The organism is Peribacillus psychrosaccharolyticus ATCC 23296, assembly GCF_000305495.1.
Taxonomy (GTDB): Bacteria; Bacillota; Bacilli; order Bacillales; family DSM-1321; genus Peribacillus; species Peribacillus psychrosaccharolyticus.
Genome location: NZ_AJTN02000235.1, coordinates 1 through 51,421 on the forward strand (window position 1 = coordinate 1; position 51,421 = coordinate 51,421).

Below are 51,421 nucleotides of genomic sequence, written 5' to 3' on the forward strand. Positions count from 1 at the left end.
AAATGTATTCCCAGATTTTCGAATTAGAAGATCAATTTATCTCTCCGTTTAAACCCCTGGATATTATTAAACGGAGCTGTGAATATTTTGGTTCGAGTTACGAGGGAAGAAAGGATGGAACAAAACATTTAATCGGGATTACCCACAAAGCTCCAATTGCCGTTGATCCAACAAGCTCTATTTTTTTCTTTCCAACATCTTCACCTGCACGACCTCAGTGCATGTGGCTGTCACATCATCATGTTAGTAAGTTTACTCGTGCAGATACGGGAATGACATCTGTTGTTTTTCGAAATCAGCAGCAGATTGAGATAGACATTTCCTATAGTTCATTTGGCAATCAAGTCATGAGGACTGCCCTCCTCAAAACGAAACTCTTGCAGCGTATAGAAGAAACAGAACGGCAGCAGTATTATTTAGTTTCAAGAAAAGGAATTGCAGAACAAAATGAAAGCGCTTCAAAATATTCTTTATTGAGATAGTTGACCGTATCCTTGGGTTGGGGACATTCTTCTGTTGCTCTGTTGAGAGCTTGTCTCCAAGACTCTTATTGTTCATAAAGCCTCTTCACTAAATAATAAGCCAATAATTCCTCTGTTTTATTTCGTAAGCGCGGGTTGAAATAGTTATGGTGCTCCTCGAAGCCTTTGTAGATAAAACTATACATAGTAAAGTCTTTGTCGCGTTTCATCTCGCTCACCTTAATATTTTCCTTCCGTAAAAAACTTCGTACAACAGTTAACTCCTGCTGAACTATTCTTAGAGCCTCTTCCACTAATTCTTGGTAGGGCTTTTTTAATTTGAAAGAACTCTTCTCAATAACCGCTAAATCTAGATTAAAGATCGTAATAACCATCGGAAGATAAATTGCCTTTTCAATCATATTCCGATCATGTTCTGGAATTCGGGTCATTGGTCAGGCTCCTTTCTTAGTTGACATTCAGGGTGTAACTATTCTATGTAAGGAATTAAAAAATAAGAACAAATGTTCTTTTTTATCGTAATCGATAACTCTTTTAGTTGCAAGCTGATATTCTTATTTTAAAAACGGGTTAGCTTTCCATTGATTTAGGGAAAATAAGCAGTATCTTAATAAAAGCAATTCTTGCAATTCAGTATATTGTTCGCTTACATTTAGATAAACAACTCAAAATTCAAGGATGATTGATGTCTGGGGAGAGAATTATGGATTTTAATGGCGTACAAGAGTGGCTAACATCTGAAAATATTTTAGAACTGATAAAAAAATACCGATCATTTGGACCGATTCCAGGTGTAGTATTACCAATGCTTGAAGCGTTTTTACCCTTCTTACCATTAGTCGTTTTTGTGGTTGCGAATGCCAGTGCTTTTGGTTTATGGTTAGGTTTTTTAGTTTCATGGATTGGTACTGTTACGGGTTCATTACTCGTTTTTCTTATCTTTCGTAATTATGGACAAAAAAAACTACTCCGATTCCTGAATAAGAATAAGCAAGTACAAAAGCTGATGGAGTGGGTGGATCGTCATGGGTTTGGTCCGTTATTTTTACTTCTTTGTTTTCCGTTTACGCCATCGGCAATTGTTAATATTGTTGCTGGGTTATCGAAAATCAGCCGCGGACAGTATGCATTAGCATTAATGGGCGGGAAATTGGTGATGATTTTTACAATTAGCTTTATTGGTTATGACGTTGTTTCGCTGATACATAAGCCCGTGCGTACTGCGATTATGGCAGGTATTATATTTATCCTGTGGCTGGTGGGAAAAAGAATTGAAGCAAGACTCAATAAAAGCATGAAGAGAGGGGACGGCTAATACTATCTAATAAAGTGATATTTGACGGAGGAAACTGAATGGAAGAGAAAAAGTCGTCCTTCAAGATTAGAAATATCCTCGCTGTCTTCATTATTTTCCTAGTAGTCCGTGCTTTTTTCTTTACTAATTATGTTGTTGATGGTCAATCGATGGAGCCGTATTTAGGGGAAGGGAATAAGCTGATTGTGGATCAGGTTGTCTACCAATTATCCTCCGTTAAGCGTTTTGATGTGATTGTTTTTCATGCAAATAGGAAGGATGATTATGTAAAACGGGTAATTGGAATCCCAGGAGATGTGATTTCCTATCAAGATGACAAATTAATTATAAATGAAAAGGAATTTTCGGAACCGTACTTAGAGAAAATCGAGCATCCTTTTCTTGGTCAGCATTTGACTGGTGATTTCACTTTGAAGGAACTAACTGGTGTAGAGAGGATTCCAAAGGGCAAGGTATTTGTCCTCGGTGATAATCGGCTGAAAAGTATGGATAGCCGTCACATCGGCCTTATATCAATTGATCGAATCATTGGGAAAGTAGATCTAAAATATTGGCCGCTTTTAGGGTCTTTCTAAAACAGCAAATGATATCGTTTAATTTTGAACCCAGTTGTGGGTTCTTTTTTTATTTTAGGAAAAGCAAAAACGTAAACAAGACCGCTTTCCTGCTTGTCAGGCGAACATACGATTGGTAAAAGCTGTGCCAAACCGGTAAAATAGAAGGCAAAGGACCAAAGTTAATTTCCAGAAATCCTGTCATAAAGCTGCTCGGATTTTCTGTTAAAATAGGGATAAAGATGTAGACGGAAGAAGGAGGCAAAAAGATGCCGCTCCAATTTTTAATAGGAAGATCGGGAACAGGAAAAACAACAAGGATTCTTGAGGATATTCGTGGAAAACTGCGAGAAGATCCGGCTGGAAATCCTATTATTTACCTTGTTCCGGATCAGATGACATTTTTGTCAGAATATAAATTAGTGAAAACGCCTGACCTTGGCGGGATGGTACGAGCACAGGTTTTTAGCTTCAGCCGTTTAGCTTGGCGAGTGCTTCAGGAAACAGGCGGAATGAATCGCCGGCATCTTGACAGCGTCGGCGTTACTATGTTGATTCGTAAGATTATGGAAGATAAAAAAGATGATTTAAAAATGTTTCGCCGTTCTGCGGATAAGCAGGGTTTTATAGCCCAAATGGATGAAATGCTGAAGGAGTTCAAACGTTATTGCATTGATCCCGAACAGGTGCGAATCTTTCACGATGAAACAGAAGAACTGCCTGAGGGTCTTCGTGATAAACTTCATGATTTGGATTTAATCTATCAGCAATTTGAGGAAGAATTGATTGGGAAGTATTTAGACTCGGAAGATTATTTTAAACTGCTTGTTGAAAAGATGGCAGACTCGTCATACTTAGCATCTGCGACCATTTATATGGATGGCTTTTATAGTCTCACACCACAGGAACTGTTGATTGTTGATGGACTGCTGAAGCATAGCCGCCATGTAACGGTATCGCTCACACTAGATCGGCCATTCAGACAGAATCCACCTGATGCACTTCACTTGTTCCGGCAGACGGGCTCTACTTATTACGACATTTACCAAAGTGCGCTGAAGCAGGGGATATCCATTGAGGAAGACATGGTGCTTGAAGCAGTAGGACGCTATACAGGAAGTCCTTCTTTGAAGCATCTTGAAACGAACTTTGCGGTAAGACCGGTGACAAAGTATCCGCTCGACGTTAAGGTCGCCATAACCCAAGCGGTGAATCGCCGGGCAGAAGTAGAAGGAGTAGCAAGGGATATTTTAAAACTTGTTCGCGATGGTGTTTACCGATGGAATGATATTGCCATCCTTGTTCGAAACGGTGAGTCTTATCATGATTTAATTGATACAGTTTTTAAAGATTATGAGATTCCTGTTTTTATCGATTCGAAGCGTTCGATGCTTAATCATCCGCTGCTTGAGCTTGTTCGCTCTACGCTTGAAATTATCGTGAGCAACTGGAGATATGAAACAGTGTTCAGAGCGATTAAAACGGAACTGTTGGCGCCCATTGGCCAAACGACGCCTTCTATCCGTGAACGAGTCGACCGTCTTGAGAATTATGTGTTGTCACGTGGAATAAAAGGAACAAGGTGGACGTCAAAGGACCGCTGGGGATACCGGAGAATTAGAGGGCTGGAGCTTGAGGAAAGATCACAGACGACAAAAGAGAAAGAACTTGAGAATGAGTTAAATGACCTTAAGGAAATGTTCACAGAACCGATTCTGACCCTATCCCGCCGCTTCAAGCGTGCTAGAACCGGCAGAGAATATTGTGAAGCCCTCTTTATATATTTAGAGGAGCTCCACATTCCAGAGAAGCTGGACAAGCTGAAGTTTGAAGCAGAAGAAGCAGGGGAATTGATACGAGCCCGCGAGCATGAACAGTCTTGGGATGCTGTAATCGATCTTCTAGATCAGTATGTTGAGATTCTTGGTGATGAAAAGATAGGACTGAAACAGTTTTCAACCATAATCGAGACGGGAATGGAATCCATGAAATTTTCCCTCGTTCCGCCCGCTATAGACCAAGTAATTGTTGCGAACCTTAATTTATCACGGATTGATGATGTCAGGGCAGCATTTGTCATTGGTCTAAATGAAGGCGTACTGCCAGGGAAAGTGACAGCTGAGGGCATCTTTTCAGACGGTGATCGGAATGCCCTGCTTGCTGACGGGTTGGAAGTTGCTCCAGGCTCGGGGCTTCGTCTGCTTGATGAAGAATTTACGGCTTACAAAGCGTTTACCACCCCTTCTGAGGCATTATATATGTCATACCCACTCGCAGATGAAGAAGGGAAATCGCTGTTGCCCTCTTCTTATATAAAACGTGTACGGGATTTGTTGGGTCAGGTAAATGAAGCGGTGTACACAAATGATCCTTCCGACTTTGATGCAGTAAGGCAAGTATCATTTGCTGCCAATTATAATGTAGCGCTGGCTTATTTAACTGCTCAGCTGCAGTTGTTAAAACGAGGGTACCCAATTGATGCCCTGTGGTGGGATGTTTACAATGCGTATATGAGAAATGATGAAATTAAGCCGCTTGCCATCAGGGTATTATCCAGCCTGTTTTATGAAAATAAAGCGAAGAAACTTTCAGAAGATACGAGTAAAAAACTATATGGAGAAAATATTCTAGCCAGCGTTTCACGGATGGAGATGTTCAATAGCTGTCCGTTCTCTCATTTTGCGGCTCATGGCTTGAAGCTTCAGGAGCGGAAGATTTACCGTCTTGATGCTCCGGATATTGGCGAAATGTTTCATGGTGCTTTGAAGATTATTTCGGATTATCTGCATGAAAACAAAATTTCTTGGTCTTCGTTAACGAAGGAACAATGTTTGCAGTTAGCACGATCAGCAATCGAACGGTTGGCGCCAAAGCTTCAAAATCAGATTCTTCTAAGCACAAACCGCCATCATTACTTAAAACGTAAATTGGAAGATGTCATTGGACGAGCTTCCATCGTGTTAAGTGAACAAGCAAAAGCAAGCGGATTTGCACCAATTGGACTTGAAGTGGCTTTTGGCAGTAAGGAAGAAATCCCGCCCTTAACGTTTTCACTCAAAAATGGTACTCAAATGGAGCTAGTAGGCCGGATTGATCGTGTAGATAAAGCGGAAGTTGACTCAGGAATTTATCTTCGTGTGCTTGATTATAAATCGAGTGACAAAGAGCTGAATATGAGTGAAGTCTATTATGGACTTGCTTTGCAAATGCTGACTTACCTTGATATTGTTGTCAGCCATTCAAAGACGCTGGTAGGTAAGGATGCGAAGCCTGCAGGTGTATTATATTTCCATGTTCACAATCCTGTCGTCAAAAGCAATAGTATGCTCAACTTGGATGAAATTGAAGAAGCGATGTTCAAAAGCTTTAAAATGAAAGGATTGGTATTAGGTAACCCTGACGTCATTCAATTAATGGATACAACGCTTGATTCTTCAGGGAAAACGACATCTGATATTGTCCCAGTTACGTTGAAAAAAGATGGGTCCCTTGGAGCCCGCTCAAAAGTCGCCAGTGATGGAGATTTTACACTCCTGCAAAACCATGTTCGAAACGTTTTTCAAAAAGCAGGCGATGAAATTGTTGACGGCAAGGTCGAGATTACACCCTACAAATTAAAAGAAAAAAAACCATGTACATTTTGTGCATATAAATCAGTCTGTCAGTTTGATGAGTCGTTAGAAGAGAACGAGTATAACGTACTGGTAAATAGAAAAGACGCAGATATCTTAGACATCCTTAAGAAGGGAGGGAATGATGATGAGTAAAACGATTATACCTGTAATGCCAGCGAGTGCGACTTGGACAGAAGACCAATGGAAAGCAATCTGGGCTAAGGATCAGGACATTCTTGTGGCTGCTGCGGCGGGCTCGGGGAAGACGGCTGTGCTCGTCAATCGAATCATCGAGAAAATCCTTTCAGAAGAGGATCCATTGAATGTGGATGAGCTCCTTGTCGTGACGTTTACGAACGCCTCAGCCGCAGAGATGAAACACAGAATTGGAGAAGCCCTTGAACAAGCGATTAAAGATAATCCAGATTCTCAACATTTGCGTAAACAAGTTAGTTTGATTCACAAAGCCTCCATTTCAACCCTGCACTCTTTTTGCTTAGACGTAATCCGGACCTATTATTATTTAACCGATGTAGATCCTGGGTTCCGAATTGCGGATTCTACAGAGGCAGAATTATTACGTGATGAAGTGATGGAAGAGTTATTTGAGGAACACTACGGTCAAAGTGATAACGAACGCTTCTTTAAACTTGTTGATGCCTATACAGGAGACCGAAATGATACAGCACTGCAGACAATCATTCGTTCCCTGCATAATTTTTCAAGGTCTCATCCCCACCCTGAGGCTTGGCTTGATCAAGCGGCAGCGATGTATGATTTGCCAGAAGAAACGAAAATTGATGATTTACCATTTATTAAAGAGCTGACTTTTGATACTTCCTTGCAGCTAGAAACCGCTCGATCTTTACTTAACCAGGCGCTTGAACTTTCTAAGCAGCCAGGAGGACCTGCGCCGCGAGCGGAGAATTTTATTGCTGACCTTACGATTATTGAGAGGCTGAAAAAAGCCCATCAGGAGTCTTGGGAAAGCATGTATGAAGCAATGCAGATGGACAACAGTTTTTCAAGAGCTAAAGCATGTAAGGGTGACTCCTTTGATAAAGAAATGGTCAAAACAGCTGATAACTATCGTAAAAAAGCGAAAAAGATTATTGATACATTAAAAATCGATTTGTTTTCCCGAAAGCCCGAACATTATCTAGAAGATATTCGCGGCTTAAAGGGGTATGTGGAAACACTCGTAGATTTAGTTAAACAGTTTGGTACGATGTTTCAAGCAGCCAAAGCGGAAAAGAACCTCGTTGATTTTTCAGATTTAGAGCATTATAGTTTAGCGATTTTAGCTGATACAGCAGAATTGGGCAGCCTCACGCCTTCAAAAGCGGCATTGGGTTATCGCAAACAGTTTAAAGAAGTACTTGTGGATGAATATCAGGATACAAATCTAGTTCAGGAATCAATTCTGAAGCTTGTAACAGCGGATGGGGAAAACAGCGGGAATCTTTTCATGGTTGGTGATGTTAAGCAGTCCATATATCGTTTCCGTTTGGCTGAACCGAATCTTTTTCTAGGAAAATATACTCGATTTACCCATGATGGCAGCGAAAGCGGTCTTCGAATCGACTTAAACCGTAATTTCCGCAGCCGGAGTGAGGTATTGTCAGGAACGAACTTCTTATTTAAACAGCTGATGGGCCTCACGGTTGGCGAAATTGAATATGATGAAGACGCTGAACTAAAAAAAGGGGCTTCCTATCCAGAGGATAAGTCGTATCCAATCGAGCTGACTTTAATTGATAACGCAAATGTGGATTCGAGCAGTTCCGTTGACGAATCAGGTGATGGAGATGAGTTCGGATTTGATGATGAAGAACTGGAAACAGCACAGTTAGAAGCTAGAATGATGGCAAAACTGATTAAACAAGCCATTAATGAGAAACAGCAGATTTATGATACAAAAGCAGGGATTTACCGGGCGATTACCTATCGTGATATGGTTGTCTTACTGCGGTCTATGCCATGGGCCCCGCAAATCATGGATGAGTTCAAAAAACAGGGAATCCCTGTTTATGCAAGTCTGTCAACCGGATATTTTGAAGCAAACGAAGTAAGAATCATGCTTTCACTGCTGAAAACGATTGATAATCCACAGCAGGATATTCCGCTAGTATCGGTGCTTCGTTCACCAATTGTCGGTCTTGATGAGGAAGAGCTGGCACAAGTCCGTTTATTTAATTCAAACACTTATTATGAGGCTATGGCTGATTATTACCGGAGAGCTGATCCAGAACAAAATCCAGTGCTGTATGAAAAAGTCTCCTTCTTTTATCGGAAATTAAACGAATGGAGACAGTTGTCACAGCAGACTGAGCTTTCAGATTTAATCTGGCAGTTATTTGGAGATACACGCTTTTATGATTTTGTGGGAGGTATGCCAGGAGGAAAGCAGCGACAAGCCAATTTACGGGCACTGTATGACCGAGCAAGGCAATACGAATCAAGCTCATTTCGTGGTTTATTCCGCTTTCTGCGTTTTATTGATCGCATGCAGGAGCGTGGAGATGACCTAGGTGCGGCGAGGACTCTTGGCGAACAGGAAGATGTTGTAAGAGTAATGACAATACATGCTTCAAAGGGGCTTGAATTCCCTGTCGTTTTCATTGCAGGTCTTGCTAGACAATTCAATCTAATGGACATCCGTAAATCTTATTTACTTGATAAAGAATATGGTTTTGCTTCTAAATATGTGGATCCTGAATTACGGATTACCTATCCTTCCTTGCCTCAAATCGCTTTTAAGAAAAAACAACAGCTAGAAACGATTGCTGAAGAAATGCGCGTCCTGTATGTCGCACTGACACGTGCCAAAGAAAAGCTGCACTTAATTGGTACGCTTAAGGATGCAGCGAAGACGTTAGAAAAATGGGCCGCATCCGGTCAACATGCTGATTGGCTTTTAAACGATCATGTTAGAGCAAACGCGAGGAGCTATCTAGACTGGATTGGTCCAGCAGTTCTGCGTCACCGTCACAGTGAAGCTATTAAGCTGGATCATGGGATCGCTTCTTTTCCGTTTACTGAAACGGCATCAGACCCATCAGAATGGGCGATACAAGTTGTCGCTGCGAGAGAACTGCAAATCGTTGAGGATGATGAAGAACTAACGCAAGAAGAACTTCTAGAGTATGTGAAAAAGGGTGATGAAATAGACATTGAGTCGCCATTTAGCGATCAAGTTTTCAAACAGCTTTCCTGGAAATATGACCACTTTGATGCATCCGTGCATCGTTCGAAGCAATCCGTTTCAGAGTTAAAACGTCAAAATGAACTAAAAGATGAAGCAAGTTCAATGGAGCTGCTGCATAAATTCAAGCGTCCAATTAGTACACGCCCACAGTTTATGCAGGAAACGTCGATAACCGCTGCTGAAAAAGGAACAATTACGCATTTAGTGATGCAGCATATTGATTTAGATAAAACCGTGACTAGGCCAGGCATACAGGAACTTATTGATGATCTGATTCACCGTGAACTGCTTACAGAGGAACAAAGCGTAAGCGTGGATCAAGACGTAGTTGCTGCCTTTTTCCAGCTTCCGATTGGACAACGACTGCAGAATGCAAAAACTGTCCGCAGAGAGGTTCCATTTACAATGGCAATGTCCGCGGCAGATGCCTACGCAGACTGGCAGAATGGTGATGATGAGATATTAGTACAGGGTGTCATCGACTGTATCTTTGAGGATGAGGATGGACTTGTATTATTGGATTATAAAACAGATAAAATTACAGGTCGCTTTGTTCATGGATTCGAAGGAGCAAAAGACATTCTTGCTGAGCGGTATCAAGTGCAGCTGCAGCTTTATACTCGTGCTATTGAAACGATCATGAAAAAGAAAGTGAAACACCGTTATTTGTTTTTCTTTGACGGCGGTCATTTACTTGAAATTGAATAAAAAAAGGACCAAATCGCTTGAGATTTGGTCCTTTTTATATGCTGTTTGAGCTAATTATTTCCGACAATCGGTTGATCTACACCGTTGACATCGAGGACGTTGTTTCCATTAATCCCACTGCCAGTGAAAATGAAAGCCCCTGTGTTGGATGATCCCGAGCCTTCAATAATTTTGGCACTGCTTTTTGGTGAGATGACGATGGTATCACCGAACTGCAAGACGCCGCCGCCGACATTTATCACCTGAACGGGTCCAATAATCGCTGGCATACTACCATTCCTTTCATTCTTAACTATCGTTAGGTTCAGCAGGAAGTCCTTCATTTATTTCATTGAGCTGCTCCTGTTTGTTTTGTTTGTAGGGCACCTGTCTGATGTGCATAATTCTTGATTCCATGGAGGAATGATTGATATTTCCAATTCCAATAATCGAGGAAAGCGTCGCACCTACGATGTTAATCTGGTTTACTTTAATAAATGGTTTACTTTGCTTGAAGGTCGTTTGTACGGGTTCGGTAATTGGTAAATAGACGGAAGGTAAATGAAAAATAGGGTAGTCAACACAATTTGCTTCTTCGCCATCGAAAACTGATTTGTAGCGCTGGAGCGCAAATGCTTTGGAAGAAGCGTCGGCATAACTGCAGTCGCCGATTTGCAGCAACGCACTGAAAGAAAGTACTTTTAAGGATAATGAGTTCACCTTTACTATTCTGCTGAGCATAGAGTTACCCTTTTGGGATAAAAGGGAATGTTGGTCCAATGATTAATGATTCTGGAGGGGTATCGAAGGCAGATGAAAGCTGGATTGTTTGAGCATCACCGATTAAGAATAATGATGAAGCAGACACACCTACTACCTCAATATGTTCAACACATAGTTCGCCATTAACAACGTGAAAATCCATTTAGTTGTTTCCTCCTGTCGTATTAGATGAAGATTGAATAAAGTTTCTGATGGACTGAGTGATATCACTTTTAATTCGTTCACTAATTTTTTCTTTTACTTGTTCTAGTAAATGGGGTGAACGTTCTGGCTGTGATGTTTGATCAAGATAAAGACTGACACGCTGGGAAAGTTGTTTTTCAATATCGCTTTTAATAAGCTGATGAAAAGATGGATCCAGGTTTTCGCGATGCTGCTCAGCTGTATCTTGAATTAGTTCATCCATTTCAGCAGCAATAGATGCCGAAAGGTCTTCAACAAACTGCTGTCGATTAGGGAATACATAAGGCTGCAGAGGGGGATTTGCAGAATTAATGGCAAGCTCCTCAATATTGCTTAGGTCGCTTGGATTTAGCCCGATATTTAGAGTACCTTCAAGCGTTTCGACCTTCAACTGGTCAAACTTATACTCAATTCTTTCAACATTCACTGCTGGTTTGTTTTGGAGTTCTGCTAGTTTGGTTTTCATGAGAGCCAGTTCATTTTCCAGCATTTTAATTCGATTGTCCTGAGTTTCTAAATATCTTTGCATTTGGACTGTATAGGAGTAGAAATCATTCTGCATCCGTATTCACCTCGCCTCTTATGCATGTATATCGATTCAGTATATGCTAGAACCAAATATAGGTGAATGCCTAAGTTAGCCAGTCGGCGGGAAGGGGACAAAGCTTTCTCCTTCGCTGTCTAGCTGTGGGGCTGGTTCAGTGTATCCGCCTGTATTAGACAAGGTCGAAAGAGCCTTAATTACCCCTGAACTGCCAATTTGAAAAACAGACGAATTTCCGATGCTGTTAATCTTTATCGTGTGGATATGAATGTTTTGTTGAATATTGAAGATCATACAATCCTCCTCCCTGTGTAATAGGGGGATTCCGCCTGCTATAAATTTAAAACAGTCGGCTGGTCAATGGCATCTGTATCGTTGGTATTGGTTGTGCTGGCGGCGTTATAGAGAGAAATCGTCTCGCCAGTATTAAATGACCCTGCACCTGCAAAGGTTTTAGAGGTTGCAAACGGAGATATTTTGAAAACATCACCAATATGAAAAACCCCGCTGCTTCCGACATTAATAACCTGGACTACTCCGACGATAGCTGGCATAGTAATTCACCCTTTAGTAAGAATTCCTAAGACCATTTTATGTTCAAGATCGATGAAGGTGATTAAACAGCCTATTCAAGATATTTCAGAATCTTCAAAGTAGTCAATGAATGTGATAAAATATAGTTGACACAAATAATCGAAGGAGTGATTACATGAAGGTCCCATTAGTACTGTCATCTTTTTTAGACAGAGCGGTTTCACTGTATGGAGAGAAAGAGGCCGTTTTTACTGAAGACAAAGTGTATACCTATGCTCAAATGAATAAGAGAGTGAACCAGCTTTCGGCAGGTCTAAGAAAACTCGGAATTAGTAAAGGTGACAGAGTAGCTTATTTGACACCAAATTCAGCTGAAATGCTTGAAGGTTTTTATGGAATCTTTCAACTTGGAGCCATTATGGTACCGCTTAATACGAGACTGACTCCGGAAGATTATTTATTTATTTTGAATCATAGTGAAGCAAAAGTACTGTTTATCGACCAGCTATTGTACCATCTGATCCAGCCAATTAAGGAAAATTTAGAATGTGTACATACGATCATCGTCCACCATCGAACTGATGAGATAAATGAAATCGATTACAATAACTGGCTGTCAGATTTGCCAGACAGCGAATTTGAACGGGAATCTGTAGATGAAGAGGATGTGTGTAGTCTTCTCTATACGAGTGGTACGACTGGAAATCCTAAGGGTGTGATGCTGACACACCGAAATAACTATCTTCATGCGCTCAGTGCAATGCATCATTTACGTGTTAGTGATAAAGATACCCTATTGCATGTTCTCCCGATGTTCCATGTGAATGGGTGGGGATCACCATTTTATTATACAGCGAATGGAGCTTCTCAAGTTTGTCTGCGAAAAACATCACCAGAAGCGATTTTTCATGCAATCGAGAAGCATAATGTAACGATTATACATATGGCACCAACCGTCTTAAATGCACTGCTGCAATATTATGATCAGTATACCCCGAGCGTCTCACGCAATGTCCGAGTAGTTATAGCAGGCTCGGCACCGCCTCCTGCATTTGTCTCCCGAGTTGAAAAAGAGCTTGGCTGGGAGTTTATTCAGGTGTATGGCATGACTGAATCATCACCGCTAAGTCTCATTTCGACAATCCGTTCGCAACACCTTGATTTACCTGAAGAGAAGATTTACCAAATGAAAGCTAAAGCAGGACATTCTATGATTGGCAGTGAAGTAAAAGTGGTCAATGAACATGGTGAGGAAGTAACCCATGATGGGAAGGAAATTGGCGAAATCATTACCAGAAGTCATGGTGTTATGAAAGGGTATTGGAAGAATGATGAAGCAACAATGGAATCCCTGCGTAATGGCTGGCTGCATACAGGAGACATGGGAGTTATAGATGAAAATGGAACGATAGAAATCGTAGATCGAAAGAAAGATATCATTATCTCTGGCGGTGAAAATATTTCTTCGATAGAAGTAGAGGGAATGCTATATGAACATCCAGCAATTCTTGAAGCGGCTGTAATTGCCGTACCACATGAGAAGTGGGGAGAGACACCACACGCATATATTGTTCGGAAAAATAATCAAGAGTTAACGGAAGCAGAGGTTATTGCCTTTACTCGCGAAAGACTTGCCCATTTTAAGGCTGTAACGGGTGTAAGCTTTGTAGAAGAACTGCCGAAGACTGCATCAGGTAAAATTCAAAAAGTTCAGCTTCGAAATGCCTACTGGGAACAACGAGGAATCACTGGTAAATTTGTAAACTAAGCTTGGGGGGAACTGTTCCCCCAAGCTTAGTTTAGAAAGATAACGTTGAATAGTATGATATCTTTAGAGAGAAAACCAGAATAAAGGAGTGCAGTAGTGAGTAACGCTATCCAACAAAATCGTATTGAAACCATTGATATTCTTCGCGGCTTTTCCATATTAGGTATTTTCCTAGTTAATATGCCGTCTTTTCATTCACCATTTATGGATATAGATCCCTTGACTTGGTGGAATCAAAATCCTGATCATATTTTATACATATTGGTTGATGTATTGGCTCAGGCAAGTTTTTATCCTCTGTTTGCTTTTTTATTTGGCTTTGGAGCCATTTTAATGGCTGATCGTAGTGCCGAACGTGGTCAATCATTTCCATCTCTTTTTTTTAGGCGGATGACGACCTTGTTAGTGATTGGCATTCTGCATGCCTTTTTGGTATGGCATGGTGATATTTTGATTACTTATGCTCTATTTGGCTTTTTCTTTTTACAGTTTTATAAATGGAGAGGGAAAACTTTGCTGATCTTCGGCTCGCTTATGTATATTCTGCCGTTTGCAGCTTTAAGTCTTATGATGCTGCTGATGGTGGCTACAGGAAACTCTTCATCCATTGAAACAAATTTTATTCAAGCTGAAGCCACTATGAATACTTACCAGAACGGTAGTTTCATGGAGATTACTGAGCAAAGAATAGCAGATTGGTATAAGGTGAATAATCTTGCGAGTGCATTGATTATCTTTTTCTCCATTTTCCCGCATTTTCTAATGGGTGCAGGAATCGCCAAACTTGGGTGGCTGCATAATCCGAAACTACACCAAAAAAAATTACTTTGGATAACTGCGATAGCCTTCCTAGCAGGCTTTTTTCTGAAAACTCTTCCTTACACGACGGAAGGAAACATGGCAGCAGATATGATACAGGATTTCCTTGGGGGACCCATCGTTTCATTTGCCTATATATTCCTCTTCACATTAGTGTTTCAAAACCAGAAATTGACGGAGATTTTTTCACCGATTGCTGCTGTCGGCAGGCTTTCAATCAGCAATTATCTGCTTCAATCGATTATAGCTACGTTGATTTTTTATTCATACGGCTTAGGTATATATGGTAAAATCTCCTTTACAACGGGTATCCTGTTCGTTTTCATCATCTATATCGGGCAAATGGTGCTTAGCCTGCTATGGGTGCGGTATTTTTATATCGGTCCAATCGAATATATCTGGAGATTCTTCACTTATGGAAAACGTCCATTATTTAAAAAATAAGTTTTCAGGGGGCTTTCATGAAGAGGGTAATCATTTTAGGCTGTTGCGGTTCAGGGAAATCAACGTTAGCACTAAAGTTGGCAGAAAAGATCAATAGTGAGGTCATCCATCTAGATACGCTATTCTGGAAGCCAGGCTGGGTACAGTCAAGTTCTGAGGAATTCATTATGCGTCAAGAAAGCCTGCTTACAGGTGATAAGTGGATAGTGGATGGAAATTATCATGGGACACTTGACCTTCGTCTAGAACCTGCAGATACCGTCATTTATCTTGATTTTCCCACATCGCTCTGCTTATACCGGATTGTAAAAAGAAGAGTGATGTATCAGGGCAAAACACGACCTGATATGGCGAGAGACTGCCCAGAGAAAATTGATCTTGAATTTTTTAATTATGTCCGAACTTTTAATCGAAAAAAAGCACCAGCGATAAAAAAGAGACTAAATAATCTTGAGGGTAAAAAGGTATATCTGTTTAAAAATAGCAGACAAGTTGAACAGTTTTTGCACCAAATCTAGTTATTATACTAAGGAGTGTATCGAAGATGAAATTTGCGACAGTCAAAATCGGCTCTGCCAGCAAGGTAGTCATTGTTGAAGAACAAGGAAAGGTGTTATTGCTTCAAGATGCAGCAGAAAAAATGAAAATGGAGGTGCCAAACACGCTGCTCGCTTGTATCTCAGAAGGGGAGGAGTTTCTGAATAAAGCGTCGGCCATCCAACATTGGGCAGCCCATACAGACAATCAAACCGGATTATATAGTGAGGAAGGAAGTTTCGATTGGGAATCTCCCATTCCACGACCGGTAAAAAATATCTTTTGTGTAGGAAAAAATTATGCGGATCATGCGATAGAAATGGGAAGTGAAGCAGACATTCCAGAGCATGTGATGTTATTTTCTAAGGCAACAACCTCTGTAATTGGACATGGTACTCCCATTCCAAATCATGAAGAGGTAACCAATCAGCTGGATTATGAAGGCGAGCTGGCTGTAGTAATAGGTAAAACAGGCAAAGCTATACAAAAAGAACATGCTCTTGATTATGTGTTTGGCTATACGATTGTAAATGATATAACGGCACGAGATTTACAAGCAAGGCACAAACAATTTTTATTAGGCAAGAGTCTGGATGGATCCTGCCCTATAGGGCCGTATATCGTTGAAAAATCAGAGATAGAGAATCCTAATCAGCTAGGTATCGAGACTAAGGTAAACGGAGAGAGCAGACAAAAGTCAAACACAAAACAGTTTATTTTCCCCATTGAAGAAATCATTGAAGTTCTTTCAAAAGGAATGACATTGGAACCGGGGGATATTATTGCGACCGGTACGCCAGCTGGAGTGGGAAAAGGGTTTAAACCGCCACGTTTCCTGACAAAAGGAGATTGTATTGAAATTACAATAGACAAAATCGGAACATTGAAAAATAGTATTCACTAATTGTACACATTTATGGATTTCCAGATAGTCGCTTTTGGTTTTCCAAAATTGTCTATGGTATGATAGAAGAGAATACTAAGAGGGGGATTTAATTATGACTCATATGCACATTACAGCTTGGGCACTTGCTATTATTTTATTTTTCGTAGCAAATTCGCTTTATAAAGGCGGTAAGACAAAACCTGCAAAAATTACTCATATGATTACTCGTGTTTTGTATTTGGCGATTATTGGTACAGGCTTCGCGTTAATCGGCAGCAGTTTTGGGTTTTATGCAGTAAAACTGATTGTTGGAATTATTGTCATCGGACTTATGGAGATGGTCTTGGTTCGTACTTCTAAAGGAAAGAGTACTGGCGCTCTTTGGATCGCTTTTGTCATTGCCTTCGTAGTTGTACTTTACCTTGGACTATCATTACCACAAGGTTTTAAACCGTTCGCATAAAAAAATGGCTTCCCTTTGGGGAAAGCCATTTTTTTTATACGATTACGCGTCAGACGGTTTATTTAATTTTTCAATCATAATTCGTTTACCTGTATTTAACGTAAACTCAAAACGGTCATGCCGATTCTCAGAATAAAAGAAGTGATGCTGAACAGCACAGATCTGTGATTCATTATCGAAGATTAAAAAGTTTACCCCGGATTTAGAATGTACATCCCTCAGAAAGGATAGTTGATTATAGCTATAGATACAATCATAAATGGAGAAATCCAGAGAATTAAGTGAAGTTACAAACTGAAAGAAAGAATCATCATCCAATTCTTCTAAAAGAGCATCGAACGAATAAATCATTTGTTTTCTTATTTTAATCTGCTCTCCATCACTTAGACTAAAGGTTTCACGCCTCAAATTGACAACTCCATTTTCTTCGAGTGTGCCTCGGTACCAATTCCTGCCTCGCTGAACCTCTACTTCCTGATGAACGTATTCCTCTAAGGAAGAGGCTTCATCTGTTTCACTATCGAAAAAGATCCACTGTTGATTGATGTTTTCTACGGTGCCTTCTGTAAATGCTCTTGGTTGACGGTCATATAAGACCTCGCGTTGTTGTTGACTCATAGTCTACCTCCAGAAATGAATGCCTCACCTACTTTTTAGACATAAATCCTTCAAACTATAACCTCGTGATAAAAAGATATAGGACAAATAACCATTTATGTTTAGTTGCATAGTTTATTTTTATATACTATCCAATTAGCATAATTTGCATGTGGAAAGCCATGAACACATTGGTCGTTCGGCTAGTTCATCATTGCAACAGAGAGGACTGATTTAAATGTGCGGGATTACCGGCTGGGTTCATTTTCAACAAAACTTGCTGAATGAGAAAGAAACGGTACAAAAAATGACGGAAACACTATCGAAACGTGGACCCGACGACACAAATGTCTGGAGCACCCTGCATGCGTCTTTTGGACATCGCCGACTGACAGTTGTCGATCCAGAAGGCGGAAAACAGCCTATGTTAAAAAGTCATGCCAAAAACGAATACGTACTATGCTACAATGGCGAATTATATAACACAGAAGATTTGCGAAAAGAGCTGTTAGTAAAAGGATATTCGTTCAAAGGTCATTCTGATACAGAAGTTTTACTAACTTCTTATATTGAATGGGAAGGAAAAATGTGTGGATTATTTTAATGGGATTTTTGCCTTTGCGATTTGGGATGATGCGGAACAAAAACTATTTATCGCTAGAGATCGTTTAGGAGTTAAACCGCTGTTTTATGCAGAGAAAAATGGAGGGCTTATTTTTGGCTCAGAGTTAAAGGCAATCCTTTCTCATCAGGATATAAAACCTGAAATAGATAGACAGGGACTCGCTGAAGTCTTTGGAGTAGGACCTTCTAGGACACCAGGATCTGGCGTGTTTCATGGCATAAAGGAATTGCGTCCGGGGCATGCGATGACACTCAGTCAGCAGGGGCTGCGTTCTTGGCGTTATTGGAATGTGAAAAGTGAGGAACATCAGGATTCTCTCGGTGAGACCGCTGAAAAGGTGCGTTTCCTTGTCGAGGATGCTGTCACACGGCAGCTCGTATCGGATGTACCACTTTGTACCTTTTTATCAGGAGGCGTGGATTCAAGTGCAATAACAGCCATCGCTGCTAATGCTTATAAGAAAGAAGGCAAAGGCAGGCTTCATACGTATTCCATAGATTATGAGGACAATGAGAAGTATTTTAAGGCAAATGAGTTTCAGCCCAATTCCGATGGCCCATGGATTAAGCAAATGTCTGAAACGTTTGATACGGCACACCACAGTTCAATTATTTCGCAAGAACAGCTGGTACACTATTTGACGGATTCAGTATATGCCCGCGATTTACCTGGGATGGCAGATGTCGATTCATCATTGTTATGGTTCTGCCGTGAAATCAAGCAGGATTTTGTTGTGGGTCTTTCAGGCGAATGTGCAGATGAAATTTTTGGCGGATATCCTTGGTTTCACCGAGAAGACGATTTAAATAGACCAGGATTTCCTTGGATGCGCTCAACTGCAGAACGGGTTTCTTTATTAAAAACTGATTGGCAGGATAAGCTGAAGCTTGAGGATTATGCGATGGCTAAATATTTGGATACGATAGCCGAAACACCGCAGCTTGATGGAGAAAGCGGAATAGACGCTAAACGTAGAGAACTATTTTACTTGAACATTCATTGGTTTATGACGACACTGCTTGATCGAAAAGATAGAATGAGTATGGCTGCAAGTCTTGAGGTTCGTGTACCCTTTGCGGATCACCGGTTGGTTGAGTATGTCTGGAATATTCCATGGGACATGAAAATGACAGGAAATCGAGAAAAAGGAATCTTGAGGAAGAGTCTTGAAGGCTTATTGCCCGAAGAAATACTGTACCGCAAAAAAAGTCCATATCCGAAAACACATAACCCAATCTACACGGATAGGGTCCAATCCTGGCTGAAGGATGTATTAGCAGACCGGAATTCCATACTTCATGAATTTTTTGATAAACAAAAACTACAGGAAATTGTTGAATCTAAAGGGAATGCGTTCAAGGTACCATGGTTTGGCCAATTAATGTCCGGCCCGCAGCTGCTGGCACATCTGGCTCAAATTCATGTCTGGTTTAAAGAGTATGATATTCAAATTATAGATTCATAAGAAAGAGGCTTCCCCCTAGAGTTGGGGAAAGCCTCTTTTGGTTTTTTAATAGTTTAAAATCGCAAAACCATATCCTTCAAGGGTAACCGATGAACCAGTATACGTTTTTCCTGAATAGATATCTTTTATGTCACTCAAAGGTTCAGTAAATGAGTAACTTTTCTCGGTATCTGTTGAATTCACTAAAACAACAATCGATTTATCCTCGGTGTACTTACGGTAGCCGAAGATTCCATTTGGACTATCGGGCAGCAGGAATTCAATTTCCCCATCATTCGCCAGCAGTCTTTCATTTGTCCGGAGGTTGATCAGCCTTTGAATATGCTGTTTCATATCAAGATTTTGATCTTCTTCATTCCACTTCATGCATTCACGGCAGCCTGGATCAGCACCGCCGCTCATTCCAATTTCGTCGCCATAGTAGAGGCAAGGTGTGCCCATGAAAGTTAGTAAAATCGTATAGATTAACTTAGTTCGTTGTTCATCGTCCTCACATTCTGTTAATATCCGAGGTGTGTCGTGACTGCCAACAAGATTAAAAGTTACTTCAAAAACATTTTTCGGATAGTTGTGATAGACCTTACTCATGTTTTCAATAAATTCCTGGCCCGTAATACTTTGCTTGGCAAGCAGGTTTTTAATATTCGTTGTGAATGGGTAATTCATAACACCGTCAAATTGATCGCCTCGCAGCCAAGCCATCGAATCATGCCAAATTTCTCCGAGAATATAGAGATCGCTCTTTATGCTCCGAACTTCTTGACGAAACTCACGCCAAAACTGATGGTCAATTTCATTCGCTACATCTAAACGCCATCCATCAATATTAAATTCCTCAATCCAATACTTACCGACTGTAAGCAGGTAATCCTTCACCTCTGGGTTAGCAGTATTTAGTTTAGGCATACTTTCTACAAAACCAAATGCATCATAATTAGGACGCTCACCGCCTGTCAGCGGGAAGCTGTGGGGATGGAACCACTCTTTATAGGGCGATTGCTCCCCCTTTTCTAGTACATCTTGAAACGGAGGGAAGTAATAACCGCTATGGTTGAATACAGCGTCGAGCATGACTTTAATCCCGCGGCTGTGGCATTCAGCAATTAATCGCTTCAGAGTTTCCTTATCCCCGAATTGGGGGTCAATTTCCATGTAATCGATTGTATCGTATTTATGATTAGAGTAGGCCTTAAAGACAGGTGTGAAATAAATCCCGTTAATCCCAAGATCCACGAGATAATCGAGATGTTGTATAATACCGGCAAAATCACCGCCAAAAAAATTATTGACCGCTGGTTTTTCACTGCCCCAAGGCTTAGTATCTTTGGGATCCAAGGAGGAATCCCCATTTGCAAAACGTTCAGGAAAAATTTGATACCAGACCGTATTCTTTACCCAATCCGGAGCATCGAATACTTCATTTTGATGTAAGTACGGAATACAGAAATAGAAATCAGTGTCTAGTGGAGCTGTTTCATAGAATCCTTTTTCCGTGTAAATCAGAGTGTCTGCATCGGATTGAAGTTTAAATCCGTACCGCAGCCTTTTAAAAGCTGGCGAAACGTATACCTGCCAGTAATCAAATACATCGTCACTTCCAGAAAGCGTCATCGGCATTTCTTCTATTTGCCACTCGTTATTTTCCCATATGTACGGATCACCAAATAGTAGTTTGACGTTTTGAACATCTGCTTTTTTTGTGCGAAGTCTAATCTGGAGGGTGGTTTTATTAATTGAATAAGCGAAATTATCGCTAGGACGATGATAGACAGCGGATTTTTCCATGAAAAACACTCCTTAAGTATCCGTTTTATAGTGAAGCTGAATGATATCTACAAAATAGCAGAGAAGTAAATTTTATACAAGATTAATAACCTAGTAAAATGAACAATCTTAGTACATAAAGCAGCTTAAATATGTCCAGATTTAGAAGAACCGTAAAAATAAAAATAAAAATATAAAAAAAGATTGTATAATATAGGGAAAATTGTATAATAAAATCATAAGTTGTGCAATCGCTTTCACATTTTTCGTTTTCAAGAACGAATTTAGTTCTTGTAACGCTAATACTGTAATGACAGTAATAGGATGAAAAGATGAACGATTCTAGCATTGTTTTGGTAGCGGTTACATATTTACGTTTGTTTTGCCATTTGTGCAAACGATTGTCCGACTTAAAAGCTAGATTCATAAACTACAGGGGGTCACAAAGATGAAGAAACTTTTTACACTCGTAACCATGATGATCATGGTTGTTGGGCTGCTCGCTGCTTGCGGACCAGATCGTGAAGAGCCGGCAAAGTCAGGTAAAACGAACGATAAAGAAAAAGAAACAGCGACAGAAGAAGCAAAACCAGAAAAGTTAGTTGTTTGGGAAGATGTTGATAAATCAGTAGCATTGAAACCAGCTATTGAATCTTTTGAAAAAGAATACGGCATCAAAGTTGAATTTAAAGAATTAAATATGGCTGATAAGATGCGTGATCAATTACGTTTGGATGGTCCTTCTGGAAATGGAGCAGATGTTGTTACATTGCCGCATGATCAAATTGGTCAAGTTGTTACAGAGGCCTTAATTCAAGAACTTAAAGTTGATGATTCTGTACTTAATACGTTTACTGATGCATCTATAAAAGCACAGAAATACGATGGTAAACTTTATGGCCTGCCAAAAGCTACTGAAACACCTGTTTTCATTTATAATAAAAAGTTAATGCCAGAAGCACCAGCAACAATGGACGATCTCTATGCGAAAGCGAAAGAGTTAACGAAAGATAAACAATACGGCTTTATTGCAAAATGGGATGACTTCTACTTCGCTCACGGTGTAATCGGCGGCATGGGTGGTTATGTATTTAAAGAAACAGACGGCGCACTTGATCGTGATGATGTTGGCTTAAATAATGATGGCGCAGTTGAAGGAGCTGCCTATATTCAAAAATGGTATAGTGAAGGCCTTTTTCCTAAAGGGATTATTGGTGATAGCGGTGGAGCAACAAGAGATGGTTTATTCAATGAAGGAAAACTTGCGTCTGTTATGAATGGACCATGGGCATTCCAAAGTATGAAGGATGCAGGAATTGATTTTGGTGTTACTGCTATGCCGACTCTTCCAAATGGCGAGCATATGAAAACATTTATGGGCGTAAAAGGATGGCATGTAACGGCCTTCACGAAGAGTCCATACTGGTCTACTAAATTGGTTGAATGGTTAACGAATGAAGAAAATGCGAAAATTCGTTTTGAAACAACAAAAGAGATTCCACCAGTTAAAACAGTGATTGAAGATCCTATCATTACAAGTGATGAAGGTGCAAAAGCAGTTGCTGAGCAATCTCAATACGCTGTCCCAATGCCTAACATTCCAGAAATGGGTGAAGTATGGGATCCTGCCAAAATCGCATTAGAAACGATTGCAACGGGTAAAGCTGATCCGAAAGAAGCAATGGATAATGCAGTAAAAACAATTAAAACAAATATTGAAACAAATCATCCAGCAAAATAAATAATGTTAAGGGCTTAGGCTTTCCTCTAGAAGAGGACAGCCTTTGTCCATCTTAGTAAGGCAATCGTTTGCACGAAAGTAACTGATTCTCCTAGGAAGAAAGGGAGGCCTGTATTTAATGGACAGCATACCTTCAACAACTAAAACACCAATTATCCCGCCTTTGAAAACAAAACATGGTCGAAATGCCGCACTACTTTCAATTATTCCAGGATTCGGCCAGTTTTATAATAAACAGTTTATGAAGGGGATTATTTTCTTAATCCTTACCGTAGCATTTTTTAGCAGCTTTTATTCAACACTTAACTGGGGCTTTTGGGGGCTCTTTACCTTAGGAACCATTCCAGGGGTGGATCACTCCGTTTTTCTTCTTGTAGATGGAATCATCGCACTGCTTGTCGCACTTATAGGTCTGCTCATATATGCTGTTAATATTTATGATGCGCTGAATAATGGGCGGAAGCGGGACAGAGGATTATCTTTAAATAGTGTGAGAGAACAATACCATAACTTATTAGACAATGGTTTTCCGTACTTAATGATATCGCCTGGTTTTCTATTACTAATATTTGTAGTTATTTTCCCGATTTTATTTGTTATTTTGCTGTCCTTTACTAATTATGACTTATACCATTCACCACCAGCGAAGCTTGTTGATTGGGTAGGCATTCAAAACTATATTGATATTTTCAGTTTAGATCTTTGGAGAAAAACCTTTTTTGGTGTTCTCGGCTGGACCATTGTGTGGACATTCGGAGCAACTACTCTGCAAGTCGCAATTGGTGTATTCCTAGCCATTCTCGTTAATCAAAAGGATCTCAAAGGAAAAGCAATTATTCGGACCTTTTTAATTTTGCCATGGGCAGTTCCGGCTTTTATCTCAATCTTGATCTTTTCAGGTATGTTCAATGAAACATTTGGGGTCATTAATAATGGAATTCTTGCATCGCTGGGAATTGATACCATTCCATGGATGACAGAAGAAATGTGGTCTCGGGTCGCACTGATTCTTATTCAATCTTGGCTGGGCTTTCCGTTCATATTTGCCATGACTACGGGAGTATTGCAGTCGATTCCAGAAGAATTATACGAAGCTGCTACAGTAGACGGAGCATCGATTTGGCAGAAGTTCCGCAGCATTACCCTGCCAATGGTTCTCTTTGCTACCGCACCGATCATGATTACCCAGTATACCTTTAACTTTAATAACTTTAACGTCATCTTCCTCTTTAATGGAGGAGGTCCAGCATTACCAGGACAAAATGCCGGCGGCACGGATATCTTAATTTCGTGGATTTATAAGCTGACGATGACATCTGCTCAATACGGGAAGGCGGCGGCCATTACGATGTTGCTGTCATTAGTCGTAGTAACAGTTGCCCTATGGCAATTTAAACGAACAAAATCATTCCAAGAGGAGGATACGATGTGATGAGTGTAAAAACAAGTAAAATTATCCGTTTGACTGTTTCATATCTGCTCCTTCTTTTGGCTATAATTATTGTGGTATACCCACTCCTCTGGGTAATTGGTTCTTCCTTTAACCCGGGACAAAGTCTTTCAGGCTCTTCAATGTTTCCTGAAAATCCAACGTTAGCTCACTATCAATACTTATTTGATACTGAAAAATCAAACTATCTAAACTGGTATTTCAATTCTATGAAAATCAGTATCTCAACAATGATTTTAGCGGTTATTGCCGTATCATGTACGGCATATGCCTTTTCACGCTACCGATTCATCGGACGGAAGAATGGATTGTTAACGTTCTTGGTCCTGCAAATGATTCCTAACTTTGCGGCTTTAATTGCTATTTTTGTTTTAGCTAACCGGACTGGATTACTTGATACTCATTTAGGTTTAATTCTTGTTTATGTCGGCGGCCAAATTCCAATGAGTACATGGCTGATGAAGGGATATTTAGATACCATTCCAAAAGAGCTTGATGAATCAGCGAAAATGGATGGGGCGGGGCATTTCCTTATTTTTAGAAAAATTGTTATGCCATTGGCAACACCAATCGTAGCGGTTGTCGCACTCTTTGCCTTCATTGCTCCATTTGGTGATTTCATCCTCGCCCGAATTTTACTTCGCTCGGAAGAGAAATTCACCATGGGTGTTGGGCTATACGAAATGGTTGCTAAGCAATTTGGAAATGAATTTACGACTTTTGCTGCAGGTTCTGTTCTAATTGCTCTTCCAATTGCCGGCTTATTCCTAATGTTCCAGAAATATTTCGTTTCGGGTTTGACGGCAGGGGGCACAAAAGGCTAATCTTAAAGGCGTAAAGAAGTTTAAGTAGGGGGAACGGTAATGAAAAAAAGCGTGTTTTTAGTCGTTTTAATTCCGTTTCTTCTTTTTTACGCCATGCCAACAGGTGCAGCTGAAAAAGAAGGAAGAGAATGGCAAGATGAAGTTATTTACTCGATTATGGTTGACCGTTTTAATAACGGCAGCAGTGAGAACGATAAAAATCTCGACGTAGACGATCTAACTGCTTATAACGGGGGAGACTTTGCAGGCATTACAAAGAAATTAGATTATTTAAAGGATATGGGATTCACGGCCATATGGCTGACACCTATCTTTGACAATGAAGAAGGCGGTTACCACGGCTATTGGATTAATGACTTTTATAAAACAGAAGAACATTTTGGAACTATAGAAGAATTTAAGACCTTAGTTAAAGAAGCACACGATCGTGATATCAAAGTTATTCTTGATTTTGTCGTGAATCATGTAGGACCCAATCATCCTTTTGTAAGTGATCCAGAGAAAAAAGATTGGTTCCACGAAAAGAAAGAAATTACTAACTGGAAAGATCAAGAGGAAGTTGAAAATGGCTGGATTTATAATCTGCCGGATTTAAATCAGGATAATCCAGAAACAAGCGACTATCTAATTGATGCGGCTAAGTGGTGGATTAATGAGACGGATATTGATGGCTACCGTCTTGATACGGTTAAACATGTTCCAAAAACCTTTTGGACAAAGTTTGCGAGTGCTGTGAAAGAAGAGAAAAAAGATTTCTTTTTAATTGGTGAAGTATGGGATAAAGATCCGGCTGTTATTGCAAGTTATCAGGATACAGGAATCGATGGGTTTATGGACTTTGCACAAAATGACAGTCAGCGGACTGCTTTTCAAAAGACAGACCAATCATTAAGTTGGCTTTTTTCTAATCTAGAACGGAACGAAACGATGTTTAATAAGCCTGAATTACTCGGTCAATTCATTGATAACCATGATATGTCTCGCTTTACCAGCTTGGCTGCAGCTAATAATAATCATCCAGGAACACGCTGGAAGCAGTCATTAGCTTATATGTATACAACACCGGGTATCCCTATTATCTATTATGGATCCGAAATTGCCTTAAATGGCGGAGAAGATCCAGATAATAGAAAACTAATGGATTTTAGAACAGATAAAGAATTAATAGAATATATTACGACACTCGGCAGGTTACGAGCAGAGTTGCCAGCCCTTACAAGAGGGGATACAAAGCTGCTTTATGAAAAAGACGGGATGGCGGTATTCACACGTACCTACCAAGATGAGACCATTGTCGTTGCGTTAAATAATACAAAAGAAACACAAACAGTTGTACTTGAAAAAGGGATGATTGAGAAGGATAAAGAGTTAAAGGGCTTGCTTCAAGGAGACTTGGTTCGTAGTGAGGGAGACACCTATAAGATTATTATAGATCGAGAAGAGTCAGAGATATACGCTCTTACTGATAAAACGGGTATAAATAAAACGTTTTTATTTGCGATAGCCGGTATTCTTGTCCTATTTGCTATTTTCATCGTCATGCTTATAAAACGAGCTAAACGTAAGGAATAGCAGATAAATTCCCCCTTTCGAACAAGGCAGCCTAACTTTCACACAAACAAATGGTGAAAGACGATGCAACAAAGAGTTTGGGAGGGGTACATATGGAAAGAAAATGGTGGAAAGAAGCAGTCAGCTATCAAATCTATCCAAGGAGCTTTATGGATAGTAATGGAGATGGCATAGGGGATTTAGAGGGTGTTAGGTCAAAACTGGATTACTTAAAAGAGCTTGGAGTTGACGTTATTTGGATTTGTCCATTCTATAAATCGCCAAATGCGGATAACGGGTATGATATCAGCGATTACCAAGCTATTTCGGGTCAGTTCGGTACGATGGAGGAATTTGATACCTTACTCTCAGAGGTACACAAACGAGGAATGAAGTTAATTCTTGACCTAGTGATCAACCATACAAGTGATGAGCATCCTTGGTTTATTGAATCTCGTTCAGCAATAAATAATCCCAAACGTGACTGGTATATCTGGCAGGATGGCAAAGGGGATCACGAGCCGAATAACTGGGAAAGTATTTTTTCCGGCAGCTCGTGGGAATACGATGCCAATACCCATCAATACTACATGCATATATTTGCGATTAAACAACCTGACTTGAATTGGGAAAATGAGGATGTCCGACAAGCCCTCTACAAGATGGTGAATTGGTGGCTGGATAAAGGGATTGATGGATTTCGTGTCGATGCCATCAGTCATATAAAAAAACGCGAAGGATTTCCTGACATGCCTGAAAATGGCGAAAAATATGTCGAAGCATTTGATATGCATACAAATCAAGGGGGAATCCATCAATACCTTCATGAGTTGAAGGAGGAGACGTTCGCTAAGTACGATATCATGACTGTTGGAGAAGCGAATGGTGTGAGTATAGGTCAGGCTGAGGATTGGGTTGGAGAGAAAAACGGGAAGTTTAACATGATTTTTCAATTTGAGCATCTTTCTCTTTGGGATAAAGAAGTCGATCACACTGTTGATGTACTCAGCTTAAAAAGAACACTGACGAAATGGCAGGACGGTTTATATAACAAAGGCTGGAATGCGCTTTTCTTAGAAAACCACGATCAGCCTCGCAGTGTATCAAGCTGGGGAGATGATTCAATTTACTGGAAAGAAAGTGCGAAAATGCTTGGCGCTTGTTACTTTCTTATGCAGGGTACCCCTTTTATCTATCAGGGCCAAGAAATTGGCATGACAAATGTTCAATTCGAATCGATAACTGATTATGATGACATTGGGATGAAGAATTTCTATGACATTGAAGTGGCAAAGGGTCGTCCTCAAAGTGAAGTAATGGAAATTATTTGGCGTAAGGGGAGAGACAATTCACGAACCCCTATGCAGTGGACGAATCATGAGCACGGCGGTTTTACAACGGGCACTCCGTGGATGAAAACGAACCCTAATTACCAAGTAATTAATGTTGCGAGTCAGCTTGAGGATGAAGAGTCCATTTATCATTTTTATAAAAAAATGATTCATATCCGCAAAACACATCCAGTTTTTGTATATGGGGAATATCAGTTATGGCTTGAAAATGATGAAGATGTGTATGTGTACACACGGACGCTTGCAAACCAGTTGGCTGTAGTCATTTGTAATTTTAGAAATAAACAAGCTGATATTGTTTTGCCAACGCTGCCAGAGGGCCAGTCGACGTTGCTGCTAGCCAATTATCAAGATTGTTCAAATGAAGTAACGAGTTTTGTTTCACTTAAACCATTTGAAACAAGAGTATATCTATACGAATAACTTACAGGTGGAGATCATGTTGATGACTCCGCCTTTCTTGGAAAATAGGTTGATTTTTGGAGAGGAGAGAAACTCGATGGCGGTTACCATTAAGGATGTAGCAAAATTAGCAAATGTCGCACCTTCAACCGTGTCACGAGTAATTGCTAATAATCCCCGCATCAGTGAAAAAACAAAGCTCCGTGTCCGGGAAGCAATGAAAAAACTTGGGTATCATCCGAATTTAATAGCTAGAAGTCTAGCAAGCCAATCTACTAAAGTTATTGGTCTTGTCTTTCCATCATCGGATATATTCTTTCAAAACCCATTTTTCTCGACTGTAATTCAGGGGTTGAGTGAAGGCGCACATGAAAAGCAGTATGCCCTTCAAATGAGTACAGGAAAGACCGAAGAAGAAATTTTTGAAGGCGTTGTACACATGGTCCAAGGAGGAAGGGTAGACGGAATTATTCTCTTATACTCGCGTGTGAACGATCAAGTGCTCAACTATTTACGAGAACGGCATTTTCCATTCCTCGTTGTTGGAAAGCCTTATGAATGTGCGGAAGAAATCACTCATGTTGATAATGACAATTGCCGGGCATCAAGAGACGCTGCTGAGTATCTGCTGGGTCTTGGACATACCAAAATTGGTTTTATTGGAGGCAGTGAGAAATTAGTGGTAACCATCGAACGACTCTTAGGATATAAGGAAGCTTTGCGCGAAAATGGGCTGCCAATCCTGCCTGAATATATCATTCACGAAGAATTTCATCGAGAAGGCGGACAGGATGCCGTAAAAAAACTCCTATCATTAGACATACCGCCAACAGCATTTGTCGTCACAGATGATATTATGGCGCTCGGGGTCGTGAATACATTAGTTGAAATGGATATTAAGCTGCCAGAGCAAGTATCAGTCATCAGCTTTAATAATGTCTTATTAGCAGATATGTCGAGACCCCCTTTAACTTCTATTGATATCAACATTTTTGAATTGGGCTACCAGGCGGCTAGAAGTCTAATCCAAATGCTGGAGAACGACAATGAACCTGTAAAACGAATTATCATTCCACATCAACTTGTCGAACGACTATCTTGTGAAAGAGTAGAAAACAAGCTGATCGCACATAAATAAGAAAACCAGAGAGTTGTGATAACTCTCTGGTCAGACTGTAGACAAACTCGGGTGGAAATCGAGTTTGTCTACAGTCTTCTTTTAGTTTTTAAAATGCGGCTGTTGATTTCCGTTCCAGGCGTTTCGCTTTCCGCTGGCGGGCGGTGAGCGGCATCAATGCTTACGCCCCTGCGGGGTCTCACCTGTCCCGCTTTTCCCGCAGGAGTCTTCACGCCAACACTCCAATCAACGGATTTTCTAAATTTAATATGGATTTTAGTCCAAACGCTTTCCGACGAATCCGTTCGAACAGGAAGAATCAAAGATTATTAAGTAGAACACAAGTGATAAGCAGGGAAAATTCCATGAAATGTGTTAATGACAAAAGAGGTACGGATTGAACCATTCCGCACCTCTTTTGTCTACAAACTGACCAGAGAGTTGTGCTAACTCTCTGGTAGGTTTGTGTGGCGGAAGAACGTGTTTCTTCTATTATAAAAGACGCACGTCTTACTATGGATATTTATTGGTAAGTAATGCTAATTTAGGAATAAAATGTAAAATTATGCTTAGAAAACAATATTGTTTTTTTATTGTATAAATTTACCTATATTTCATTTTTAAGTATATTCGATCATGTCTGTATAAAGAAAATGATAAAGTGACGGAGAATCTAACTAGTTTCGCAGCATGGATCAACAAGAGTGAGAAAAATTATCTAGGATAAAACAACTGGGAATATAGTCGTATTCCTATTCTATCAAGGTTAATCCAAGATGATACTTAATAGATTTACAAGAATGATTTCATAAATTTTAGCTAATAGAAGAAAAATATGGTAAATTTTATCATAATTATGTATAATTTAAGATAAACTTTGAAACCAATTGAAGAAAAATGTGTTAATTTAATCAAAATAATGTATAATGAAGATATTAAAGGATAAAGGAGGGGGCTTACGACACAGGGAAAAAAATAAAATGTTAATTATCACTAAATAATTGTCGCTTTATACCGATATAACATTTATGGAACTAGTTATTTAGTTTCACTCTGGCTTTTGTCGAAATAGCAAACTACTTTTAATGTCCATTTAATTTTTGTGATTTGTACCTTTTTAGTATTTTAGATGTTACACGCTAATTAATGGTACTTATATAAGATTTAAACCTACTTGATAGGTATTCGAAAGGGGAACTACAACACACATGAGTAAAAAGAAAGCAATTAAAATTACAACGGCAACTGCAATTGCCGCATCAGCATTCGTAGCAGTAGCACCAACACAATCTGAGGCTGCAACAAGCTCAGTTGATAAAGCAATCACAAAAGCAACTAACCAAATGGCGAAAGCTTACGATACTTACCACAAAACAGCTAAGAACGAAAACAAACTTCCTAAAACTGCAACAATCAGAAACGAAGTTAAATTAGCTAAAGATTACTATGCAGCAGCTGAAAAAGAAATCGCTAAAAACGGCGGAAGCAAAACAAAAAAAGCTGCTTTCACTAAAAAATTAAACACTAAAAAATACTTCCTTGATCGTGCAGAAGCATACCTAGCTGCAATCAACACAAACCTTAACCCATCTAAAACAGCATTCAACGAAGCTGTTGAAACTGGAAAAGCTAAAAATGTAGTACCTGCTAAAGCAACATTAGTTAAAGATGTTGATGCTTTCAAAGCAACAGTAGCAAAAATCTACGGACCAGACGTTCGTAACTTACTACTAGAAAAATACGCAACTCCAGCAACTGAACTTTCTAACTCTGTAAACGACGAATTGAAAGTTTACGATGCTTATAAAGAAATCGAAGCTGGCAAATTTGCAGATCTTGTGAAAACTGAAGAACTAATCAACAAAGTTAAACCAGAAGCAGATGCGCTTAAAACTAAAACTACTAAACTAGCTACAACTTTAGCTGCAGTAGTTGCTAAAAACGATGCTAAATTCGAAGAATTAAAAACTCCTGCAGTTAAAGAAGTAAAAGCAGCTACTGACAAAACTGTTGAAGTAACATTAGAAACAGCTAAAACTGATCTAACTGCTAAAAACTTCAAAGTACTAGTTGATGGAACTGCTGTAACTCCTTCTGAAGTTAAATCAGATGCTAAAGGCGAAGTTTACACACTTACAGTTGCTGGTCTTGAAGGTAAAGACGGTAAAGTTTCTGTAAACGGTAAAGAAGCTGCTTACGAATTTGCTACTCCTGTAGTTAAAGAAGTAAGTGCAGTTAATGGTAAACAAATTGAAGTTAAATTCAACAAAGCAATTAAGAAATCTTCTGTAATTCAAACAGGTACACCTGATACATTAGTTGATGGAGTATTCACTATAAACGAATTAACAACTGATAATGTAGTTGCTAACGCAGTTGCTGCAGCAGACGGATTAGCTGCTTCACTAAGCGAAGATGGAAAAACTTTAACTATTACTGCGGACACTTTCTTTGATGGACGCTATGAAGTAATTACTAAAGCAGATGCTATTGAAACGGTAGCAGATCAAAAATTAGCTGGTTTCTATGGTGTTGTTTCATCCAATGATACTGTTAAACCATCTGTTACTAGTGTAACATATCCAAATGCAAAGACTGCTCGTGTTAATTTCTCAGAGCCACTTTCATCTGAAGGTACATTCAATGCTTCTTATTCAGATGGTACTTCTGCATCTGTTAGCACTAGCTTTACAGCTGGCAACAAATATATCGATATTAACCTTGCATCTTTAACAGCCAATAAACAAGCTACAGTTACATTTGTTGGAATTAAAGACGCAAAAGGTAACTTGGCAACTCCAAATCCAGTAGCAGTAACAGTTAATAAAGATAATAGTGATGTAACTGCTCCAGTAGTACAATCAGTTACTCCAATATCAGCTACTTCTTTTGATATTAAATTGTCTGAATCGGTAGCAAAAGCAGTAGCAGCTGATCTTACTTCTGGTACTGTAGGAACAATCAAAGTTGGATCTACTGATGTAACTTCAAAAGCTACAGTTGATGCTACAGATGCATCAGTTATCCATGTTACTGGAATCACAGCTGTAACTGGTTTACAAACTATCTCTGTTGAAGAAAAAGCGTTGGTAGATTTCTCTGGAAACCTAAATGCAGCATTTTCAAAAGTTGTGAATTTTGATGCTGATACAGTAGAACCGACAGTAGTATCAACATCTGTTCAAACAATCAGCAATGTGAAATATTTAGTAGTAGATTTCAACGAAAATGTTACTCCAGTTGCTGCTAAAGCTCTTGTATTTAACTACGTTAAAGATAATGGAGAAAAAGCTAGCACAACTGTTACTACAAATGCTACAGCTGGTGCACAAGGAGAAGCTACTTTATACAATGCTGTAAGTGGTGTTTCTAAATCTATCAAAATTAACCTTGGTACACTTGCTGCAGAAGATTACACTGTAGACTTGGTTGCTGGATTGGTCGAAGATGGTTTTGGTAATGATTCTGTTCTTAAAGAAGCTGTACCTGTGACTGTAGGATCTTCAACAGTTCAACAATCAGTAAAATTAAATGCTGATACAACTAATGGAAATGATGATGACAATGCTGTTGTAAAAGTTAACTCAAACACTTTACGCGTTAATTTCTCTAAAGAATTAGACATTGCTAGTGCAACAAATAAATCTAATTATTCTGTAGAAGGTTCTACAGTTGAAAAAGCTGAAATCTACAAAAATAACAGTACAGATGGTTACATTGTAGAGTTAACTTTAGCAAAAAACACTGTTGATATCACTGGAGAATACGAAGTAACAGTAAGTGGAGTTGTTGCTAAAAATGGTTCTGCTATGACTAGCTACACAACTTCTGAAACATTAGATGAAAATGTTCAGCCAACTGTGACTAAAGCTGTTTTAGCTTCACCAACAACTGTAACATTGACATTCTCAGAGGCTGTTATTAATACAACTGCTGATACAAATGACTTTGAATTATTAATTGGAGGAGTAAAAGTAGCTGCGAACGATGTAGTTACAACTTCATCTCAAACATCGGCTGCAAATACGTTAACATTGACTTTGGAAGATGCTGTGACTTCTGCAGATGTTTCAAAAGGTCTTGCATTAAAAGGTCTTTCTACAGTAGATATTGCTGACGGAAAGGGTAACAAAGCGTCTCTACCAGTTAATATCACTATTCAATAATCAAGCAACAAAAGGAAGGTTAACCCTTTGTGGTTAGCCTTTTTTTATCTTATCTATATATGCTTGAGAGTATAATACGCCCAGCTTGTATCAATGTTTACCAGGTAATCATTGATACAGGCTATTTGATTTTTCTGTTTTTCTGCTTTTATTCATTTACTTCTACTTAACTTTACTCCTAATTGTATATCTGTAATTTCTGATATGCTTTGTTAGGGAATATCTGGGAATACTAAACTTCAATAGAATGAGAGTGAAAGATAGTTATTTGCTTATCTCCAAGCGCATTGAGGTTTTTGCTTAAACTTCCTTATCTTTTAAGTGAACATCCCCTGTAGTCTTTGTCTTCACTTGATTGACAACAGCGCCGTGATCTGCTATTTCTTTATTGACTTTTGGAACATGTTCTTCTTCAGCAACTAATTTATCAGTTTCTAATGCTGCTATTTATTCATTAGCTGTTGCAAGTCCAACTACTTTTTTCCGATGTCTTAGCAATCATAGCGGTATGAGTAGCTACTAATTTTTCTTTAGACTCATTTAGAATTGTTGTTAATCTACCGATCTCTGATTGTAAGTAGCTACCTGTTCTGTAAGAATATCTTTTTTCACTACTCAAATAAGAAATTTGCGTCTCTAAATTATTAGTTTCTAAATTATTAATAGTATCATCTTTTTCTTTGATTAGTGTATTTGCATTTCCAATTTGAAATTATTAGCTAAACCTTTTAAATGACTAAATTGTTTGAGCAGGTACCTTTCGTTTTTTTTTTTCATAATTTGCTAGTTTAATTCCTGCTTCTTGAACAAAAGTTAATGACTAGTACCAGTAAATAAAAGTCCATCCCATCTAAGTAAATCCTCTGGCTAAAAGACCAATCGTTATCTAACATGTAAGGAATCCCAATAATTACATCTCCTAGTCTTATTTTATTATTGTTTATAATTTCCGCAACGTTCGCTTCATATTTGATATGGAAGTTAAGAAAATGGAACATTTATCATATCCAATATTATTGTAAAAAAAGATATTTTAAACCGAGTATATCCAGGGAAATTATCAAAAATATTAAAGTTTAATCTAATAACCGGAATTTTAGTTGAAGATAGTAATTTTACAAAAACTATGAAAAGTAAACTAGGTAGGTAAAATAGGTTCAACCAAATATGATGCAATTCGCCATCGTATTAAAATTCAAAAAAAACAGGCAGCTCACCAAGTCATAGTGACCCAATAAGCTACCCGTTTTTTTTCTTTATTTTTTTACTTACCCATTCACAACAGTTCCGCCATTTACATGAATAACTTGTCCGCTGATGTAGGATGCGTCTTCACTTGCTAGGTATACATAGGCTCCTGCTAGTTCTTCTGGCTGTCCTGCGCGTCCCATTGGGGTGTTTGTGCCAAACTTGGCTACTTCTTCGTCTGAGAAGGATGCAGGGATCAGTGGTGTCCAGATTGGTCCTGGTGCAACTCCGTTTACACGAATGCCATCTTTGGATATGGAGTTGGAGAGGGCACGTGTGAAGGAAAGGATGGCGCCTTTGGTTGATGAATAATCGATCAGGGTTGGATTACCTTGATACGCTGTAATGGATGTTGTATTGATGATGCTGCTTCCTTTTTTTAGATGAGGTAATGCTGCTTTTGTTAGATAGAACATGGAGAAAATATTTGTTCTGAATGTTTTTTCTAGTTGTTCAGCAGTAATGTCAGTCAGGCTTTGCTGTACATGCTGTTCAGCCGCGTTATTGACTAGGATATCCAGTGACCCAAATGTTTCTAGGGTTTGCTTGATGACGTCCTGACAGAAGGTTTCATCACCGATGTCACCAGCTAGTAGTAAGCATTTTTGACCTTCTTTTTCGATCAATTCCTTTGTAGTCTTAGCATCTTCATGTTCATCTAAATAAACGATGGCAACATCTGCGCCTTCTTTTGCATAGTAGATCGCTACTGACTTGCCAATCCCGCTGTCGCCGCCAGTTATAATGGCGGTTTTTCCTTTTAATTTGCCGCTGCCCTGGTAGGATTCTCTGACAGAATCTGGTTCAGGAGTCATTTTGGTTTCAGTACCCGGTTGATGTTGTTGATGTTGTGGTGGAAAACCTTGTTTATCTTGTTTTTGATTGCTGCTCATACATAATCCCTCCAATTTTTTATCTATATTTTGTTATTCCTCACTCTTGAAAAAATAAAACATGGAAATACCTAGATAATGAAAAAAAGTTAGAAGGGCAGTCTATTCATGACACCAAAATAAAAAATCTCCATGCTTGGCATGGAGATTTTTTATCTATAGTTGATAAATTGAACATCGATGGATAAGTCTGCGCCGCGAATGGCTGCGATGGCAGCTTGCAGATCATCACGATTTTTTCCAGTTACCCGGATTTGGTCATCTTGAATTTGGGTCTTGACTTTGATACCGCTGTTTTTTATGATAGTATTGATTTTTTTCGCTTGTTCTTTATCAATTCCTTGAATCAGTTTGGCACGTTGCCGGACATTTCCACCTGAAGCACCTTCAATTTTTCCGTAATCAATATTACGGATAGGGACATCGCGTTTCACAAGCTTGCTGATTAAAACATCTTTCAGCTGATCTAATTTGTACTCATCATCAGAAACCAAGACAAGTTCTTCTTTGTCGAGGGTAATGTCACTTTTGCTGCCTTTAAAATCATACCGAGTTTTGATTTCTTTAAGTGCCATTGTTACGGCATTGGTCACTTCTGTAAATTCTACCTTTGAAACGACATCAAATGAATTTTCCTTACTCATGCCTTACCTCCAGCTTTATTTGTTTCTTTTATTATAATTAAACTATACTGTTAAGACAACCAAAGTCATTCAACGCACATAAAAAAGAAAAGCAGTCGAAACTGCTTTTCCTACTATCTATTTATGATGGCGGGTTTTCATCTAAGAAGAAGATGGCAATGGTACTTGGACCGGAGTGAGCTCCGACTACGGCTCCAACGATATTAATAATGACATTTTTAGTCCCAAACTCATTTTGAATGGCTTCTTTCCATTCTAATGCGAGGGGCAGGTCATCTCCGTGACTGATAGCAATCGTTTGTTTATCGAGATCTACTCCGCGTTCGTGCATCACTTCTAATGTACGTTTAACCAATTTTTTCTTGCCGCGGATTTTTTCAAGTGGAATTAGTTTTCCGTCTTCTACATGCAGCAACGGTTTAATATTTAACAAACCGCCTACAAATGCAGAAGCTTTAGAAATTCGTCCACCACGGGCTAAGTAGTCTAGATTATCCACGGTGAAAAAATGAACCATGTGCTGTGCATGGAACGCAGCAGCGCGGCTGATTGTTTCTTTATCGGCACCAGCAGCGGCTAATTCCACCGCTTTCATGACAACGAGTCCTTGACCAAGGGATGCACATTTCGTATCAATGATATCCAAGTCGAAGTCAGGGTAGGTTTCCTTTACTTGGTTGTACACCATAACAGCCATTTGGTAGGTGCCTGAGAGTTCGGAAGAGAAGGCAACATAAACGGCCTGTTTCTTCTCAATGGCAAGCTGAGTAAATAGCTGGGTAACATATTCTGGTGAGGCCTGAGATGTTTTAGGAGCTTTTCCTTCGCGCATGGCTTGATATACTTCAGCCGGCTGAATCGTCTGCAAGTCTTCATAGTTGTTCCCATCTAAATGAACTTGCAGCGGGATAAATGAAACCTTATTTTCTTTATAGTAAGACAGCGGCAAATCACATGCACTGTCAGCTATGATGGTAACGCTCATAGCTACACCTGCTTTCCTATATTAGATATAAATAATTACTATTAGTAAGTGTAGCACGACATTGAAAAAAAACAATCCTAATGTCGTGTATAAGTTTATGATGATAGGGTAATTAAGATAACAGAACACACCTTAGATTGGAGACAGATTAAATGTATATGATGGAAACGAAAAAAATGATTGTTGTCGTTATCGGTGCTTTTTTAAATGCGCTGGCAATGAACTTATTCTTAATCCCAGCTAATATCTATGCAAGCGGCTTTACTGGGTTGGCACAACTACTGTCAAGATTGGTTGGTTCCTTTGCACCTTTTAATATCTCAACAGGTATTTTATTATTTATCTTAAATATCCCCGTAACGATTATAGCATGGAGGAAAGTAGGAAAGTCATTCACTTTTTATAGTTTTCTAAGTGTTATTCTAATGAGTGTATTCCTTGAAATGATTCCTATCGTCCATGTTTCACCAGATATTCTGCTGAATGCCGTATTTGGTGGTGTGATTGCTGCTGTAGGTGTAGGGATTACGTTGAAATACGGTGCTTCTACTGGCGGGATGGACATTATTGCGATGCTTCTCTCAAGAATGAAGGATCGACCTGTTGGTACGTATTTGTTTGCCCTAAATGGGATTATTATTGTGACAGCAGGCTATATTTATGGACCCGAAAAAGCATTGTATACCATTGTCACACTGTACACCTCGACTAGGGTAATTGATGCTATTCATACACGTCATGAAAAATTAACGGTGATGATTATTACCAAAAAAGCCGACGAATTGAAGCAAGCCATACATAGCAAGCTGGTTCGTGGTATTACGTCACTGCCTGCTAAAGGCGGATTTACAAATGAAAATAAAGAAATGCTCATGATTGTGATAACACGTTATGAATTATATGAACTGGAGAAGGTTATCCAGGAAACCGATTCACAGGCATTTACCAATATTGTCGAAACGGCACATGTATTTGGCATGTTTCGAAAGGATTAATAAAAGGCCTCTATCCGAAACGGATAGAGGCCTTTTATTTATTTCTTTTTATATTTCGAGCTTTCTAAATCAGACTGCAGTTCACTCAGCTGTTCCCTTTCGGCATCCGTAGAATTAGCAAAGGCCGATGAAAGTGCGTTTTGAGCAGTTTCCATCATTTCTTCGTCAGATTTGGATGAATGGTGTCCGTGAAGGGCTTCATCAACGAACTTATGGGCTTGTTGGAATAATTTATTACCCATTAAAAGCCGCCATAGCTTTGTTCAGACATAGTCTGCAGTTGTTTTTCTTCTGCTTCAGCATACGTAGAATGATAAGGAATTCGTTCAGCGTGCTGTGCAATCGCATTTTTCCCTTGCTGCACAAACCGTTTGGACTTATTTCTTTTACCCATTCGTATCGCCTCCGCATTTGTTATTGACACGTGTTTCGGTGTCTACATTAGTTTAGCCAAACGTCTAAAACTTACTAACCTTAAAATTTGGTCTTTATGTTGAACTTTTCCTGAAGGAATAATGCAATCCCGTCTTCTTCATTGGTTAAAGTAACTTCATTCGCTACATTTTTTAATTGATCAATGGCATTTCCCATCGCTACGCCTGTTCCTGCGTATTCAAGCATCTCTAAATCATTATCCTCATCGCCGAATGCAATGATGCGTTCCACAGGAACATTCAGGTGCTGCGCCACTCGTTTAATGCCTACAGCTTTATTTAGCCCTGTTTTGACCATTTCGATGACATGGAATGGATCGGCCCAGCGGCGATGATCAATAACCTCTGCGTGAACATCGGATAAATGCTGGCGAATGTCATCAACATGTTGTTGATCCGTATGAATGAGCATGCTGGTAGGGGAAGCGTTAAGGAAATTACGTAAATCTCCTGTTGTCACTTTGGGAGACCCGACTTGCATGAGATTAATCAACTTTTCATCATGGTAATGGAAATACACATCATCCTGAATTTCAGCAATAATATTGTGGAATTGGAAATTTTGCATCGCTTCAACAATATCTTTTGCCACTTTCATATCCATTGGAGAGTGATACGTCCCCCAGCTTTTGTTACGAGGATGATGAACGAACGCTCCATTAAAGTTAACAATTGGTGTTTGCAGACCTAGCTCGTGATAATACATTTCACTCGAACGATATGGACGTCCTGTCGCAATCATCACCTCATGGCCATTTTCTTTTAAATGCAGTAACGTTTTTTTTGTGCGCTCTGATATGGCTTTTTCATCTGTAAGCAATGTTCCGTCTAAATCTAAAACAATTAAATGTTTTTCTGCCATTGTTTGTCACCTTCAGTTCTTTTGTTTGTGTTGATGTCTTAATAGTAACGTATTGTCAGACAATGTTAAATCTTTTTCATTAGGTAGTATTCAGGTATAGTGATATTATTCAAATAAATGAAATGACTGGGGGAAATTCTTTGATTATCGTAGAAAAAGAACGTATTGCTGGTATTCCCGTTTTACATGTGGCAAAACAAGATATATGGAAGGAAGTATCTCCCTTAGTTATTTTTATCCACGGTTTTGGGAGTGCAAAAGAACATAATCTGCATTATGCTTATTTGCTGGCGGAAAAAGGGTTTCGGGTTATTTTGCCTGATGTTGCTTGGCATGGTGAACGCGAAGAAGGACTTAAGGAGTCGCAGCTCCTAAATCACTTCTGGCCAATCGTTGTTCAAACGATAGAAGAATTGGCAGTCATTAAGGATGAACTGCTGACAAGAAAATTAATTGATCCTGCAAGAATCGGTGTGGCGGGAACATCCCTTGGAGGGATCGTGACAAATGGAGCGCTTGCGGTCTATGATTGGGTCCATGCAGCTGTGAGTCTAATGGGGAATCCAGCCTATTTAGATTACGCCAAGCTTCAGTTAGAAACGATACAAAAGCATAATCCTAACTTTACTATATCAGAGGAAGAATCAGAAAGACAAATGGCCTTAATCAGCAAGTATGATTTAAGTTTACAGCCTGAAAAATTAGCCGGGAGACCGCTATTATATTGGCACGGAGCAAAAGATCCAATTGTTCCTTATACATTTGCGTACAAATTTTACGAATCAATCAGGCCGGCATATGAGCAAAATAAGCTTGAGTTTATTCTAGATCCACGAGCTGAGCATAAAGTTAGTAGATATGGACTGATCCAGACGGCAGAATGGTTTGACAAGCATTTAACAAGAGTTGGGCAAAATACTTAATAAAATGGCTAATATCTGCTATGATGGAGATATCACAGCTCATAAAGGAGAGTCTTAATATGGATGCTGAATTAAAAGAGAGTATGATGGGCGCACTGGAACAAGTTATTGATCCAGAGCTTGGAATAGATATAGTAAATTTAGGTTTAGTCTACGATGTAGATTTAGATGAAGCAGGACAGGCAACGGTAACGATGACGCTGACAGCTATGGGATGTCCACTAGCAGCTACGATTGTTGATCAAGTTAAATTATCGCTTGAGGATTTACCTGAAGTGAAAGATACAGAAGTGAATATTGTTTGGAATCCGGGTTGGACCAAGGACCGCATGTCTCGTTATGCAAAGATTGCCTTAGGGATTCAGTAAAAATTATGGTACGATTGATTAGGCAGAAGGACAGGAGGCTGTTAATGGCCTCTAGACCAGGTTTCTGCCTTTTTTTAGTTCTTATAAGGGAGTGATAATAATGGACAGCATGAAAATAAAGGATGCTTTGGACAGACCCCTTAGAGATTTACGAATATCTGTTATTGATCGCTGTAACTTTAGATGCCAATATTGTATGCCGGCGGAAATTTTTAATGAAAATTTTCATTTTCTCCCGCACAATGAGCTTTTATCATATGAAGAAATAGAGAGAGTAGCAAAGATTTTTGCAAGTCTTGGAGTGGAAAAATTACGTTTAACAGGCGGTGAGCCGCTTTTACGTAGGGAATTGCCTGTTCTAATTGAAAAGTTATCGAAAATTGAAGGCATTAATGATATCGGACTGACCACGAATGGCGTTTTCTTAAAGCGTTATGCGAAAGAATTGAAAGAAGCTGGGTTAGACCGTGTCAATATCAGCCTGGACAGTATCGACGATGAATTGTTTAAACAAATAAACGGCCGTAATATTGGGACAAAGAAAGTAATGGAAGGAATCACTGCAGCTAAAGAAGCAGGCCTTGGCATTAAAATTAATATGGTTGTAAAAAAAGGATTAAATGAATCGCAAATTCTTCCAATGGCAAGGTACTGCAAAGAAGAAGGCGTGCAGCTGCGCTATATTGAATTCATGGATGTCGGCAGCACGAATGGCTGGCAAATGGACAATGTAGTGACGAAAAAGGAAATCCTGCAGATGCTGGAAAGTGAGTTCGAGCTCGAGGCAGTAGAAGAAGATTACTTTGGTGAAGTAGCTAAGCGTTATCGCTATATAGGGACTGACAATCAAGTCGGTTTTATTACCTCAGTTTCAGAATCATTCTGCGGCAGCTGTACACGAGCACGACTTTCAGCAAATGGAAGTTTATTCACCTGTCTATTTAATGGAAATGGACATGACCTTAAAGAGCTGCTTCGTTCAGACATGAATGATGAAGACTTACGTGAACACCTAATTGGCTGGTGGAATCACCGCAAAGACCGTTATTCGGATGAACGAATCGAAGGCAAAAATCAGAATCAGCAAAAAATTGAAATGTCCTACATTGGCGGTTAAGCAAATTATGCTTAACCGTTTTTTTTGTGTAGAAAGATGCCCCGTGGGGTATTATTGTGCTGTGAACCGTATCTAGACGGGAATAAATATCATAAAAGAAAAGAAATACCCCCGACCTTCAATAATAAAAATCCTACTTTGTCCTTAGAGAGCAAGCAAGGAGCTAGATTGCTCCAGTAATACTCCCTTAATTATTCGAAGAAACCCAATTATCTAATATTTTATAAAAATACAATTGATTTTATTTTTATTCAGTCATATAATAATAGAAATAAAGAATAGGGCAATAAATTGGAGTTGATAGTATGAATGTTTCTATTGTAGGCGCAACGGGTTACGGGGGACTGGAGTTAATTAGACTCCTGAAAATGCATCCGAAGTTTACAATTACTTCTTTGCATACTTCTTCGAAGTTCGGTGAACCGATTCATAATGAGTACGCACATTTATTACATGAAGAGTATCTATTAAATAAAATTGACCCAGAAAAAATAGCTAAGCAAGCTGATATTGTTTTTCTTGCAACGCCGTCTGGGGCATCGTCGGAATTGGTTTCTTCGTTTAAGAATCTTGATATTAAAGTCATTGATCTCTCTGGTGATCTTCGTTTAAAGACACCCGGTGAATATGAAAAATGGTATAAACGTACACCAGCACCTGCTGATCTCTTAAATAAAGCTGTTTACGGACTTTCTGAGTGGAATGCCGATCAAATCAAAGATGCTGAGATTCTGAGCAATCCTGGTTGTTACCCGACAGCAACATTACTTGGGTTAGCGCCGCTGTATAAAGCAGGATTAGCAAGTGGTGAAGACGTGATTGTCGATGCGAAATCTGCCGTTTCCGGTGCTGGAAAATCACCAACTGATGCAACTCACTTTAGTACCATGAATGAAAATTTCAAGGTGTATAAGGTCCATAGTCATCAGCATATTCCTGAAATTGAGCAACAATTGGGCATTTGGTCCGAAAAAAGTAAGCCCATTTCGTTCACTACGCATCTGGTTCCGATGACACGAGGAATTATGGTGACGATGTACGTGAAATTACAACAGAAAATGACCACGGAACAATTACATAAGTTATATACAGAGACCTATGAGAGTCATCCATTTGTACGGATACAGCCAATCGGAAGCTTCCCTGCGACGAAGCAGGTATACGGCTCAAACTTTTGTGATATCGGTGTGGCCTATGATGAGCGTACGGAGAAAGCAACGATCATTTCGGTCATCGACAACCTGGTAAAGGGGGCAGCAGGGCAGGCCATTCAAAATGCAAATCTCATGATGGGGTATGAAGAAACGTCAGGGTTAATGACACTTCCTCTATATCCTTAACCAATAGGAGGTACTAAATGAAAACACTTGAACGGAACATAACGATTCAGCTAGTGAAGCAAGGAAATATTCTTTCTCCAAAGGGATTTAAAGCAGCAGGTCTTCACGCAGGTCTCCGCTATTCGAAAAAAGATCTTGGTATGATTTTGTCGGATACGCCGGCATCCTGTGCAGCTGTTTATACGCAAAGCGTCGTTCAAGCAGCACCGTTGAATGTGACAAAGGAAAGCATTCATACAGAAGGGAAAATTCAAGGAGTTATCGTTAATAGCGCTTGTGCCAATGCATGTACAGGTGAACAAGGTTTAAAGGATGCTTACGAAATGAGAAATTGTGCAGCCGCGAAATTTGGCTTGCCTGATCACTATATAGCGGTTGCATCGACGGGTGTAATTGGAGAATTTATGAAAATGGATAAAATTAAACAAGGCATCGAATTGCTTGAGCCTACGGCCGACGGTGCAGATGATTTTGAGCATGCAATCTTAACAACAGATACGGTAACGAAGCACTATGCCTGCCAAACAGAGGTGGACGGAAAACTTATTACAATGGGCGGAGCAGCTAAAGGATCAGGAATGATTCATCCCAATATGGCTACGATGCTTGGCTTCATTACGACTGATGCTAATATCGCATCGGCTGACTTGCAAAAGGCATTGTCGGAAATAACTGATGAAACATTTAATCAAATTACGGTTGATGGGGATACCTCAACCAATGATATGGTCTTAGTCTTGGCAAACGGGCAGGCTGGTAATAGTCAGCTGACTGAGACTCATCCGGATTGGCCGCAGTTTGTAGCATTATTAAAACAAACGTCAGAAAATTTAGCTAAAGAAATTGCTAAGGATGGAGAAGGAGCCACTAAGCTTGTTGAAGTGAATGTAACGGGAACACAGACGAAACAGGAAGCACAAGTGCTTGCAAAAACAATCGTTGGCTCAAACTTAGTGAAAACGGCTGTTTACGGATCGGATGCAAACTGGGGAAGAATTATCGCGTCAATGGGACGCAGCGGGGTAACATTTAATCCAGGAGATACGACCATTGCCTTTGGTGAGATTACGGTTTTACAAAATGGAGTACCGGCTCCCTTCTCAGAAGCTGAGGCGAAATCTTATCTAGAAGAGCCAACGATAATTATCAATGTGCATTTAAAAGAAGGGACTGCAGCAGGTACGGCATGGGGCTGCGATTTGACGTACGATTATGTGAAAATTAATGCAAGCTATCGGTCATAAGGAGTGAAACGGATGAAGGTATTGGTCATAAAATGCGGCGGCAGTATTATTGATGAATTAGCTGATTCATTCTTCGAGAGCATTCGTGATTTGCAGGATAATCAATTTAAAATCCTCTTTGTCCATGGCGGCGGGCCTGATATAAATGCCATGCTAAAGCAAAATGGTATTGAATCGGTATTCAAAAGTGGATTACGTAAAACAACGGATGAAGTATTAGAAGTGGTGGAGCTTATGCTTGCAGGAAAATCAAACCGCAGTCTAGTCCATAAGCTGCAGCAGAATAAGATCAATGCCATTGGTCTTAATGGTTCGGATGCTAAGCTTCTGACAGGCGAGTTCGTTAATGAGCTTGTTCTAGGATCTGTTGGTGAGGTGGTTAAGGTCAATACAGAACTGCTGCTGCAATTTTTAGAGGCGGATATCTGTCCGGTTTTGACTCCTATGGCGATTTCAACATGCGGCAGGAAGCTGAATGTAAATGCTGATATGGCTGCTGGAGCAGTTGCTGAAGCACTACATGCAGATATGTGCTTATTTGTCACAGATGTTTCAGGTGTTATGAAAGACAATAAATTACTGGCAGAGTTAACGGCTGAAGATACACAAGCATTAATTAAAGAGGGATCGATCTACGGGGGAATGATTCCAAAAGTTACAACGGCCCTATCCGTCTTAAATACAGGAAATAATGATGTGATGATTGTCAGCGGTAAAGAGTGCTTTTTCCAGGATCACCAGTTTATCGGCACCAAATTTTATAAAGAAGAAGGAAGGGTTTTACTATGACTGCACTATTCCCAACGTATGCAAGGTGGAACATTGAACCGGATACCGCGAAAGGCAGCTGGCTGACCAGTAAGGAAGGGAAGAATTATCTCGATTATACGTCTGGTATTGGCGTGTTAAATTTAGGTCATGGAAATGAAACAGTAAAAGCTTCTGTAGAAAGACAGCTTGAACGTTTTTGGCATACCTCTAACTTATTTGAAAACTCGGAGCAAGAACAGGCAGCTTTGTTACTAGCCAAAGCATCTGGTCTTAGTCGGACTTTTTTTGCGAATAGTGGGGCCGAAGCGAATGAAGCGGCGATAAAGCTTGCACGAAAAGCGACAGGAAAAAGTAAAATTGTCACTTGTACTCAATCTTTCCATGGCCGTACGTTCGCAACAATGGCCGCTACGGGGCAGGAGAAGATACGAGTCGGATATGGAACGATGCTGGATGGATTTACTCATGTGCCGTATAACAACGCAGCTGAACTTGAGAATGCAGTTGATGATCAGACAGCCGCGATTATGCTTGAAGTAGTGCAAGGCGAAGGTGGTATTCATTTGTTGGATGCATCCTATGCAGAAGCAATTATGAAATTGAAAGAAAAACATGACATCCTCCTTATTATTGATGAAATTCAAACAGGGATCGGCAGAACGGGTAAACCATTTGCATTTCAGCATTTTGCCATTCAGCCCGACATTATAACACTTGCAAAAGGACTTGGAAATGGCTTGCCAATAGGCGCAATGCTTGGCAGAGAAGATTTGGCTGAATTCTTTGGGCCGGGAAGCCACGGATCTACATTTGGCGGAAATCCAATTAGCATATCCGCTGCAATAGCCGTACTTTCTGAAGTGATGAATCCATTGTTTCTACAGGAAACAGCAGAAAAAGGAATCTATTTTATGCAGCAACTCAAATGGCATTTAGAAAATTCAGAATTTATCGTCGAAATACGTGGACTTGGATTAATGATTGGGATAGAATTGAAAGATGAAGCAGCACCAATTGTGCAAAAGCTGCAAGACTCGGGGCTTCTCCTCCTAACTGCTGGACCCAATGTTATTCGCATTCTCCCGCCGTTGACAACAGATAAAAATGAAATTGATCTTGCTGTAGAAAAGATATCGAACGTATTGAAAACTGAATCAATACCGACAGCCTAAGGGCTGATTTTTTTACACATCATATGTATAAAAATACTGAATGATATATAAATATACGAACTAGATGAGGTGGATTTCATGGACAGTTATTTGCATTTATCAAATGGAAAGTCATTTAAAGGAACCATTTTGAACGAAACTTTAGATAAAACAGTGACAGGTGAACTGGTCTTTTTTACTGGTATGACAGGTTATCAAGAGGTTTTGTCGGATCCTTCTTATAAAGATCAAATTGTGGTATTTACCTATCCCCTTGTTGGAAATTACGGTATTAATGACCATGACTTCGAAAGTAAAAAGCCTCATATAGCAGGAGTAATCGTGTATGAAGGAGACATGGGGCATTCACATTATCAAGCGCGTTATTCTCTGCAGGAATATCTAACAAAATGGGGAATTCCACTCTTAAGTCAAGTAGATACGAGAGCGGTTGTTAAAAACATTCGCAAAGAGGGATCGATGGCTGCTGCCATTTCTGCTGCAGAAGGTATCCAATTAGAGACTGATAACAGTAAGGAAATGGTTCAGTCGGTAGCAGAGGTTTCTTCTAAAGATATCTCCGTCTTTGGAGCAGGAAAAAAACATGTTGTATTAATGGATTTTGGTTATAAAAAATCAATCCTTAGCTCACTTACTGACTTTGGCTGTAAAGTAACGGTCGTGCCGTTTGATACAAGCTATGAAACAGTCAAACAATTAAACCCTGACGGAATTTTACTTTCAAATGGACCTGGGAACCCAAAACAGCTTCAATACTTATTACCAAATATCAAAAAAATCATTTCCAGTTATCCTACGCTTGGGATTTGCCTTGGACACCAGTTAACGGCGCTTGCCTTTGGCGGAGATACAAAGAAAATGCTTTTTGGACATCGCGGTGCCAATCAACCAGTCGTTGATCTAGAAACAAAACGCGTATATATGAGTTCACAAAATCATAGTTTTGAAGTGGATGAATCAAGTCTGGAGAATACACACCTATCTGTGCGGTTCCGTAATGTTAACGATGATACGGTTGAAGGGTTATCCCATAAGAAGCTGCCCATTTTGACGACACAGTACCATCCTGAAGCGAATCCGGGTCCGGTTGAAAGTATTATTCTTTTTGAGAATTTTTTACAAATGATAAATGAATACAGCGGGAGAGAACAAGCATATGCCTAAAAATCATTCTATACAAACCATCTTAGTCATCGGTTCCGGTCCAATCGTAATTGGGCAGGCAGCAGAATTTGATTATGCAGGAACTCAAGCCTGTCTAGCTTTGAAAGAAGAAGGCTATAAAGTCGTCCTTGTAAACAATAACCCAGCAACGATCATGACAGATCATATGAATGCTGACGTGGTTTATTTAGAACCACTTACAGTGGATATGCTGGAGAAAATCATTCAAAAGGAAAAACCGGATGGCTTACTAGCTACCCTGGGTGGACAAACGGGATTGAACCTTGCCTATCAGCTGGACGAAGCAGGGATTTTAGAAAAGTATAATGTAACCTTACTCGGTACACCGATTGATTCAATTAAAAAGGGAGAAGACCGCGAACTGTTCCGGGAGCTAATGCTCGAAATTAATGAACCAGTTCCAGACAGCGTGATTGTTCATACGCTTGAAGAGGCCATTGCTTTTTCTGAGGAAATTGGGTTTCCAATCATCGTCCGTCCGGCATACACGTTAGGCGGTACCGGTGGAGGGATTTCTGATAATCTCGAAGACTTTAAGGAACTGGTCCGCGGCGGTCTGCAAGAAAGCCCAATCACACAGTGTCTCATTGAAAAAAGCATTGCTGGCTTTAAGGAAGTCGAATATGAAGTTATGCGTGACAGTAATAATACGTGTATTACCATCTGCAATATGGAAAACATCGATCCAGTTGGGATTCATACAGGAGATTCAATCGTTGTGGCACCATCGCAAACCTTATCTGACGATGAATATCATATGCTTAGAACGGCTTCCATTAAAATTATCTCGGCACTAGGCATCATTGGAGGGTGTAATATTCAATTTGCACTTGATCCAACCAGCAAACAATATTATCTAATTGAAGTCAACCCGCGGGTGAGTCGTTCATCAGCATTGGCATCGAAAGCAACTGGGTATCCAATTGCGAGAATTGCTGCGAAGCTAGCAGTCGGATACCATTTATCAGAAATTATTAATCCTGTGACCAAAAGCACATATGCAAGTTTTGAGCCTGCATTAGATTATGTAGCGGTGAAGTTTCCACGCTGGCCATTTGATAAATTTACGACAGCTGATCGTAAGCTTGGAACACAAATGAAAGCGACTGGAGAAGTGATGGCTTTACATCGAAGCTTTGAAGGTGCTGTGCAAAAGGCAGTTGATTCCCTCGAATTAAAGACACTGGGTCTTAACCTGTTATCCCTTAACGAAAAAAGTGTCGAGGAGCTTTGGGAGATGCTCTTTGCGAAAACAGATGAACGGATATTTGTCATTTTTGAAATGCTCCGCAAAGGGGTTACCGAAAAGGAAATTCATGAAGCAACGAAAATTGACTACTTCTTCCTTCATTCCTTTAGCTTACTAATTGGTATCGAAAAAGAAATCGCGATGCAGCATTTAGAAGATATGAGTATAGCAGCGATGCAGCGTATTAAAGAAAAAGGATTTTCAGATCGGTATCTGGCTTCGGTCTGGAAAACGGACGAATCGACTGTTAGACACTATCGTCAAGAACTCGGTGTTAAAGCTGTATATAAGACGGTTGACACATGTGCCGCAGAGTTTGAATCACATACCAATTATTTTTATTCCACTTACTTTGGAGAGAATGAACAACAAAAAACAACCAAGCCTAAGGTGCTGATGATTGGCAGTGGTCCAATCCGTATTGGACAGGGAATCGAGTTTGATTATTGTTCAGTACATGGCGTGTATGCCCTGCAGGGTGAGCAGGTTGAAACGGTAATGATCAATAGTAATCCAGAAACTGTGAGCACGGATTTTGCGACCGCTGATCGTTTATACTTTGAACCACTTACGCTTGAATATGTGTTAAATGTAATTGAAGCCGAGGATATTACCGATGTGATTGTCCAATTTGGCGGTCAAACGGCTATCAATTTGGCAAAGGGTCTTGAAGAATATGGCGTAAACCTGCTCGGTACATCCTTTGATAGTTTAGATCAATTGGAAGACCGTGATCGTTTCTATCAACTTCTTCAAAAACTTGAGATACCTCATGTCCCAGGTGCTATTGCGGCTGATCAAAAACAACTTGTTCAACAGGCAGAAGACATTGGTTTTCCAGTATTAATCAGGCCCTCATATGTAATAGGCGGACAGGGTATGGAAATAATCCCAGACAAATCAGCTTTGCAGCATCGAATTAATAAAGGAACAGCCATTCTTTATCCCGTTTTAATTGACTCATATATCCCAGCAAAAGAAGTCGAAATTGACTTAATTGCTGATGGAAGGGACATTTATATTCCGTTAATTGCCGAGCATGTTGAAAAAGCAGGCGTTCACTCTGGAGATAGTATGGCCTTATTCCCACAAGTCTCTCTTACAGATGAAATAAAAGGTTTAATTGAATCCTATGCTAAGAAGCTTGTCGTGGAACTGGATTATAAAGGACTTATGAATATTCAATTTGTTATTGATGGGGAACAGGTTTATGTGCTGGAAGTTAATCCTCGTGCAAGCAGGACGATTCCAATCATTTGTAAAATAACCGGTGTCCCTATGGTTCAAGCAGCAACAAAAATATTGCTTGGGAAATATAATTTGTCGAATTTATTCGAAAAAACAGGACTAAATGAAAATCTTAGCTTTGCTGCTGTAAAATATCCTGTCTTTTCAACGTTTGCTTTAAGCGGACTCGATTCTAAAGTTGGACCGGAAATGAAATCAACGGGAGAAGGGATCGCCATTGCTGATACGGTAGAGGAGGCCCTTGCGAAGGTGTACCATCCAAATCGTGCAGGGGATAAAACTGCTATTTATCATAGTTCATCGGTTCACCTAAATGCCGTTTCCAAACAAATGGGACTTGAAGCAGGCATGACTTTCCAAAGCGGAGACTTTGAAGAATACCTGAAACAAGGGAATGGAGCAGCTGTTCTTGCTTATGGAACAACGAAAGAAGATCAATATCTACGGGTAATGGCAGCAAAATATCGGATTCTTGCCTTTACAGAGGAGTCGACCTTTACTGCTTATTTACAGTCGTTAACACATGATGAGATTAAAGCAGCATCCCTTCAGGAATGGCTTGAAAAAATCCCACAAGGAGTGACACCTTTATGAGCGTGAAAACACTTGATAAACAAATTATCGGACAAAAAGATTTTCTAACACTTCGTGATCTTTCAACGGATACCATTTTAGATCTGCTGGAATCGGCAGAAAAGATCAAAGAGAAATTACAAGCAGGGGTCGAATATACCCCTTTAAAAGGGAAAACGCTCGGGATGATTTTTGAAAAATCGTCTACCAGAACGAGGGTTTCCTTTGAAGTAGGAATGCTTCAATTAGGAGGGCACGCCTTATTTTAAGCAGTAATGATATCCAAATTGGCCGC

Annotated in this window: 42 protein-coding genes and 2 pseudogenes; 29 read left to right on the forward strand and 15 right to left on the reverse strand. The window is 39.7% G+C overall.

Translation table 11 applies throughout. The annotated features are described in order from the left end of the window. Positions 1-482, forward strand: a 482-nt coding sequence (locus WYK_RS18935; RefSeq protein ID WP_051387710.1) for a competence protein ComK, incomplete at its 5' end; no start/stop codon positions are given. Between the two features lie 65 nt (positions 483-547). On the opposite strand, the gene WYK_RS18940 is transcribed toward WYK_RS18935, so the two are convergent. After that, entirely contained in the window at positions 548-913 is a 366-nt protein-coding gene (locus tag WYK_RS18940; RefSeq protein ID WP_040376016.1) for a hypothetical protein, read from the reverse strand. Between the two features lie 272 nt (positions 914-1,185). Here WYK_RS18940 and WYK_RS18945 point away from each other — a divergent pair, with 272 nt between their 5' ends. The 4 genes from WYK_RS18945 to addA all read left to right on the forward strand — a co-directional run bounded on the left by WYK_RS18945 (position 1,186) and on the right by addA (position 9,881). Next, a complete protein-coding gene (locus WYK_RS18945; protein ID WP_040376017.1) occupies positions 1,186-1,797 on the forward strand; it encodes a TVP38/TMEM64 family protein in 612 nt (203 codons plus the stop codon). A 38-nt stretch (positions 1,798-1,835) separates the two neighbouring features. Then, positions 1,836-2,372 carry a signal peptidase I gene (lepB, locus tag WYK_RS18950; protein WP_040376018.1) on the forward strand — a complete coding sequence of 179 codons (537 nt, stop codon included), beginning with the start codon at positions 1,836-1,838 and terminating at the stop codon, positions 2,370-2,372. A gap of 248 nt (positions 2,373-2,620) precedes the next feature. Beyond that, positions 2,621-6,118, forward strand: coding sequence for a helicase-exonuclease AddAB subunit AddB (gene addB, locus WYK_RS18955; RefSeq protein ID WP_040376019.1), 3,498 nt, complete (start codon positions 2,621-2,623; stop codon positions 6,116-6,118). Further along, complete coding sequence (gene addA / locus WYK_RS18960; RefSeq protein ID WP_040376020.1) at positions 6,111-9,881, forward strand: helicase-exonuclease AddAB subunit AddA; 3,771 nt, start codon at positions 6,111-6,113, stop codon at positions 9,879-9,881. The genes addB and addA overlap by 8 nt, the downstream gene beginning before the upstream one ends. Positions 9,882-9,931: 50 nt before the next feature. Here the strand turns inward: addA and WYK_RS18965 are convergent, their stop codons facing one another. From WYK_RS18965 to WYK_RS18990, 6 genes are all read right to left on the reverse strand, one after another. Then, complete coding sequence (locus WYK_RS18965) at positions 9,932-10,150, reverse strand: spore germination protein (RefSeq protein WP_040376021.1); 219 nt, start codon at positions 10,148-10,150, stop codon at positions 9,932-9,934. A 19-nt stretch (positions 10,151-10,169) separates the two neighbouring features. Then, positions 10,170-10,601 (reverse strand): spore germination protein GerPE, encoded by a 432-nt coding sequence (locus WYK_RS18970; RefSeq protein WP_051387713.1) that lies wholly within the window; start codon positions 10,599-10,601, stop codon positions 10,170-10,172. A gap of 4 nt (positions 10,602-10,605) precedes the next feature. After that, complete coding sequence (locus WYK_RS18975) at positions 10,606-10,785, reverse strand: hypothetical protein (RefSeq protein WP_040376022.1); 180 nt, start codon at positions 10,783-10,785, stop codon at positions 10,606-10,608. Beyond that, positions 10,786-11,388, reverse strand: coding sequence for a spore germination protein GerPC (gene gerPC / locus WYK_RS18980; RefSeq protein ID WP_040376023.1), 603 nt, complete (start codon positions 11,386-11,388; stop codon positions 10,786-10,788). A 75-nt stretch (positions 11,389-11,463) separates the two neighbouring features. Then, positions 11,464-11,664, reverse strand: coding sequence for a spore germination protein GerPB (locus WYK_RS18985; protein ID WP_040376024.1), 201 nt, complete (start codon positions 11,662-11,664; stop codon positions 11,464-11,466). A gap of 38 nt (positions 11,665-11,702) precedes the next feature. Beyond that, positions 11,703-11,924, reverse strand: a complete 222-nt coding sequence (locus WYK_RS18990) for a spore germination protein (RefSeq protein ID WP_040376025.1) — start codon at positions 11,922-11,924, stop codon at positions 11,703-11,705. A 155-nt stretch (positions 11,925-12,079) separates the two neighbouring features. Here WYK_RS18990 and WYK_RS18995 point away from each other — a divergent pair, with 155 nt between their 5' ends. The 5 genes from WYK_RS18995 (at position 12,080) to WYK_RS19015 (ending at position 16,821) form a co-directional block, all read left to right on the forward strand. After that, entirely contained in the window at positions 12,080-13,672 is a 1,593-nt protein-coding gene (locus WYK_RS18995) for a long-chain-fatty-acid--CoA ligase (RefSeq protein WP_040376026.1), read from the forward strand. A 96-nt stretch (positions 13,673-13,768) separates the two neighbouring features. Next, on the forward strand, positions 13,769-14,935 hold the full coding sequence (locus WYK_RS19000) for a DUF418 domain-containing protein (RefSeq protein ID WP_040376027.1): 1,167 nt from the start codon (positions 13,769-13,771) through the stop codon (positions 14,933-14,935). A gap of 17 nt (positions 14,936-14,952) precedes the next feature. Further along, positions 14,953-15,453, forward strand: coding sequence for a DNA topology modulation protein (locus WYK_RS19005; RefSeq protein WP_040376028.1), 501 nt, complete (start codon positions 14,953-14,955; stop codon positions 15,451-15,453). Between the two features lie 26 nt (positions 15,454-15,479). Next, a complete protein-coding gene (locus tag WYK_RS19010) occupies positions 15,480-16,376 on the forward strand; it encodes a fumarylacetoacetate hydrolase family protein (protein WP_040376029.1) in 897 nt (298 codons plus the stop codon). Between the two features lie 94 nt (positions 16,377-16,470). Further along, positions 16,471-16,821 carry a YisL family protein gene (locus WYK_RS19015; protein ID WP_040376030.1) on the forward strand — a complete coding sequence of 117 codons (351 nt, stop codon included), beginning with the start codon at positions 16,471-16,473 and terminating at the stop codon, positions 16,819-16,821. 42 nt (positions 16,822-16,863) lie between these two features. Here WYK_RS19015 and WYK_RS19020 read toward each other — a convergent pair whose 3' ends face one another. Then, on the reverse strand, positions 16,864-17,439 hold the full coding sequence (locus WYK_RS19020; RefSeq protein ID WP_040376031.1) for a DUF2777 domain-containing protein: 576 nt from the start codon (positions 17,437-17,439) through the stop codon (positions 16,864-16,866). Positions 17,440-17,656: 217 nt separating this feature from the next. Between WYK_RS19020 and asnB the strand changes: the two are divergent. Beyond that, positions 17,657-19,508, forward strand: a pseudogene (asnB, locus tag WYK_RS19025) (asparagine synthase (glutamine-hydrolyzing)). Positions 19,509-19,553: 45 nt separating this feature from the next. Here asnB and WYK_RS19030 read toward each other — a convergent pair. Continuing rightward, positions 19,554-21,293, reverse strand: a complete 1,740-nt coding sequence (locus tag WYK_RS19030; RefSeq protein WP_040376032.1) for a glycoside hydrolase family 13 protein — start codon at positions 21,291-21,293, stop codon at positions 19,554-19,556. 427 nt (positions 21,294-21,720) lie between these two features. Here WYK_RS19030 and WYK_RS19035 point away from each other — a divergent pair, with 427 nt between their 5' ends. The 7 genes from WYK_RS19035 to WYK_RS19065 all read left to right on the forward strand — a co-directional run bounded on the left by WYK_RS19035 (position 21,721) and on the right by WYK_RS19065 (position 33,875). Then, positions 21,721-23,013 (forward strand): extracellular solute-binding protein, encoded by a 1,293-nt coding sequence (locus tag WYK_RS19035; protein WP_040376033.1) that lies wholly within the window; start codon positions 21,721-21,723, stop codon positions 23,011-23,013. A gap of 118 nt (positions 23,014-23,131) precedes the next feature. Then, complete coding sequence (locus tag WYK_RS19040; protein ID WP_051387715.1) at positions 23,132-24,445, forward strand: carbohydrate ABC transporter permease; 1,314 nt, start codon at positions 23,132-23,134, stop codon at positions 24,443-24,445. Continuing rightward, entirely contained in the window at positions 24,445-25,287 is an 843-nt protein-coding gene (locus tag WYK_RS19045; RefSeq protein ID WP_040376034.1) for a sugar ABC transporter permease, read from the forward strand. The genes WYK_RS19040 and WYK_RS19045 overlap by 1 nt, the downstream gene beginning before the upstream one ends. 39 nt (positions 25,288-25,326) lie before the next feature. Further along, complete coding sequence (locus tag WYK_RS19050) at positions 25,327-26,859, forward strand: alpha-amylase family glycosyl hydrolase (protein ID WP_040376035.1); 1,533 nt, start codon at positions 25,327-25,329, stop codon at positions 26,857-26,859. A 92-nt stretch (positions 26,860-26,951) separates the two neighbouring features. Beyond that, positions 26,952-28,613 carry an alpha-glucosidase gene (locus WYK_RS19055; protein WP_040376036.1) on the forward strand — a complete coding sequence of 554 codons (1,662 nt, stop codon included), beginning with the start codon at positions 26,952-26,954 and terminating at the stop codon, positions 28,611-28,613. 76 nt (positions 28,614-28,689) lie between these two features. Then, positions 28,690-29,730: a LacI family DNA-binding transcriptional regulator gene (locus WYK_RS19060; RefSeq protein ID WP_040376037.1), complete on the forward strand. Its 1,041-nt coding sequence runs from the start codon at positions 28,690-28,692 to the stop codon at positions 29,728-29,730. A 1,187-nt stretch (positions 29,731-30,917) separates the two neighbouring features. Continuing rightward, on the forward strand, positions 30,918-33,875 hold the full coding sequence (locus WYK_RS19065; RefSeq protein ID WP_040376038.1) for an autotransporter outer membrane beta-barrel domain-containing protein: 2,958 nt from the start codon (positions 30,918-30,920) through the stop codon (positions 33,873-33,875). A gap of 1,268 nt (positions 33,876-35,143) precedes the next feature. On the opposite strand, the gene WYK_RS19070 is transcribed toward WYK_RS19065, so the two are convergent. The 3 genes from WYK_RS19070 to WYK_RS19080 all read right to left on the reverse strand — a co-directional run bounded on the left by WYK_RS19070 (position 35,144) and on the right by WYK_RS19080 (position 37,645). After that, positions 35,144-36,016: an SDR family oxidoreductase gene (locus WYK_RS19070; RefSeq protein ID WP_040376039.1), complete on the reverse strand. Its 873-nt coding sequence runs from the start codon at positions 36,014-36,016 to the stop codon at positions 35,144-35,146. Positions 36,017-36,168: 152 nt separating this feature from the next. Continuing rightward, positions 36,169-36,660: a YajQ family cyclic di-GMP-binding protein gene (locus WYK_RS19075; RefSeq protein WP_040376040.1), complete on the reverse strand. Its 492-nt coding sequence runs from the start codon at positions 36,658-36,660 to the stop codon at positions 36,169-36,171. A 121-nt stretch (positions 36,661-36,781) separates the two neighbouring features. Then, complete coding sequence (locus tag WYK_RS19080) at positions 36,782-37,645, reverse strand: DegV family protein (RefSeq protein WP_040376041.1); 864 nt, start codon at positions 37,643-37,645, stop codon at positions 36,782-36,784. Positions 37,646-37,797: 152 nt separating this feature from the next. Between WYK_RS19080 and WYK_RS19085 the strand changes: the two genes are divergently transcribed. Further along, entirely contained in the window at positions 37,798-38,640 is an 843-nt protein-coding gene (locus WYK_RS19085) for a YitT family protein (protein WP_040376042.1), read from the forward strand. A gap of 38 nt (positions 38,641-38,678) precedes the next feature. Here the strand turns inward: WYK_RS19085 and WYK_RS19090 are convergent, their stop codons facing one another. From WYK_RS19090 to WYK_RS19095, 3 genes are all read right to left on the reverse strand, one after another. Beyond that, positions 38,679-38,882, reverse strand: coding sequence for a DUF3813 domain-containing protein (locus WYK_RS19090; RefSeq protein WP_040376043.1), 204 nt, complete (start codon positions 38,880-38,882; stop codon positions 38,679-38,681). Continuing rightward, entirely contained in the window at positions 38,882-39,034 is a 153-nt protein-coding gene (locus WYK_RS25180; protein ID WP_169732073.1) for a hypothetical protein, read from the reverse strand. The genes WYK_RS19090 and WYK_RS25180 overlap by 1 nt, the downstream gene beginning before the upstream one ends. 80 nt (positions 39,035-39,114) lie before the next feature. Further along, positions 39,115-39,936 (reverse strand): Cof-type HAD-IIB family hydrolase, encoded by an 822-nt coding sequence (locus WYK_RS19095; RefSeq protein WP_040376044.1) that lies wholly within the window; start codon positions 39,934-39,936, stop codon positions 39,115-39,117. A gap of 140 nt (positions 39,937-40,076) precedes the next feature. Here WYK_RS19095 and WYK_RS19100 point away from each other — a divergent pair, with 140 nt between their 5' ends. From WYK_RS19100 to WYK_RS19145, 10 genes and pseudogenes are all read left to right on the forward strand, one after another. Beyond that, positions 40,077-40,859: an alpha/beta fold hydrolase gene (locus WYK_RS19100; RefSeq protein ID WP_040376045.1), complete on the forward strand. Its 783-nt coding sequence runs from the start codon at positions 40,077-40,079 to the stop codon at positions 40,857-40,859. 59 nt (positions 40,860-40,918) lie between these two features. After that, entirely contained in the window at positions 40,919-41,227 is a 309-nt protein-coding gene (locus WYK_RS19105; protein ID WP_040376046.1) for a metal-sulfur cluster assembly factor, read from the forward strand. A 100-nt stretch (positions 41,228-41,327) separates the two neighbouring features. After that, positions 41,328-42,344: a GTP 3',8-cyclase MoaA gene (moaA, locus tag WYK_RS19110; RefSeq protein WP_040376047.1), complete on the forward strand. Its 1,017-nt coding sequence runs from the start codon at positions 41,328-41,330 to the stop codon at positions 42,342-42,344. Between the two features lie 305 nt (positions 42,345-42,649). Beyond that, the gene (gene argC, locus WYK_RS19115; protein ID WP_040376048.1) at positions 42,650-43,684 is read left to right on the forward strand and encodes an N-acetyl-gamma-glutamyl-phosphate reductase; all 1,035 of its coding nucleotides are present in this window, start codon (positions 42,650-42,652) and stop codon (positions 43,682-43,684) included. A 17-nt stretch (positions 43,685-43,701) separates the two neighbouring features. Then, positions 43,702-44,928 carry a bifunctional ornithine acetyltransferase/N-acetylglutamate synthase gene (argJ, locus tag WYK_RS19120; RefSeq protein WP_051387717.1) on the forward strand — a complete coding sequence of 409 codons (1,227 nt, stop codon included), beginning with the start codon at positions 43,702-43,704 and terminating at the stop codon, positions 44,926-44,928. A 12-nt stretch (positions 44,929-44,940) separates the two neighbouring features. Continuing rightward, the gene (argB, locus tag WYK_RS19125) at positions 44,941-45,717 is read left to right on the forward strand and encodes an acetylglutamate kinase (protein WP_040376049.1); all 777 of its coding nucleotides are present in this window, start codon (positions 44,941-44,943) and stop codon (positions 45,715-45,717) included. Beyond that, complete coding sequence (locus WYK_RS19130) at positions 45,714-46,871, forward strand: acetylornithine transaminase (protein WP_040376050.1); 1,158 nt, start codon at positions 45,714-45,716, stop codon at positions 46,869-46,871. The genes argB and WYK_RS19130 overlap by 4 nt, the downstream gene beginning before the upstream one ends. Before the next feature lie 78 nt (positions 46,872-46,949). After that, complete coding sequence (locus WYK_RS19135; protein WP_040376051.1) at positions 46,950-48,035, forward strand: carbamoyl phosphate synthase small subunit; 1,086 nt, start codon at positions 46,950-46,952, stop codon at positions 48,033-48,035. Beyond that, positions 48,028-51,147 carry a carbamoyl phosphate synthase large subunit gene (locus WYK_RS19140; RefSeq protein WP_040376052.1) on the forward strand — a complete coding sequence of 1,040 codons (3,120 nt, stop codon included), beginning with the start codon at positions 48,028-48,030 and terminating at the stop codon, positions 51,145-51,147. Before WYK_RS19135 ends, WYK_RS19140 begins: the two co-directional genes overlap by 8 nt. After that, positions 51,144-51,421, forward strand: a pseudogene (locus WYK_RS19145) (ornithine carbamoyltransferase); the annotation flags it as partial. The gene WYK_RS19140 and the pseudogene WYK_RS19145, both read left to right, overlap by 4 nt.

What these genes read in the sequence shown, in the direction of transcription:
- WYK_RS18940 (WP_040376016.1), bottom strand. Translation starts at nt 913, where the DNA reads ATGACCCGAATTCCAGAACATGATCGGAATATGATTGAAAAGGCAATT.
- WYK_RS18945 (WP_040376017.1), top strand. Translation starts at nt 1,186, where the DNA reads ATGGATTTTAATGGCGTACAAGAGTGGCTAACATCTGAAAATATTTTA.
- lepB (WP_040376018.1), top strand. Translation starts at nt 1,836, where the DNA reads ATGGAAGAGAAAAAGTCGTCCTTCAAGATTAGAAATATCCTCGCTGTC.
- addB (WP_040376019.1), top strand. Translation starts at nt 2,621, where the DNA reads ATGCCGCTCCAATTTTTAATAGGAAGATCGGGAACAGGAAAAACAACA.
- addA (WP_040376020.1), top strand. Translation starts at nt 6,111, where the DNA reads ATGAGTAAAACGATTATACCTGTAATGCCAGCGAGTGCGACTTGGACA.
- WYK_RS18965 (WP_040376021.1), bottom strand. Translation starts at nt 10,150, where the DNA reads ATGCCAGCGATTATTGGACCCGTTCAGGTGATAAATGTCGGCGGCGGC.
- WYK_RS18970 (WP_051387713.1), bottom strand. Translation starts at nt 10,601, where the DNA reads ATGCTCAGCAGAATAGTAAAGGTGAACTCATTATCCTTAAAAGTACTT.
- WYK_RS18975 (WP_040376022.1), bottom strand. Translation starts at nt 10,785, where the DNA reads ATGGATTTTCACGTTGTTAATGGCGAACTATGTGTTGAACATATTGAG.
- gerPC (WP_040376023.1), bottom strand. Translation starts at nt 11,388, where the DNA reads ATGCAGAATGATTTCTACTCCTATACAGTCCAAATGCAAAGATATTTA.
- WYK_RS18985 (WP_040376024.1), bottom strand. Translation starts at nt 11,664, where the DNA reads ATGATCTTCAATATTCAACAAAACATTCATATCCACACGATAAAGATT.
- WYK_RS18990 (WP_040376025.1), bottom strand. Translation starts at nt 11,924, where the DNA reads ATGCCAGCTATCGTCGGAGTAGTCCAGGTTATTAATGTCGGAAGCAGC.
- WYK_RS18995 (WP_040376026.1), top strand. Translation starts at nt 12,080, where the DNA reads ATGAAGGTCCCATTAGTACTGTCATCTTTTTTAGACAGAGCGGTTTCA.
- WYK_RS19005 (WP_040376028.1), top strand. Translation starts at nt 14,953, where the DNA reads ATGAAGAGGGTAATCATTTTAGGCTGTTGCGGTTCAGGGAAATCAACG.
- WYK_RS19010 (WP_040376029.1), top strand. Translation starts at nt 15,480, where the DNA reads ATGAAATTTGCGACAGTCAAAATCGGCTCTGCCAGCAAGGTAGTCATT.
- WYK_RS19015 (WP_040376030.1), top strand. Translation starts at nt 16,471, where the DNA reads ATGACTCATATGCACATTACAGCTTGGGCACTTGCTATTATTTTATTT.
- WYK_RS19020 (WP_040376031.1), bottom strand. Translation starts at nt 17,439, where the DNA reads ATGAGTCAACAACAACGCGAGGTCTTATATGACCGTCAACCAAGAGCA.
- WYK_RS19030 (WP_040376032.1), bottom strand. Translation starts at nt 21,293, where the DNA reads ATGGAAAAATCCGCTGTCTATCATCGTCCTAGCGATAATTTCGCTTAT.
- WYK_RS19035 (WP_040376033.1), top strand. Translation starts at nt 21,721, where the DNA reads ATGAAGAAACTTTTTACACTCGTAACCATGATGATCATGGTTGTTGGG.
- WYK_RS19040 (WP_051387715.1), top strand. Translation starts at nt 23,132, where the DNA reads ATGGACAGCATACCTTCAACAACTAAAACACCAATTATCCCGCCTTTG.
- WYK_RS19045 (WP_040376034.1), top strand. Translation starts at nt 24,445, where the DNA reads ATGAGTGTAAAAACAAGTAAAATTATCCGTTTGACTGTTTCATATCTG.
- WYK_RS19050 (WP_040376035.1), top strand. Translation starts at nt 25,327, where the DNA reads ATGAAAAAAAGCGTGTTTTTAGTCGTTTTAATTCCGTTTCTTCTTTTT.
- WYK_RS19055 (WP_040376036.1), top strand. Translation starts at nt 26,952, where the DNA reads ATGGAAAGAAAATGGTGGAAAGAAGCAGTCAGCTATCAAATCTATCCA.
- WYK_RS19060 (WP_040376037.1), top strand. Translation starts at nt 28,690, where the DNA reads ATGGCGGTTACCATTAAGGATGTAGCAAAATTAGCAAATGTCGCACCT.
- WYK_RS19065 (WP_040376038.1), top strand. Translation starts at nt 30,918, where the DNA reads ATGAGTAAAAAGAAAGCAATTAAAATTACAACGGCAACTGCAATTGCC.
- WYK_RS19070 (WP_040376039.1), bottom strand. Translation starts at nt 36,016, where the DNA reads ATGAGCAGCAATCAAAAACAAGATAAACAAGGTTTTCCACCACAACAT.
- WYK_RS19075 (WP_040376040.1), bottom strand. Translation starts at nt 36,660, where the DNA reads ATGAGTAAGGAAAATTCATTTGATGTCGTTTCAAAGGTAGAATTTACA.
- WYK_RS19080 (WP_040376041.1), bottom strand. Translation starts at nt 37,645, where the DNA reads ATGAGCGTTACCATCATAGCTGACAGTGCATGTGATTTGCCGCTGTCT.
- WYK_RS19085 (WP_040376042.1), top strand. Translation starts at nt 37,798, where the DNA reads ATGTATATGATGGAAACGAAAAAAATGATTGTTGTCGTTATCGGTGCT.
- WYK_RS19090 (WP_040376043.1), bottom strand. Translation starts at nt 38,882, where the DNA reads ATGGGTAATAAATTATTCCAACAAGCCCATAAGTTCGTTGATGAAGCC.
- WYK_RS25180 (WP_169732073.1), bottom strand. Translation starts at nt 39,034, where the DNA reads ATGGGTAAAAGAAATAAGTCCAAACGGTTTGTGCAGCAAGGGAAAAAT.
- WYK_RS19095 (WP_040376044.1), bottom strand. Translation starts at nt 39,936, where the DNA reads ATGGCAGAAAAACATTTAATTGTTTTAGATTTAGACGGAACATTGCTT.
- WYK_RS19105 (WP_040376046.1), top strand. Translation starts at nt 40,919, where the DNA reads ATGGATGCTGAATTAAAAGAGAGTATGATGGGCGCACTGGAACAAGTT.
- moaA (WP_040376047.1), top strand. Translation starts at nt 41,328, where the DNA reads ATGGACAGCATGAAAATAAAGGATGCTTTGGACAGACCCCTTAGAGAT.
- argC (WP_040376048.1), top strand. Translation starts at nt 42,650, where the DNA reads ATGAATGTTTCTATTGTAGGCGCAACGGGTTACGGGGGACTGGAGTTA.
- argJ (WP_051387717.1), top strand. Translation starts at nt 43,702, where the DNA reads ATGAAAACACTTGAACGGAACATAACGATTCAGCTAGTGAAGCAAGGA.
- argB (WP_040376049.1), top strand. Translation starts at nt 44,941, where the DNA reads ATGAAGGTATTGGTCATAAAATGCGGCGGCAGTATTATTGATGAATTA.
- WYK_RS19130 (WP_040376050.1), top strand. Translation starts at nt 45,714, where the DNA reads ATGACTGCACTATTCCCAACGTATGCAAGGTGGAACATTGAACCGGAT.
- WYK_RS19135 (WP_040376051.1), top strand. Translation starts at nt 46,950, where the DNA reads ATGGACAGTTATTTGCATTTATCAAATGGAAAGTCATTTAAAGGAACC.
- WYK_RS19140 (WP_040376052.1), top strand. Translation starts at nt 48,028, where the DNA reads ATGCCTAAAAATCATTCTATACAAACCATCTTAGTCATCGGTTCCGGT.